The 56109-nt window shown below is 63.8% G+C and carries 54 protein-coding genes and 2 tRNA genes (1 of these 56 only partly in view); 24 read left to right on the top strand and 32 right to left on the bottom strand.

What is annotated here, in order from left to right; translation table 11 throughout:
* The 11 genes from ATE70_RS18485 to ATE70_RS18440 form a co-directional block, all read right to left on the bottom strand.
* Nucleotides 1-213 carry the 5' portion of an ATP-binding protein gene (locus ATE70_RS18485; RefSeq protein ID WP_082639704.1) on the bottom strand. It extends 1734 nt beyond the left edge of the window, so the window shows 213 of its 1947 coding nt (coding positions 1-213); its start codon is at nt 211-213; the stop codon falls past the left edge of the window.
* Entirely contained in the window at nt 210-1481 is a 1272-nt protein-coding gene (locus tag ATE70_RS18480) for an SIR2 family protein (protein ID WP_058539220.1), read from the bottom strand. The genes ATE70_RS18485 and ATE70_RS18480 overlap by 4 nt, the downstream gene beginning before the upstream one ends.
* An 89-nt stretch (nt 1482-1570) precedes the next feature.
* Nucleotides 1571-2038: a very short patch repair endonuclease gene (locus ATE70_RS18475; protein WP_197411517.1), complete on the bottom strand. Its 468-nt coding sequence runs from the start codon at nt 2036-2038 to the stop codon at nt 1571-1573.
* Nucleotides 2019-2768, bottom strand: coding sequence for an Eco29kI family restriction endonuclease (locus ATE70_RS18470; protein ID WP_058539219.1), 750 nt, complete (start codon nt 2766-2768; stop codon nt 2019-2021). The genes ATE70_RS18475 and ATE70_RS18470 overlap by 20 nt, the downstream gene beginning before the upstream one ends.
* 230 nt (nt 2769-2998) lie before the next feature.
* Nucleotides 2999-4162, bottom strand: coding sequence for a DNA cytosine methyltransferase (locus ATE70_RS18465; RefSeq protein WP_058539218.1), 1164 nt, complete (start codon nt 4160-4162; stop codon nt 2999-3001).
* Nucleotides 4163-4164: 2 nt separating this feature from the next.
* A complete protein-coding gene (locus ATE70_RS24945; protein ID WP_197411516.1) occupies nt 4165-4320 on the bottom strand; it encodes a CopG family transcriptional regulator in 156 nt (51 codons plus the stop codon).
* A gap of 167 nt (nt 4321-4487) precedes the next feature.
* Nucleotides 4488-4889: a hypothetical protein gene (locus ATE70_RS18460; RefSeq protein ID WP_058539217.1), complete on the bottom strand. Its 402-nt coding sequence runs from the start codon at nt 4887-4889 to the stop codon at nt 4488-4490.
* A gap of 152 nt (nt 4890-5041) precedes the next feature.
* Nucleotides 5042-5665, bottom strand: coding sequence for a hypothetical protein (locus tag ATE70_RS18455; protein WP_231740084.1), 624 nt, complete (start codon nt 5663-5665; stop codon nt 5042-5044).
* 152 nt (nt 5666-5817) lie between these two features.
* Entirely contained in the window at nt 5818-6756 is a 939-nt protein-coding gene (locus ATE70_RS18450) for a plasmid partitioning protein RepB C-terminal domain-containing protein (RefSeq protein ID WP_058539215.1), read from the bottom strand.
* Entirely contained in the window at nt 6743-7642 is a 900-nt protein-coding gene (locus ATE70_RS18445) for a plasmid partitioning protein RepB C-terminal domain-containing protein (RefSeq protein ID WP_058539214.1), read from the bottom strand. The genes ATE70_RS18450 and ATE70_RS18445 overlap by 14 nt, the downstream gene beginning before the upstream one ends.
* Entirely contained in the window at nt 7642-9213 is a 1572-nt protein-coding gene (locus tag ATE70_RS18440) for a recombinase family protein (protein WP_269433719.1), read from the bottom strand. The genes ATE70_RS18445 and ATE70_RS18440 overlap by 1 nt, the downstream gene beginning before the upstream one ends.
* A 109-nt stretch (nt 9214-9322) precedes the next feature.
* On the opposite strand from ATE70_RS18440, the gene ATE70_RS18435 reads away from it, so the two are divergent.
* Entirely contained in the window at nt 9323-9682 is a 360-nt protein-coding gene (locus ATE70_RS18435) for a hypothetical protein (protein ID WP_058539212.1), read from the top strand.
* A 22-nt stretch (nt 9683-9704) separates the two neighbouring features.
* On the opposite strand, the gene ATE70_RS18430 is transcribed toward ATE70_RS18435, so the two are convergent.
* Nucleotides 9705-10010 (bottom strand): hypothetical protein, encoded by a 306-nt coding sequence (locus ATE70_RS18430; RefSeq protein WP_231732725.1) that lies wholly within the window; start codon nt 10008-10010, stop codon nt 9705-9707.
* Nucleotides 10011-11061: 1051 nt separating this feature from the next.
* On the opposite strand from ATE70_RS18430, the gene ATE70_RS18420 reads away from it, so the two are divergent.
* From ATE70_RS18420 to ATE70_RS18410, 3 genes are all read left to right on the top strand, one after another.
* On the top strand, nt 11062-11505 hold the full coding sequence (locus tag ATE70_RS18420; protein WP_058539209.1) for a DUF2958 domain-containing protein: 444 nt from the start codon (nt 11062-11064) through the stop codon (nt 11503-11505).
* 93 nt (nt 11506-11598) lie between these two features.
* On the top strand, nt 11599-13332 hold the full coding sequence (locus ATE70_RS18415) for a ParB/RepB/Spo0J family partition protein (protein ID WP_058539208.1): 1734 nt from the start codon (nt 11599-11601) through the stop codon (nt 13330-13332).
* A 160-nt stretch (nt 13333-13492) separates the two neighbouring features.
* Nucleotides 13493-13954, top strand: a complete 462-nt coding sequence (locus ATE70_RS18410; protein ID WP_058539207.1) for a MucR family transcriptional regulator — start codon at nt 13493-13495, stop codon at nt 13952-13954.
* Nucleotides 13955-14000: 46 nt separating this feature from the next.
* Here the strand turns inward: ATE70_RS18410 and ATE70_RS18405 are convergent, their stop codons facing one another.
* Nucleotides 14001-14720: a nucleotidyltransferase domain-containing protein gene (locus ATE70_RS18405; protein ID WP_058801141.1), complete on the bottom strand. Its 720-nt coding sequence runs from the start codon at nt 14718-14720 to the stop codon at nt 14001-14003.
* The gene (locus ATE70_RS18400) at nt 14717-15634 is read right to left on the bottom strand and encodes a WYL domain-containing protein (protein ID WP_058539205.1); all 918 of its coding nucleotides are present in this window, start codon (nt 15632-15634) and stop codon (nt 14717-14719) included. Before ATE70_RS18400 ends, ATE70_RS18405 begins: the two co-directional genes overlap by 4 nt.
* 1385 nt (nt 15635-17019) lie before the next feature.
* On the opposite strand from ATE70_RS18400, the gene ATE70_RS18395 reads away from it, so the two are divergent.
* Nucleotides 17020-17505, top strand: a complete 486-nt coding sequence (locus ATE70_RS18395) for a toll/interleukin-1 receptor domain-containing protein (RefSeq protein ID WP_231732713.1) — start codon at nt 17020-17022, stop codon at nt 17503-17505.
* Nucleotides 17506-17802: 297 nt separating this feature from the next.
* Here ATE70_RS18395 and ATE70_RS18390 read toward each other — a convergent pair whose 3' ends face one another.
* On the bottom strand, nt 17803-18585 hold the full coding sequence (locus ATE70_RS18390) for a transglutaminase-like domain-containing protein (RefSeq protein WP_058539203.1): 783 nt from the start codon (nt 18583-18585) through the stop codon (nt 17803-17805).
* A gap of 60 nt (nt 18586-18645) precedes the next feature.
* On the opposite strand from ATE70_RS18390, the gene ATE70_RS18385 reads away from it, so the two are divergent.
* Nucleotides 18646-19884 (top strand): MFS transporter, encoded by a 1239-nt coding sequence (locus ATE70_RS18385; protein ID WP_156419774.1) that lies wholly within the window; start codon nt 18646-18648, stop codon nt 19882-19884.
* On the opposite strand, the gene ATE70_RS18380 is transcribed toward ATE70_RS18385, so the two are convergent.
* Nucleotides 19857-20618 carry a competence/damage-inducible protein A gene (locus ATE70_RS18380; protein WP_058539202.1) on the bottom strand — a complete coding sequence of 254 codons (762 nt, stop codon included), beginning with the start codon at nt 20616-20618 and terminating at the stop codon, nt 19857-19859. The genes ATE70_RS18385 and ATE70_RS18380 overlap by 28 nt on opposite strands.
* A gap of 102 nt (nt 20619-20720) precedes the next feature.
* Here ATE70_RS18380 and ATE70_RS18375 point away from each other — a divergent pair, with 102 nt between their 5' ends.
* A complete protein-coding gene (locus tag ATE70_RS18375) occupies nt 20721-21350 on the top strand; it encodes a glutathione S-transferase family protein (protein WP_058539201.1) in 630 nt (209 codons plus the stop codon).
* A complete protein-coding gene (locus ATE70_RS18370; RefSeq protein ID WP_058539200.1) occupies nt 21347-21913 on the top strand; it encodes a GNAT family N-acetyltransferase in 567 nt (188 codons plus the stop codon). The genes ATE70_RS18375 and ATE70_RS18370 overlap by 4 nt, the downstream gene beginning before the upstream one ends.
* Nucleotides 21914-21970: 57 nt before the next feature.
* Here the strand turns inward: ATE70_RS18370 and ATE70_RS18365 are convergent, their stop codons facing one another.
* On the bottom strand, nt 21971-22699 hold the full coding sequence (locus ATE70_RS18365; RefSeq protein WP_058539199.1) for a Bax inhibitor-1/YccA family protein: 729 nt from the start codon (nt 22697-22699) through the stop codon (nt 21971-21973).
* Nucleotides 22700-22857: 158 nt separating this feature from the next.
* Between ATE70_RS18365 and thpR the strand changes: the two genes are divergently transcribed.
* Entirely contained in the window at nt 22858-23475 is a 618-nt protein-coding gene (gene thpR / locus ATE70_RS24420) for an RNA 2',3'-cyclic phosphodiesterase (protein ID WP_058540046.1), read from the top strand.
* Here thpR and ATE70_RS18355 read toward each other — a convergent pair.
* Nucleotides 23382-23891: a low molecular weight protein-tyrosine-phosphatase gene (locus ATE70_RS18355; protein ID WP_231740082.1), complete on the bottom strand. Its 510-nt coding sequence runs from the start codon at nt 23889-23891 to the stop codon at nt 23382-23384. The genes thpR and ATE70_RS18355 overlap by 94 nt on opposite strands.
* Before the next feature lie 89 nt (nt 23892-23980).
* Between ATE70_RS18355 and ATE70_RS18350 the strand changes: the two genes are divergently transcribed.
* On the top strand, nt 23981-25579 hold the full coding sequence (locus tag ATE70_RS18350) for a spinster family MFS transporter (protein ID WP_058539197.1): 1599 nt from the start codon (nt 23981-23983) through the stop codon (nt 25577-25579).
* Nucleotides 25580-25672: 93 nt separating this feature from the next.
* Here ATE70_RS18350 and ATE70_RS18345 read toward each other — a convergent pair whose 3' ends face one another.
* The 5 genes from ATE70_RS18345 to ATE70_RS18325 all read right to left on the bottom strand — a co-directional run bounded on the left by ATE70_RS18345 (nt 25673) and on the right by ATE70_RS18325 (nt 29360).
* Complete coding sequence (locus ATE70_RS18345) at nt 25673-26245, bottom strand: superoxide dismutase family protein (protein WP_231732714.1); 573 nt, start codon at nt 26243-26245, stop codon at nt 25673-25675.
* Between the two features lie 462 nt (nt 26246-26707).
* Nucleotides 26708-27133 carry an ExbD/TolR family protein gene (locus ATE70_RS18340; protein WP_037517269.1) on the bottom strand — a complete coding sequence of 142 codons (426 nt, stop codon included), beginning with the start codon at nt 27131-27133 and terminating at the stop codon, nt 26708-26710.
* A 35-nt stretch (nt 27134-27168) separates the two neighbouring features.
* Nucleotides 27169-27690 (bottom strand): ExbD/TolR family protein, encoded by a 522-nt coding sequence (locus ATE70_RS18335; protein WP_037517271.1) that lies wholly within the window; start codon nt 27688-27690, stop codon nt 27169-27171.
* A gap of 142 nt (nt 27691-27832) precedes the next feature.
* On the bottom strand, nt 27833-28645 hold the full coding sequence (locus tag ATE70_RS18330; RefSeq protein ID WP_197411515.1) for a MotA/TolQ/ExbB proton channel family protein: 813 nt from the start codon (nt 28643-28645) through the stop codon (nt 27833-27835).
* A 58-nt stretch (nt 28646-28703) separates the two neighbouring features.
* A complete protein-coding gene (locus ATE70_RS18325; RefSeq protein ID WP_058539196.1) occupies nt 28704-29360 on the bottom strand; it encodes an energy transducer TonB in 657 nt (218 codons plus the stop codon).
* A 342-nt stretch (nt 29361-29702) separates the two neighbouring features.
* Between ATE70_RS18325 and ATE70_RS18320 the strand changes: the two genes are divergently transcribed.
* The 3 genes from ATE70_RS18320 to ATE70_RS18310 all read left to right on the top strand — a co-directional run bounded on the left by ATE70_RS18320 (nt 29703) and on the right by ATE70_RS18310 (nt 32972).
* A complete protein-coding gene (locus tag ATE70_RS18320) occupies nt 29703-30509 on the top strand; it encodes a hypothetical protein (protein WP_231732715.1) in 807 nt (268 codons plus the stop codon).
* 237 nt (nt 30510-30746) lie between these two features.
* Nucleotides 30747-32066 carry a homoserine dehydrogenase gene (locus tag ATE70_RS18315; RefSeq protein WP_058539194.1) on the top strand — a complete coding sequence of 440 codons (1320 nt, stop codon included), beginning with the start codon at nt 30747-30749 and terminating at the stop codon, nt 32064-32066.
* A gap of 69 nt (nt 32067-32135) precedes the next feature.
* Complete coding sequence (locus ATE70_RS18310; RefSeq protein ID WP_058539193.1) at nt 32136-32972, top strand: hypothetical protein; 837 nt, start codon at nt 32136-32138, stop codon at nt 32970-32972.
* Here the strand turns inward: ATE70_RS18310 and ATE70_RS18305 are convergent.
* Nucleotides 32969-33388 (bottom strand): hypothetical protein, encoded by a 420-nt coding sequence (locus ATE70_RS18305; protein ID WP_231732716.1) that lies wholly within the window; start codon nt 33386-33388, stop codon nt 32969-32971. The two genes, ATE70_RS18310 and ATE70_RS18305, sit on opposite strands and share 4 nt — an antisense overlap.
* Nucleotides 33389-33499: 111 nt before the next feature.
* Here ATE70_RS18305 and glpX point away from each other — a divergent pair, with 111 nt between their 5' ends.
* The 3 genes from glpX (at nt 33500) to ATE70_RS18290 (ending at nt 35430) form a co-directional block, all read left to right on the top strand.
* Entirely contained in the window at nt 33500-34468 is a 969-nt protein-coding gene (gene glpX, locus ATE70_RS18300) for a class II fructose-bisphosphatase (protein WP_058539191.1), read from the top strand.
* Between the two features lie 216 nt (nt 34469-34684).
* The gene (locus ATE70_RS18295; protein ID WP_058539190.1) at nt 34685-34924 is read left to right on the top strand and encodes a hypothetical protein; all 240 of its coding nucleotides are present in this window, start codon (nt 34685-34687) and stop codon (nt 34922-34924) included.
* Nucleotides 34925-35058: 134 nt separating this feature from the next.
* On the top strand, nt 35059-35430 hold the full coding sequence (locus ATE70_RS18290) for a hypothetical protein (RefSeq protein ID WP_156419775.1): 372 nt from the start codon (nt 35059-35061) through the stop codon (nt 35428-35430).
* Nucleotides 35431-35546: 116 nt separating this feature from the next.
* Here the strand turns inward: ATE70_RS18290 and ATE70_RS18285 are convergent, their stop codons facing one another.
* A complete protein-coding gene (locus tag ATE70_RS18285) occupies nt 35547-36035 on the bottom strand; it encodes a hypothetical protein (RefSeq protein WP_058539246.1) in 489 nt (162 codons plus the stop codon).
* A gap of 64 nt (nt 36036-36099) precedes the next feature.
* On the opposite strand from ATE70_RS18285, the gene ATE70_RS18280 reads away from it, so the two are divergent.
* The 7 genes from ATE70_RS18280 (at nt 36100) to ATE70_RS18250 (ending at nt 42584) form a co-directional block, all read left to right on the top strand.
* A complete protein-coding gene (locus ATE70_RS18280) occupies nt 36100-38061 on the top strand; it encodes an alkyl/aryl-sulfatase (protein WP_058539188.1) in 1962 nt (653 codons plus the stop codon).
* Between the two features lie 25 nt (nt 38062-38086).
* Nucleotides 38087-38614 (top strand): PH domain-containing protein, encoded by a 528-nt coding sequence (locus tag ATE70_RS18275; RefSeq protein ID WP_058539187.1) that lies wholly within the window; start codon nt 38087-38089, stop codon nt 38612-38614.
* A complete protein-coding gene (locus tag ATE70_RS18270; RefSeq protein ID WP_058539186.1) occupies nt 38611-40143 on the top strand; it encodes a PH domain-containing protein in 1533 nt (510 codons plus the stop codon). The genes ATE70_RS18275 and ATE70_RS18270 overlap by 4 nt, the downstream gene beginning before the upstream one ends.
* Entirely contained in the window at nt 40140-41909 is a 1770-nt protein-coding gene (gene recJ, locus ATE70_RS18265) for a single-stranded-DNA-specific exonuclease RecJ (protein WP_058539185.1), read from the top strand. The genes ATE70_RS18270 and recJ overlap by 4 nt, the downstream gene beginning before the upstream one ends.
* A 22-nt stretch (nt 41910-41931) precedes the next feature.
* A complete protein-coding gene (locus tag ATE70_RS18260; protein ID WP_058539184.1) occupies nt 41932-42315 on the top strand; it encodes a VOC family protein in 384 nt (127 codons plus the stop codon).
* Between the two features lie 67 nt (nt 42316-42382).
* Nucleotides 42383-42458, top strand: a tRNA-Glu gene (locus ATE70_RS18255).
* A gap of 51 nt (nt 42459-42509) precedes the next feature.
* Nucleotides 42510-42584, top strand: a tRNA-Glu gene (locus tag ATE70_RS18250).
* A 29-nt stretch (nt 42585-42613) separates the two neighbouring features.
* Here ATE70_RS18250 and ATE70_RS18245 read toward each other — a convergent pair.
* The 5 genes from ATE70_RS18245 to ATE70_RS18225 all read right to left on the bottom strand — a co-directional run bounded on the left by ATE70_RS18245 (nt 42614) and on the right by ATE70_RS18225 (nt 51366).
* Nucleotides 42614-45064, bottom strand: a complete 2451-nt coding sequence (locus tag ATE70_RS18245; protein WP_058539183.1) for a hypothetical protein — start codon at nt 45062-45064, stop codon at nt 42614-42616.
* Nucleotides 45065-45348: 284 nt separating this feature from the next.
* Nucleotides 45349-45864, bottom strand: a complete 516-nt coding sequence (locus tag ATE70_RS18240; protein ID WP_156419776.1) for a hypothetical protein — start codon at nt 45862-45864, stop codon at nt 45349-45351.
* A gap of 338 nt (nt 45865-46202) precedes the next feature.
* The gene (locus tag ATE70_RS18235) at nt 46203-49628 is read right to left on the bottom strand and encodes a TonB-dependent receptor domain-containing protein (RefSeq protein ID WP_082639706.1); all 3426 of its coding nucleotides are present in this window, start codon (nt 49626-49628) and stop codon (nt 46203-46205) included.
* Between the two features lie 83 nt (nt 49629-49711).
* The gene (locus tag ATE70_RS18230; protein ID WP_058539181.1) at nt 49712-50773 is read right to left on the bottom strand and encodes a FecR family protein; all 1062 of its coding nucleotides are present in this window, start codon (nt 50771-50773) and stop codon (nt 49712-49714) included.
* Complete coding sequence (locus tag ATE70_RS18225) at nt 50770-51366, bottom strand: RNA polymerase sigma factor (RefSeq protein ID WP_197411514.1); 597 nt, start codon at nt 51364-51366, stop codon at nt 50770-50772. Before ATE70_RS18225 ends, ATE70_RS18230 begins: the two co-directional genes overlap by 4 nt.
* Before the next feature lie 320 nt (nt 51367-51686).
* On the opposite strand from ATE70_RS18225, the gene ATE70_RS18220 reads away from it, so the two are divergent.
* A complete protein-coding gene (locus tag ATE70_RS18220) occupies nt 51687-52403 on the top strand; it encodes a response regulator transcription factor (protein WP_082639709.1) in 717 nt (238 codons plus the stop codon).
* Nucleotides 52404-52575: 172 nt separating this feature from the next.
* Here ATE70_RS18220 and ATE70_RS18215 read toward each other — a convergent pair whose 3' ends face one another.
* A complete protein-coding gene (locus ATE70_RS18215) occupies nt 52576-53622 on the bottom strand; it encodes an ACP S-malonyltransferase (RefSeq protein ID WP_058539179.1) in 1047 nt (348 codons plus the stop codon).
* Complete coding sequence (locus ATE70_RS18210) at nt 53619-55820, bottom strand: thiamine pyrophosphate-dependent enzyme (protein WP_058539178.1); 2202 nt, start codon at nt 55818-55820, stop codon at nt 53619-53621. Before ATE70_RS18210 ends, ATE70_RS18215 begins: the two co-directional genes overlap by 4 nt.
* Between the last annotated feature and the right edge of the window lie 289 nt (nt 55821-56109).

The raw sequence follows: 56109 nt of genomic DNA, 5'->3' as shown, positions 1-56109 counted from the left end.
TTCGCCATCAGGAATCTTGGTCTCGACGATCCGGCCAAGGATTTGGAAACGCTCGCAATCCACGAACACGAAATCGCCGACCGCGCCGAGCGACAGCCCGCGCCGTTCGGGCACGGCCGCCGCATTGGGCAGGTTCACATGCACATAGGACGCGGTCGCCTGAGTTATCGTGCCGATATAGCGTTCGGGATTGATCGGGTTGATGCGGGTCACGTTGTCGGCGTTCCCACGTCGCGCAAGGCGCGCACGCGCTGCATGTGGCGCTCGCGGTCGGTCTCGCCGACCAGGTCGGGCAGCGCGGTGACCAGATCCTGGAACCGGCCATTGACGAGATGGATCCTGGCGTCGCCGCCCGCGACCATTCGTTTGAACGCGGCAAGAAACGGGTTCTTGGGCTCGGCGACTGCGGGCATCGTCTGCGGCGCGGCGTCGAGGTCGGCCACCGGTACGAATGCCGGATCGCAGATCACCAATCGCAGCGACATATTTGCCTCGACCGCCGACAATATCGGGCGGCTGATATGATCGTCGTTGAAGCCGAACCCCGATATCAGCACCGCCGTGTCGGGCTCGCGCAGCGCCGCCTGGAATGCGCCGATCATGTCCAGATAGGGCGCCTCGAAACTTTCCTGATATTTACTCGAGCGCGGATAGATCAAGACCGGCTTCCCCTCCGGCCCTCGCGACCGGTAGATGTCTGCGGCCTGCCGACGCCAGTCGAGCGAGCCGTGAAGCTTGTAGAGGTGGAAGACATTCTCGATGTAGTCGGGCGCGTCGCGCTGGCCCGAGCGCCGAACGATGTCGAATTCAAAATGGCTCCGATCATAGACTTGGTCCAGACCGTGCGAGAAACCGTCGATAATCGTGAATCGGTGCCGCCGGGCCGCTTCCTCGAAGCAAAGATCGTAGTTGGTCGTGAACAGCTTCGACCGCGACTTGCGCACGCCCCGGCGGCCGATCTTCTGGATTAGCCCGGCATGGGCGTCGAGGTTGGTCGTGCGATCGACAAAGTCGACGCGTGCAAGGATCGCCTGTTCGGCGCCTTCCACAAAATCGTGAATCTTGATGTAAGTCGGATCGTTTACCGCAGTCTCGTGCAGCTCGAGGTAGAGTTTGCACAGCGTCAGCAGCCGCTCAATATTGTCGTCGATCTTGGCGCTGGCAAAGGTGTCGCATACATCCTTGAACGCCGCCGCCCCGACCTTTGTCTGGACGGCTTCCCACACGTCCCACATGCCCGCCGGCGACAGCTTCGTCGCATCGTTCGCCGCCGCGAACGACGACCCGGTACCACTCAGCACGACCACATTGGTGGCGTTGAGGACATTGAGGAGTGCGCTTTCGACGGTGCGCTGTGTGCCCGCTTCCTCGATGCGCTCGCCGTCTACGCTCATTTGGTCCTTGAACAGCCGCCAGCCGTCGCCGGGCACGAACAGCCGTAGATGTGCAGCGTCGGCTGTCTTGCCATTCCAGTACGTCATCTGTCCCCCAACCCCATTCTCGTTATTGGCCGGAACACCTAGCATCTTTTGCGGCACGGGACAGCACGCGGGTCTAGATTCTTTGATAACTATTGCCTTGCCCGATAGGGAGATTTCGCCTGTGATCGTCGCGGGTTCGGCGCGGCGAGACATTGGTGCGCGAGCGCCGTGAGCGTATGTTCGGAGATTTCGCACTCCCATATCACTCTGACGTCCCAACCGGTGGTGCGCAGGGCGGCCTCGTTTCGCTCGTCACGGGCTCGATTGCCTTCAAGCTTGTTCTGCCAGAAGTCGATCCGGGACTTGGGCATGCGTGCTAGTTTGCAGCTGGGATCGGGGTGACGGTGCCAAAAGCAGCCATGCACGAAGATCGCGATTCTCCGCGAGGGAAGGACGATGTCGGGTTTGCCGGGAAGATTCTTAGCGTGGAGCCGATAGCGCAAGCCCGCGGCGTGAAGTGCGCGTCGCACCCGCATCTCGGGTTTGGTGTCGCGCCCCTTGATCCGGGCCATCTGCGCGCTGCGCGCTGGGTCGACGTCAGTCGTCGGCTTCCTCATCAGTCGGTCCTTCGACATCCCCAAGCGGCGATACTTCGGGAACGTCCAAGTTGCCATCCTGTTGCCGGAACGCCGCGATCATTTCCTCTATCAGCGCCGGATGGTCCGAACGAGGGGGGACGCGGTTTAGCACTCCGCGGATGCGCGTCTCGATCTCCGAGACGGTGAGAGAGTCCTCAAGCTCCTCGTCAAGCGCCCACAGACGACCTTGATGGACCACGTCCCACGGGGAGCGCTTGTTCTTTCGCGTCTTCGCGGCATCGCCATGCTTGCTCATTCCCCAGCATGCCTTGGTATCCGAGTTCCAAAGGGGCCAGAACATTCCGATCAGATGCTTCTCCGCGACAAGCTGGGCATTGGTCGCGCAAACGAGCCGTCGACAGGAGAAGTCGGCCAAACGGATTGGGTGGGTCACTATTTCGGGGTTTCCGAGGGCATAGCTTTCCGCGGTCGCGATCGTTCCGGCATGTTCGAGCAGCCTCCCGGTCAGACGCGGCCCCTGTTCGCGAGGAGTGCTCGCATCACGCGCGGAGGGATCGGCCTTCCCGACATAAATCGGCGTCTCCGTCCCGCTGATCGCCTGGTAGAGCGGATGATCGCCTTCATAATAGATCGCGTAAACGCCCGATCCATAGGCGGGCTCGACACGTCCGAGCGGGACGCGGGGCTGTGCGAGAAGCGCGATCGCGACCATGCGACCGGCGGTCTTCGGATCTGATGGATCGAACATCGTGAGAGGTGTAGCGATCGGGTCGGTGTTGGCGCGCGCTGCCTCCGTCGCCAGCGCGTGCGCCTCTAGTCCGGCCCTGATACGTCGCGTCACGGCAGGCGAGCTATTGGCTTTCGCCGCCTCGACAACGTTCGCGAGCGCGTCGTCCAGCGTGTCTAGGGCGATTCGGTCCGGGGATTTTCTTGCCATGGGCGCCCGTCATAGCGTCCCATCGCCTCGCCACAAGTCCGCTAGGCGACGGCGCGCCTCGTCAAGGTCGCCTGACCTCGCTCAATCATGCTCGCGACCCATTTGCCGGCCTCCTCGCCCAGCTGAGCGGGGACCGCGTTGCCTAGCTGCCGCATCGTTTCAGACCAAGAGCGCGGGAACAGAAAGTCATCGGGAAGACCGACAAGGCGAGCCGCTTCGCGCGCGGTGAAATAACGCACCGAACCATCATCCCGAACCATCATATTCTCACCGCCGGGCACGCCATGATCGCCAGCTTTGAGGGCCTTCGCCGGAAGATCAAGCGGGCTCCCTGTGTGGCCTTTGTAGACGCGAGCGCCCGGCTGCAGGACATGATTGTCGATTCCTGTGGGGTCGCCAAGATCCCGGAAGCAATCGCGAACCGTGACCCAAGGCAAGCCTTCGGGAACCTCATCGGCGGCACGGAGCGCCGCGACGCGGTTGTGGTCGCGATGAAGCTCGGGCGCGACGCGCGCGCGCAAGCCATGGCGCCGCCAATAGTCGCCAGTCACATATTGGTCCCACAGTAGGCGATCGCGTGAATGGGTCGCGGGCATGGCCGCCGGATCGACGCCGAGCTGAGCCGCCAAGCCAAAGATCAAAACTCGATAGCGGATTTGCGGGGCGCCATAGTCGGCGGCATTCACCAGCTGCCAACGCACGCGATAAGCGGGCGGTCGGCTTGATGCTTGCAAGCGGTCCCGATGCGCGTCGAAATCCTCGCCCGCGCGGCGTGTGTCGCCCGGGTGTCGAAGATGCTCAGCGACCCACTCGAGATAGCCGCGAAAGCGCGGGCCAGTCAGATTGCGTACATTCTCGAAGAGGAAGGCTTTGGGAGCGGCTTCGCGAACGGCGCGTATCGCCTCGGGCCACATGTCGCGTGTGTCCTCATGGCCGCGTTTCTTGCCGCCAATCCCGAACGGCTGACAGGGTGGCCCACCTGAAATCAGATCCAGTTCACCATGATGCGTCGCCCACTCGATGTCGCGGACATCGGTCAAAGCCATCGGCCAGTGCGCGACATGCTCGACATTCCGCGCTTTGTTATGAAGCACCGTGGCCACAGCATCATCATCGAATTCCGCCATCAAGGCGTGACCGAAGCCAGCTCGCGACAGGCCGAGTGCCAAACCGCCGCAGCCGGCGAAGAGTTCCGCGCCCCGCATGATCAGCGACCGTTCGCGGCGCGAAGCACCGAGCCCTCGCCGATTTCATCGAGATATTGCTCTAAGGCGCGGCGGACAATCCAAGCCTCCGTCACACCTTCGCGGGCGGAGACACCTTCAAGCTGCGATTTGCGCGCGACGGTGAGAGTGGTCGTCACCCTCCGTGCATTCAAGCCGTCTCGTCCCATGCGCCCGCCCTTCGAAAATCCGCGGCATTTTGCCGCGGATTGACTCACCTTATCAAGGTGTCGAATCAGGCGCAAGGGGTAGGAACAAATAGAGAACATTTTTCCCTCACGCGGAACCTATGAAATGCGCTCGCGCGTTAGAACAGGTGTCCATCATTCGACGCGAGAAGATCACCAAGCATCTTGCCCCATCCATCTACAGCGGGCGCGGTAAAGGACGCGCCAAGCCGTTCCTCATTTCGTGTGGCGATCTCGAAATGGCGGCCGAACAGCGCGTCGCAGTGAGCGCACCCGTTACTGAAATAGGAACCACCGACGGTCGCGCTGTGGCGAAGTTTCAGCGGCCCCAGATTGGCGATGGCTGACAGACAGTCCGATAAGGTGGCGGCGAGTTGCGGGAACTCCGTGAAGTCGGCGATGTCGCATTCGGCGGTCTCATCACCCCGCGTCAGTCGGATTGCTGACGCGATGATGAACTCAGCCCCGCATGACCAACAATCGACGGTGGCCACTTGGGCGTGGATTTCTATCTCGTTCATGGCTCCTTATGGATCATGCGCGGGAATAGTGAATGAAACGGAAGCCTCCATCGCGGTCGGCACTCGTTCCGGCGGGAGTCCGGCGCCCGAGACGGCATCGATAGCGTCGGCGGAACTCGTTGTGGTGGCTCCGCGCTGCTCATCGCTCACTATTAGTCATATTCTCGGCGCAGCGATTCGCGCTGCAACAAGAGCTGCGAGTAGCGGCGACGAAACTCAGCCTCTTCATCTCCGCGAAGCGGGTTGCGGTCGAGCGCAAAGGTACGACCGCGGATGACGTCCAAGATTCTGAACTCCTCGGCCGGCACCGCCGGTAGCGCTCGAGTGAGCAACCATAAGCCCAGTCGCGCGGCAGCTTCAGAAAGTTCGGGGTTCGGCGCGAAATAGGGATATACCGCGCGCTCGGCATCAAGACCGTCACGGACCGACAATATACTGTCGATCTTAATTGTCGCGTCGAGGCCGGGGAAAGGAAAGTAGGCTTTCAACGCCCTACCGGGGCGGAACGGTTCATTCGTCCACCGGCGTCGCTGATCCCACCAAAGCAGGAAGCCTTGCCGCAGCTGAGGATAGAGGTTGGCTCTTGTTCCGTTCGCCGCGATCCGGGCGTCGGCCAGTTGATGCAGATCGCCGGTTCCGAACACGTGGGTTTTGGCGTCCGCCCAAAAAGGCGCATAGAAATCGCCGCCCGACCCACCCTCTCCCGCTTCGCGAGCTAGCTGCTCGCGAATATCCTTGCGAAGCTCCGACTGCTGTTTTGCCGCATCGAGAAACATGATCTTGAGCAGCTTGCGAAGATGAATTTGGTCTAATGCCATAAGTCCCCCGCTTCATTATCGCTGATCACAGCGCTTCGGTCGAGAAACTATTACATCCATAATAGAACCGTAATTCATTGCTTACGGCAAAGAGTCTTGCAGGGCTGAAACTATACGGCAGGCGCAATTTGAGGCGGAGACGGTTCGGTTGCGACAGTCAAGGTTTCGATCTCGGCAATCCGCTCAAATTCGGCGAGATAATCCTGGCGGTAGCGTGTGAGCCAGCGGGAGATGTTGGGATTGGCGAGCAGCTTTGACAGATAGCCCCGCGCAAGCGTTAAGTGCAGATTGTCGATACCGTAGCTGTCCTCCACTGAGGTGATCCTTGTCTGCAGAACCGCGAGTTCGCGTTCCATTCGCGCGATCTGCTGGCCGTCGGGAGTTGCAGGCCGGCCCGGCCGACCCTTTTGCTTTACCAGTTGGTCCGGAGACGTTGCCGCAAGCAGTGCACTGGCAAATACTGAGCTGAAGTTATTCTGCCCGGCCATCAGGTCCGCAGCTTCAATCTGGCGTAGCGGCGACATGCGTCGGAGAAGATCAAATACCTTGATCGAGCAGTTGGTATCCTTCAGTTTTTCGGCGACGTCCGCGCTAATCCCATCGAGAAGGCGGAAGCGCTTCACAACGGTGTCCGCTTCCAGCCCCAGCGCCTCTGCGATCTGGGCGGGCGCGACGCCACGCTCCACTGCCCGAACGATCATCCGATGCTCCTGGACGGGGGGCAGCCGACTGATCCGCTTGTTGTAGGTATAGGTATCTTCGTCGGTCGCCAGCAGGCACTCGACTGTGTCGATGCCCAACTGCTTGAGCGCTTCGATACGCAAATGTCCATCGAGCAGATAATAGCGTCCGTCATGCCCCGGTGCGGGGATCACGGCGGGCGCTTCGACCAACCCGATCGCTTTGATGGAGCAGAGTATCTGAGCGTATTTGCCGCTTTCTAGCGCGCCTTGCCGCAAACTCTTGAGCGGAACGATCGCGTCGATGGATACGGTGACGAAATCCCGGTCGAACGCGGCACGGACCTGGCCAACTTCAGTCTGCGACATGGCCAGCCATCCTGAGTTCGAGCCAGCGCGGCACCTGATCGAGACTCTCGGCGCGCAGCATCGTGCGGAAGCCATCATCGGACAGGAGTTCCCGCATCGCCTCGACCACGAACAACAGACGGGTCTGCGCAAATTCCGATTTCTTGACGAGCAGTCGCTGTTTTTCCGCTTCGCGCTGGTAGATTTCCATGAGCTGGCTCGCGGTCAGCCGACGCGAGTTCCTTTTTCGGCCGAGCCGCCCATGAGCCACGCCCTTATTGTGCGCTTCGAGCCGCGCTTCCAAAAGCCGCCGGACCGCCGTTAGCTTCTTGCCCCTCAAATCGCCTTTTTCGTATGCGTCGAGGAGGATGCGCTGCGCCTCGTCCGATTCCGCGCGTGAAATTTCGATCGCGAGCGTGATCGGAATGAGCCCCGTCTCGACGGCGGCCAGCAACCGTTCCTCGCCACGGGAAATGAGGTTCAACACCAGATTGACCCATGAGGGCGAGACGCCGATCTTCTCTCCGATCGCGGTTTCCGTGTGTCCGCGCTTCCGAAGCTCCCCGACTTCCCGGATGAGGTCGATCGGCCGGTGATGGCGCCGAGCGATATTCTCGACAAGGCTCATCACCAAGCATTCGCTCTCTGTCGCTTCGATGACCACGGCGGGAATTTCCGACTGCCCGAGCAGCTGGAACGCTTCGAGCCGCCCCTCGCCGCAAACAAGATCATAGACCGGCCCGTCCTTGCCGGTTCGCCGACTGACGGTAATCGGACGTTTGAGCCCGATCGTCTCGATGCTGTCGACGATCTCGCGGTGCTGCCTTTTGTTCCGCCCGCGCGGGTTGAGGATGTTGATCTGCGAAATGGGAACCATCTCGATATGCTGGGATCGCGACGCTGACATCACGCGGCCTCCGGCAGGCAGACGGGCGCCGCGATGTGATACAGATAGTCGAGGCACTCGAACCGATAGGCATCGAGTCCAAGTCCATTCTCCTCGGCTAGCCGTAAGCGGCTTGCCGCGACGTCGATCCGCGGAAACAGATAATAGTCGAGCGGCTGCCGGTTCATCCGATCCATCCGGACAACGATGGTAATGTCGGGAAGAAGGGCCGTGTCGAAGCGAGGCTTCCAGCGCAGCAAACCGGTCGGTGTCGAGGTGCACCGCGCGATGATCACCGAAAGGCTGAATTCGCGATTGACGACGAGCCGTTCGCCAGCGGTGTCGCGCTCGACCAGGCTGCCCATCGCCCCCAGCCCATCGAGGACTCCTTTGATCACGTCAGGATGGAGCTGGCGGAGCGCCCGATTGATTTCGATATATCGGTAATCATGATCCGGCCGGTAGCCGACCAGACTATAGGCCTGGAGCAGGCTCCCGAACCGGGAGCCATAAGCACTACTCGAGGCCATGCTGTCGCTTTCGTCGATGATCAGTCCCGAAAGCAGCCCCCGGCGTTCGTAGAGCTGGCGGAGCGAACTCAACATCTCCTCGTCGCTCAGTCGGAAGGAGCGGGTGCCGATGATCGACCGCGCGGCCTCGAAGAGGTCGCGTTCGACGATTGCTTCGAATGCGCCCTCGGCTCGAATCCAGATTGAAGGATCGTTGCGTACCCGCTTTTTCTTGAGCTTGAACGATTGCCGGTTCCAGACATTGTCGCCCGTGTATTTCTCGTTGATCAGCAACTGGTGCACAGTTCCGCGGGTCCACGGACGGTCGAGATCGGTCCGGATGCCGCGGCAGTTGAGCGTGTCGGCGATTTGCGCCTCACTGCGCCGGTCGTGCACGAACGCCCGATAAACGTCGCGCACGACTTCCACTTCCTCCGCCGGACCCAGCGTCAGGATCACGCGGTCGGTCTGGATACTCTTGTGCTCGCCGCGTTTCAGCACGCTTTTTACTTGGCCCCGCTCGTCGAGAAGCGTTCGACGCAATCCGAACCCCGCGCCGCCGCCCTGACGGTAACCTTTCTCGATCAGCCGCCCCTGTCCCGCGAACACCTTCGCCGAAAGCTCGCGGCTATATTCGCCCGCCATCGCTCGCTTGACGCCCTTCACGATGGTCGAGACGGGGCTGCCGTCATTGTCGAACTGCTCGGCGCAATATTCGACGGCTATCCCGGCGCGCTTGCAGATATATTCGTAATAGGCGCTTTCATCGGCATCCTGGAACCGGCCCCAGCGACTGACATCGTAGACGAGGACCATCGTGAAATCGGTCGTTCCGGCCTGCACGTCTTCGATCAACTGCTTGAGGGCATCGCGCCCGTCGATGCTGAGCCCGCTCTTTCCGGAGTCCGCGTAGGTACGGACGATCTCAATCCCCCGCGCCGCCGCGTAATGCCGGATCGCGTCACCCTGATTTTCGGTGGAATAGCGCTGGTGGTCGGTGGACATACGGACATATTCGGCCGCGCGAACGGACGGCGGGACCGGCTGGCCTTTGGGGACTTGTTGTTCGGGCCAATTTGCCAACTTCACCGCCCCCGACTTCAGAGAGGATGGCTCGAAGGCGCCGTCTATTCAGCGCCTTGCGAGTCGATGACGTGCATCGGGGCGAATATAGACGGCAAGGAGAGGTAAGATGTTGCCGAAAACGGGCAAGGATTTTCCGTACCGCCAAGCGGACATCACGTTCGCCGAACTGGTGTCTGTCGCTTTGATCGAGGACGTGGGTAAGACCCATCGCGCCGTGAAGACGCTCATGCGCTGGACCGGCGCCAGCGAGCGATGCGTCAAACACTGGCTCGCGGGAACTCATGCGCCGTGCGGATCGCATCTGCTGGCGCTGATGCGGCACTCGGACGAACTGCTTCGTCATTTGCTGATCGCGGCCGGTCGCCCCGAAGCCGCCGTTAGCCTCGAGCTAGGCGTGCTTCGCTTCAAGCTGCGCGAACTGCTGATGCTGATGGATGAACGGCTGTCCGCGCCAGTGCGACACTAACGCGGACGAGCCGGTGTGCCTGTCATTCCCCCGGGAGGGTGTTTGTCGACGCATAATCCTTGAACTTGTCGGTGAAGTTGGCGTGATAATCGTCGATCTGCATCTGGGCATTTTCTTCGGCGTCGGCCTGGGAGTCCCCGCCGGCACGATTGGTTGCAGTGACCGCAGTCTTGAAGGCGGACTGCTCGGTCTCGCAAGCCGACTTCACTGAAAGTTCGAACTCGCCTTCGCCCACTTTCGCCTCGAGCTGCTTCTTGAGATGCTCCCGCAGGCATTTGGTGAAAGCGGCGCGCGTCGAGTCGACATTGCCAGCTGGCGCCGGCGCCATAGCGGCCAAGAGAATTGAAGCGATTAGCATCCTGCGACTCCCCATTGCAGATCTTGTTTGTGGCCAGAATTTTAGCTCAGAAGAGCTCAAATGTGGAGAAGCATTTTCAACTCGCAACGCTGGCTCTCGGGTGACTCCAAGATCTATGCAACCATCAGCGAGCCCGCGCGATGAAGGAAGCAAAACCGCAGCATTTGCATTCGCTGCCAGCCTTTTGGCCGGCGCGATGGGTGCCCGGTCCCGGGCCCCTATCCCTTTCGGGACCGGGTCGGGCACCAATATCCTATTTCGCGCTTTTCGCGGGTAAGGCCGGTTTCCTACAATATTTCTCCATGTCATACCGGGAGCATGGGCAAGCGAAGTAGAAAACGGCGAGACCGAGCGCTAGCAATTGAATTCTGGATTGCGACGCTGCTCGTCGGGGGCTCATTCATCGTTGGATTGGGCAAGGCGCTTGGCTATCTGCTTGGCCCATAGCGACGCGCCAGCCCGCCAGAAAATGGAGCAAGTGGGGAAAGCCTTCCCCTGACGGCCAGCCTATTGTCCGTCCGCACCCCTTCCGCAGGGGCTGGCCGCCCCCGCGACGCCCCCGATATTGGACGCGGTTGCTAATGAGCGCTCGCTGCCGGCGGCAGGCGCCGACAGGGATCGCGCGTCTGTCCTGACCGCGCTGCGCACTCGGCCGGCTATCTTGGCGGTGCGGCGGCTAAGCACATCTGCGCACGCACCCCGCAACGCCCGCGGCCGGTCCGAGAGCGCGATCCTACTCTTAGTCCGCCGTCGCGGCGGATCAGTCGTCATGGCTGACGAGGATAATGGCACCGCGCAGTGCGCGGCGGCGTTTTTGATCGGCCTCCCGTCTGTCGCTGGGTTGGCCGGCTCTCCCCTCTGGACGCGTCCCGGCGTCCCGCAAGCCGCTGCGCGGCTCTTCCTCTTCGTTCCAGCCCTTCGGGTGCGGGCCGCCGTCCTGGCCGCGCCCGGCAGGTCGTTCTCGCCGCCCACCCCCGCTCCGCCGGGGGCCTGATGGTTAGGGGGCGGAATGGAGGATGACATGGGAAAGACCAACGAACGCCGTGATGGAGGCAAGCTCCTGTCCGCTGAATTGCATGCCGCCTTGCGCACGAATGACGAGGCACGACGGGCTGCCGTGATGGCGGGTGCGGCGGAGCCGGACTTCGTGCCGGTTGCCAAACTCTTCTCGCCCGTCGGCGCGGCGACGTGGCTCGCGACCGAATTGGGGGAGGATGGCGATACGCTGTTCGGGCTGGCTGATCTTGGGTTCGGCTGTCCTGAACTTGGTTCGTTCAGCCTGTCCGAACTCGCGTCGGTGCGGCTGCCCCTCGGTCTCGGTATCGAGCGCGATCTGGGCTTTGCATCCGAGGTTCCGCTGTCAGGCTGGTCCGCTGCGGCGCGCCGCGCGGGGTCGATCATCATCGCCGAACAGAATTTCCGTCGCGCCGAGCGTGGCGACGAGCTTCCGAAGCCCAAGGGCTGAGGCTGACGCGGGCGGCGCGTTTCGCCGTCATCCATAGTCGGTCCCGCCACGCTTCAAGACACAACGGGACCGACGCTCACAAGGAGCAAGACCATGAAACTCGACTTTATCGATCTTGGCAAGCTGTCGATCAGCAAAACCAACATGCGCTACGCCAAAAAGGCACCCGACGTGACTGACATTTTGCCAACCGTTCGCGCGCGGGGCGTACTCGTTCCGCTGATCGTGCGGCCGAATTGCGCCGAGGGCGCGTTCGAAATCGTGGCGGGAGCGCGGCGCTTCACCGCTGCGACCATCGTCGCGGGTGAAAAGGGCGAGGCCGAGCCGATGCCCTGTGCGATCCTTGAAGAAGGCGATGATGCCGCCGCGCTCGAGGCCTCGCTGATCGAGAATGTCGCGCGGCGCGATGCCGACGAAGTGACGCAATGGGTCACCTATACGCGGCTGGTTCGCGAGGGGCGCAGCATCGCGGATATTTCCGATACGTTCGGGATGCCCGAGGCAATGGTGAAGCGCATTCTCGCGCTCGGCAACCTCTTGCCGCGCATCCGCTCGCTCTATGCGAAGGAGAAGATCAGCGCGGGCACGGTGCGCCATCTGACAATGGCGTCAAAGTCGCAGCAGCGCGCATGGCTGGCGCTGTTCGACGACCCGGAAGCCTATTGCCCACAGGGTCAGCAGCTCAAGAACTGGCTTTTCGGCGGCGGCGCGATCAGTGCGGCCCATGCCCTGTTTGACGTCGAGGCGAGCGGCCTTGCGATCATTGCAGACCTGTTCGAGGACGATCGCTATTTCGCGGACAGCGACGCATTCTGGAGCGGGCAGTTTGCCGCCATCGAGGAACGCCGGTCGCGCCTTCTTGACGAGGGCTGGAGCGAGGTCGTCGTCCTGCCCAAGGGCGAATATTTTCGCGAGTGGGAGCATCGCCACGCCGCCAAGCGCAAGGGCGGGCGCGTCTATATCGAGGTCCGCGAGAGCGGCGAGGTCGATATCCACGAGGGCTATGTCACCGCGAAGGAGGCAGCGCGGCTTGAAAAGGGCGAGAAGATCGAGGCGGCGACTAAGACATCGCGTCCGGAACTGACTTCGCGGATGCAGACCTATGTTGATCTTCATCGCCATGCCGCCGTGCGCGCTGAACTGACCGGTCATCCGGCGGTCGCGGTGCGGTTGATGGTTGCCCACGCCATCGCAGGTTCGCCGCTCTGGAATGTGCGGGTCGAGCCGCAGTCGGCGAAGGATGACGATGTGCGCGAGAGCGTCGAGGTCAGTCGTGCCGAGACGGTGTTCGACGAGAAGCGGCGCGCGGTGCTGGCGCTGCTCGGCTTCGATGCCGAGGAACCCACCGTGACCGGCGGCAACTCCATGCCGCTCGCGGACCTGTTCCAGCGGCTGCTCGACCTGCCCGACCGTGCGGTGATGGACGTAATCGCCATTGTCATGGGCGAGACTCTATTCGCCGGGAGCGCGGCCATCGAGGCGGTGGGCCTCCATATCGGTATCGACATGACGGCATGGTGGAGCGCCGACGACGCTTTCTTCGCCGGTCTTCGCGACAAGGAGGCGCTGACCGCGCTGGTTGCCGAGGTCGGCGGAGCCGAGGTTGCCGCCGCCAATGCCAAGGAAAAGGGCGCGACCTTGAAGACGATCATCCGCGACCATCTGGACGGCACCAACGGCCGGACAAAGGTCGAGGGCTGGGTCCCGAGATGGATGGCCTTCCCGCCCGCCGCCTACACGGCGCGTGGCAGGGTTGGGACCGTGACGGCGCATGGCGAATTGACTGTGTCGGACGCCGAGAACGAGCCGCAGCGCGAAGCCGCGTGACGGTCGCGGGCGGCGGCGCGTGCCGCCGCCCATTCAATCCGGGCGAAAAATTCGCGCGCCGCGCGCCCTGAGGGCGCACGGCGCGATACCCTATCGGTCAAATAGTCGTGGCCGGACGGCAAGGCAGGCGATAGGGCGTGGGTCGAAGAGGAGATAACCGATGGCCGAAGACATTCAGGATATGTTGCTCACGCTGACCGCCGATATTGTCGCGGCACATGTATCGAACAACAGCGTCGGCCTCGCCGATCTTCCCGATCTGATCACCCGCGTTCACGGCGCGCTTGCGGGGCTGGGTTCGCCGGTTGTTGAGCCGGTCGAGGAACAAAAGCCAGCAGTCTCGATCCGTTCATCGGTCAAGCCCGACTATATTGTCTGTCTCGAGGACGGAAAGAAGCTGAAGATGATGCGCCGTCATTTGATGACCGCCTATGGCATGACGCCCGACGACTATCGTGCGAAATGGAATCTCCCGAAAGACTATCCGATGGTCGCGCCGAACTATGCCGAGACGCGGCGGGCACTCGCCAAATCGATCGGTCTTGGCACCAAGGGACGCGGCGGCGGTCGTAAGCCCGCTGCGAAAGCGGCCAAGGCTCCGGCGCGACGCGGGCGTGCCTAACGCGCGTGCTGCGCTGCGCCCTGCCAATCAGCATCGACCAGGTCGCTCATCGATAATCTGTGGCGTCCGTTACATTCCGCAATGATTTAATAGTCTGCAGTCCGAAATCGTTTTCACTTGCCTCAAAGAGTGCCCGAAATTCATCAATCGTGCTCGCAGCCTCGTTCCACGGCGCAACCCAGCGCGATAGAAATGAATCCAAGCCTATCAAGCCATCAGGGCGAAATTCCGCATCGTCCTTGAGGGCGATAAGCGGAACGGCTTCCGGCGCGCAAAGCAGGCTTGTCAATTCTCGCGTAGCAAAGACTGGTGCGCCAATTTCCATCGCCTTGGCTATCAAGATTGTCCGCACAACCCAAGCGATCCTGCGGTTAATGAGAACGTTCGGCATACGATGGTGGAATTGTAAAACAAACTTTCCAATCTGCGCGGCCAAGTCGATCTCACGACCGTATGACTGCTTGGGCGAGAAGCACGTTCGCAATGCTTTCAGGAGGGAACGCGGATCCCAGATCTCCTTGGCCTCATGAACCAGATGGCTTACGAACAAGTCTCCTTGCTCGGCTTTCCGCAGAAGGTAGTCGCAAGGATAGACAGCCAGCGCGTGCATGCCGAGCCGGATCGTATGGGGTTGCGACCCCTCAGACCAAACAAGAATATCGTAATCGGATTCGGCATCCTCATCGCCGCGCGCTCTGCTGCCAAACAGGGCGAACCCTATGACCGGGTCGCGCCAATCTACTGCATGTAGGTCTGCCAAATTCATTGCGGCTCAACGCCACCTTGAAGTGCCATAACGCTCATGCGCCTCGCCGATAACCTCAGTTCCTCCAGTTCATCATTATTAAGCAGCACGAGGTGGCGTTTGCGCTTGTCGATACCGTCATCTGCGAGGTGGTACTCTGAGCGAAGATAGAAAAGGAGCGCCAATCGGCACGGCTTCTCTATCTCCTCGCCCTCGAAAGCGAATTCGCGCCGAACCGCTTCCTGCTCTTCGGCGGGGAGTTCGGGGTTTGGTCGCAGGCGCAGCCGTCCAATTGACTTCCATTCGAAGTCGAAGCTCGGGTCGATCGAACTGTGACCGCTGAGTTCGACGTTCTCCAACCGCCCGAGGTTGAAATCCCGAAAATCACCATTGCCCGCATCGTATGCGCGTATGTGCCAGCGGCCCGCCACGTAAGCGAGTGAATGTGGTGCGAGCACCCTCTCCGTCGCGGGCTTGCCGCTCATCGTCCAGTACTTGACCCTTATCTGGCGACGCTCGTTGATCGCAGTGGTCAACAGCATGACCAGTTCGTCACTTAGGGGCCGTCGGCGAAGCTCCACGACTTCAATGTCGGGCACGGCCCCAAACCATGTGTGATTCTTATCAAGCCATCCCAGCTTCAGTGCCTGCAACTGGAGGAGATATCGATGCGCCTGACCGGTGACGAAGACTGGTTCAAAGGTTTCGGTGCGCACGAAGCACTTAGCGTGCTGATCGTAGGCCATGCTGTGAGGAGCGAACTCAGCAAACTTTTCCAGATCGTTGGAGGCCTGCTGCGCCGAGATTTTGAAGTGCTCTCGCAAGTCTGATCGATTGATCCGGCCATCCCAAAAGAGCCGAAAATCAATGAATTCGAGTCGGCGGCGCAGCCCCGGCTTCAGATCGTCGATCGTTTCCGCATCATCTTGGCTCATGCATAACTCCACAACTTTATGTGCCTATCACAACCAAAAACTTGACTGGTATGTCGAATATAGTCACAGATAGTCTGTATCGCACGACTCGTCAAAGTGATCGAGCCCAAGTGACATGGCACTGCGCTGTGCCGGGCCAAGCATCAAAGGCGAGCGATGCAATTTAAATTTGGAGGAAGGACACATGGAGCCATCGTCCCGGGAAATCCTGACCGAGATCGGCAGGCAACTGGACGCCAATGTATTCCCTCACGTGTTCGACGGCGGCGTGGTTATGCCCAGCGCGTCCGATGTCGTATCATTCGCACTGGGCGAGGAAACTGACGATGAACAGCAAAGACCGAGAGGACCCGCAGCCGGGTCACGGAAAGGGACCGCCCGACGGAAAGGGACGCCCTGTCGATCACGGCAGGCCGGTGCCTCCGCACGGATCAGCGGCCGCATGCTTCGGACCGCCTACGAAGCGCAGGTAGGGAGCCTTGAAAAGGTATATCCCACGTCCCGCGTGTTCCCTGATGATGACGGAATGTGGCTCCAGACCCAAAGCTCGGTTTTATCGGGCCTAGACTACGGAGCCACATTTCTAATCGCCCTGCCGTTTGCGCCCGGATTTGGGCCACGTGCCTGGGGCTTTTGGAATGACCCCGGCGGCCCACTATGGATAGGACCTCGGCACACAAATTTTTTCGACGGATCGATATGTGCGTTTTCGCCCAGTGATAACGTCTGGACTGAGGGCGGCAATCTGACGTCGTTGGTGGACCTCTATACGGTGTGGGCGCTTCGCCACCTGCACTTGAAGGTCACGGGCCGGTGGCCGGGGAGGCAATATTCTCTGCCCCCTCCCAACGAGGTGCTGAACCCTTATTATCGTTTGGCGCAATGCAAAGACGACGAACTCTGCGGCTGCGGATCACTGACGGCGCGATATGCGGAATGTTGCAAGCCGAGGGATCTACGGTTTGACTTAGGGCGACTGGCCCAAGACTTTGTGCGGCACATGGGCGGCAGGCTCGGGGATCGTAAGCCCCCGCTGGCGATTGCCGACTTCGCCACAGGCGAGTGCACCGCGCCAAGAATCAGTGACGTGCACAACCTGATGGCCCCCATGGCCCGAACTTCCAAACAAGCTTAGCAAGGAGAAGAAAGACATGGCTAGATGCACAGCACCAGTAAGAGGCCACATACGGGGCGGGGGAGCGGACTGCCCTGTGTGCGGCCCTCGCTATCGTGGCTCTAGGTCTTACTCGTCCTATTCCCTGCCTTCTTACACTTCCTCATATACACCTTCATACTCGTCGTCGGGCAGCGGTGGCGGCGGCCGGAGTAGCGGTGGCGGATCTCGCCGTATCGCGAAGCCTCGCTGGTCGAGAGCAGGTTCGGCAGTGTGGTACACTCCCGAACAAGTGCAGTCCCTCACGCCGGTTCGCGAAAACGTAGAGAATCTGGCGGCGACGCAGCCTGACCTTCGAGACGTGTTTCTCTGTCATGCGTGGGATGACAGGCAGGGCTCCGCCAAGCAACTGCATGATCTGCTGGAAGCGCGCGGTGTCCGCGTATGGTTCAGCGAAAAAGACCTTGGCCTAGGGGTCCCGATGATGCGGGCGATTGACAAGGGTTTGGTGAATTCTCGTGTAGGGATCGTTTTGGTGACCCCCGCGATGTTGCGTCGGCTTCCGGCAGAAGGCATCGCGGACAAAGAACTTTCGGCGCTCCTGCGGCGGGAGCGTCTCGTGCCAGTCGTTCATGGAACGACATATGAAGAACTTGAACAGGTGAGCCTCCTGCTTGCCTCTAGGGCTGGACTGAACACAGCCGAAGAGTCCATGGCAGAAGTCGCCGCCAAAATCGCCGAACTGGTCGCCAACTAATCGCTCATTTGCCTAAAGCCGCATCTTTCGGTACGGGCCAATTTTGCCCAGCAAGCGCCGCGTTCGGAATCGAACCTCCGGACTTTTAAGTCCAGTACTGACGGGGGCTTTTCAGGGGGCCTTCGAATTAGCATCGGGCTGAATGACTAGGCTTCCCCTTGGTTTTTGCGATTATTCGATTCCCTTCACCGCTCCAGACTTTCGCAGCGATTTAGCCCCGCTAAATCGCGACAAGCGAAAGTCCAGCCGACCTCGCGCAGCGAGGATCGACGGCGTGGCTTTGCCACGACGGCCTCTTCAGCCCTCTACGCGCTTCACCTTCACCGACTGGCTGACGAAAGCGATATCGCGGTACGCGGTGAGGAACGATATGTCGGCGGCGTCGCGCCCGACGCAAATACGCGCCATTTCGGAGGCGCGCGCCATGCCCGTCGCATCGACGAGGTGCCAGTCGCCATCGAGAAAGACCTCGGCGACGGCGTGGAAATCTTGCGGCGAAACGCGGAGCGCATAGGCGCTCGCCATCCGCGCCGGAATATGCGCGGCGCGCGCGAGCGCGATCATCACATGCGCATAGTCGCGGCACACGCCGCGGCGTTCGACGAAGCTGTCCAGCGCGCCGGTCTCGGCATCGCTCGACCCCGAGACATAGGTGAAGCGGCTTTCGATCCAGTCGCGCATGCGGCCGATCTTCGCCCCGCCCTCATGATCACCGAAGCGGCGCTCGACGAAAGCGTGGAACTTGTTCGACGGGCAATAGCGCGATTCGTTGAGGTAGGGGATCGCTTCGGCCGGGAGCCGGTGGAGCGGCACCGCGGCGAGCGAGCGGAAGTCGGTGTCGGGCCGGTCGATCTCGACCCGCGCGCGATATTCGGCGCGAAGGCTCCCCTCGGCGCGCAGCCAGATCGGCTCGCAGATGCCGTCGGCCGCCGGGACGCGCGCGACAAATTCGGGGGCGCCGACGTCGAGCGAGGCGTCGAGGACGCGCTGGCCGTGCCCGTTCGCCGCCTCGATCTGCAGCATCAGGTCGACCGGCTCGGACAGACGATAATTTAGGGAGGCGGAAATTTCGAGTTTCATCTATCGGCAACGCATGAAGGAGGGTTCGGTGGCGCTAGGGACAGCAGAAAGAAAGAGCAAGTGACGCCGGCGCGGACCATCCCGTTCATCGTCGCGACGATCTTCATGGATGCGGTCGGTTTCGGCATCATCATGCCGGTGCTGCCGCAACTCGTGATGGAGGTCGGCGAAATCGACTTGGCCGAAGCGATCGAGGTCGGCGCGTGGATCGGCCTCGTTATGGCGGTCGCGACCTTCCTCGCCTCGCCGGTGCTCGGCAATCTCTCGGACCATTTCGGGCGGCGGCGCGTGCTGCTGCTCGCGCTCGGCGGGCTTGCGGTTGATTATGCGCTGCTGACGATTGTCGAGACTTTGCCCTGGCTGTTCGTCGCGCGCGCGCTGTCGGGCATTTTCGGCGGCAGCTATGCCGCGGCGCAGGCGGCGATCGCCGATATCACCCAGCCCGAGGAGCGCGCGCGGAACTTCGGCTTCGTCGGCGCGGCGTTCGGCATTGGCTTCGTCGCGGGACCCGCGCTCGGCGGTTTCCTCGGCGAGATCAGCCCGCGCGCGCCGTTCGTGGCGGCGGCGATCCTTGCCGCGGCGAACATGCTCTACGGCTACTTCATCTTTCCCGAAACGCTGCCACCCGAACGCCGCCGCGCGTTCGACTGGCGCCGCGCCAATCCGCTCGGCGCGTGGAAGACGATGCGCGGGCTGCCCGGCATGGACGGCGTCGCCGGGGTGCTCGTGCTGTGGCAGATCGCCAGCCTCGTCTATCCGATGACGTGGAGCTTCTATTGCATCGCGCAACTCGGCTGGACGCCGGGGATGATCGGCGCGAGCCTCGCCGCGGTCGGGGTGATGATCGCGCTCGGGCAGGTTTTCGTCGTCGGCCCCGCGGTCGCGCGCTTCGGCGAGCGCGACGCGGCGACGCTCGGCATCCTCGTCGCGACCCTGGTCTATGTTGGTTATGCCTTCACCACCTCGACGATCGGCGCGTTCCTGCTGCTGATCCCCGTCGCGTTGCAGGCGCCGGTGCAGCCGTCGCTGATGGCGATGATGTCGCGCCGCGCAACCGCCGAGACGCAGGGCGAGGTGCAGGGGATTTCGGCGATGGCGATGGGGCTTGGGCAGCTCTTTGCGCCGCTGCTCCTCACCGGAACGATGGCCTATTTCACCGCCGACGCCGCGCCCGTCCATTTCCCCGGTGCCGCCTTTGTGGTCGCGGCGATCTTTGGCCTGCTCGCGATCCTGATGCTCCGCCGCCTGCCGCGCGCAACGCAGACGGTCGATCAGATGCCGCCGTCGGTCACCGCATAGCCGAGCGCTTCGAAACCCGCGGTGAGCGCCCCGACGCACGCCGCGACCTGTTCGCCGTCGGTCGAGCGGATGACGAAATTAGCGCCGATCTTGCCGTCGCGAAAAAAGGGATAGCTGCCGATCGCAACGCCCGAATAATCCTTCTCGCCCTGCCGCAGCAGATCGGCGATCTCGCTTTCGGGTGCCCACGCGCCGATCGTGTGCGCGACGAGCGGCGCGCCGCCTTCGAGCTCGCCGGTGAGCGCATCGAGCATGCCCGCGGTGATATGCGGCACCCCCGCCATCACGAACAGATTGCCGATGCGGATCCCGGGTGCGCCCGACATGCGGTTGGGGATCAGGTCGGCGCCGTCGGGCACGCGCGCCATCCGCAGCCGCGCCTCGGTCAGCTCGCTGCCGCGCGCCGTGTAATAATTTTCGAGGATCGCGCGCGCCGCCGGATGGACCACGACACCGACGCCGAGTGCCTTCGCCACCGCATCGACCGTGATGTCGTCGTGCGTCGGGCCGATGCCGCCGGTGGTGAACACATAATCATAGCGCACGCGGATCGCGTTCAGCGCATCGACGATCTCACCCTCGACATCGGGGACGATGCGCACTTCGCGCAGGCGAATGCCCTGCACGTCGAGCCAGGTCGCGATCTGCGACACATTCTTGTCCTGCGTGCGGCCCGAGAGAATCTCGTCGCCGATGACCAGCACGGCGGCGGTCCAGATGCGTTCTTCGCTCATGCCTTTGCCTTAGCCGCCTATGGTGACAAAACAAGCCCGCTGGCGGTCGGATCATGTTCTTGATATGTTCACACTCGAATCGAACCGCATGGGAGAAGCGCGATGACCGAAGACCTGATTTTCTATACCAATCCGATGTCGCGCGGGCAGATCGTCCGCTGGATGCTCGAAGAGGTCGGCGCCCCCTATGAGGCGCGTATCCTCGATTATGGCACGACGATGAAGGGGGCCGATTACCTCGCGATCAACCCGATGGGCAAGGTTCCGGCGGTCGTCCACGACGGCAAGGTCGTCACCGAATGCGCCGCGATCTGCGCCTATCTGGCGGACGCTTTCCCCGAAGCGGGCCTCGCGCCCGATGCGGCCGACCGCGCCGATTATTATCGCTGGCTGTTCTTTGCCGCGGGGCCCGTCGAGCAGGCGATCACCGCCAAGCAGTTCGGGCTCGAACCCGATGCCGACCAGCAGCGCATGGCGGGCTTCGGCTCGCTTCCCGCCGCGCTCGACGCGCTCGAAAGCGCGGTCGCGGACAAGGCGTTCGTCGCGGGCGATCGCTTTAGCGCCGCCGATGTCTATGTCGGCAGCCAGATCGACTGGGGTCTCCAGTTCGGCACGATCGCGTCGCGCCCGGCGTTCGAGGCCTATGTCGCGCCCTTGCGGACACGCGCCGCGTACAAGCGCGCGAAGGAAATCGACAATGCGCTGATCGCCGAGATGCAGGGGGCGCAATGACGTCACCATTTCCGGACCTCACGACCGAAACACTCCTGCTGCGGCCGCTGGTGCTGGAAGATCATTCGGCCATTCAGGCCATTTTCCCGCAATGGCAGATCGTGCGCCATTTGAATCCGTTCGTTCCATGGCCCTATCCCGACGACGGCGCGCTGACCTTTGTCCGCGACGTCGCGCTTCCGGCGATGCGCGAAGGCAAGGCCTGGCACTGGTCGATCCGAACGCGGCAGGAGCCCGGCACCCTGATCGGCGTCATCAGCCTGATGCTCAATCCCGACGACAACCGCGGTTTCTGGCTCGATCCCGTCCACTGGGGCAAAGGCTTGATGCGCGAAGCGAGCGATGCCGTGACCGATTATTGGTTCGACGTGCTGGACCAACCGATCCTGCGCGTGCCCAAGGCGATCGACAATCGCGCATCGCGTGCCATCTCGACCGGCAGCGGCATGCGCGTGGTCTGGCGCGGCGAAAAACAATATGTCGAAGGCGCCTTGCCCTCCGAATTGTGGGAAATCACCGCCGATGAATGGCGGGCGAGGCGCATCCTCCGCCCTGACCAATAAAAGAGCCCGGCGAATCGCTCCGCCGGGCTCCCTTGTTTCGTTCGTCGTCCGTCCCGCTTATTCGCGGTTGCCCAAGAGGTTGAGCAGGAAGGTGAACATGTTGACGAAGTCGAGGTAGAGCGTCAGCGCGCCCATGATCACCGACTTGCCGACAAAGTCGGTCCCGCGGACATAGAAATACATGCTCTTGATCTTCTGCGTGTCATAGGCGGTGAGGCCCGCGAACAGCAGCACACCGATCACGCTGATCGCGAGGCTGAGCGCGCTCGACTGCACGAACATGTTGATCACCATCGCGACGAGGATGCCGACAACGCCCATGATCAGGAAGGTGCCGAAGCCCGACAGATCCTTCTTGGTCGTATAGCCGTAGAGGCTAAGGCCAAGGAATGCCGCCGCGGTCGCGAAGAAAGTGGTCGCGATCGACGACGCCGTAAAGGCCAGGAAGATCGTCGACATCGACAGGCCCATCACCGCGGCATAGACCCAGAACAACGTCTGCGCCGCCGTGGTCGACAGCTTGTTGATCCCGAAGCTCAGCACCAGCACGAAGGCCAGCGGCGCGAGCATCACCACCCACATCAGCGGGCTGCCGATCAGCGACTGGGTAAAGCCGCTATTGAACGCCAGCATCGCGACGATGCCGGTCAGCAGCACGCCCGAGCCCATATAATTGTAAACCGACAGCATGTACGACCGCAGGCCGGCATCGACGGCCTGGTCCATTGCGTTCGCGCCGGCACCAAAACCGGAAGCCGCCATATTGGGGTCGTTCCAATTCGCCATTGTCATTACTCCATCATCGGCCAGCCCATACCGGCCGTAGACAGCAATATCGGGCGTTTCCCCTCCTGTTTCAAGCGAAACCGGACAAGAGCAATATTATTGCCTGCCCGGCGGTTAGGGGGTCGCGATCCGAAACCTCGCCCATTATGTTGCCCGCCATGTCCACGCACCGCCTGTTCGTCGCGCTGCGCCCGCCGCGTCCGGTCCGCGACATATTGCTCGCGGCGATGCACGGCATCGCGGGCGCGCGCTGGCAAAATGACGAGCAGCTCCACTTGACGCTGCGTTTCATCGGCGAGGTCGACCGCCATATGGCAGAGGACATCGCGGCGGCGCTCGGCGCGCTCCATGCGCCGCGCGTTGCGGCGCGGATTGCTGGTGTCGGCCTGTTCGAGCGGCAAGGGCGGCCGAACATGATCTGGGCCGGGGTCGAGCCGCACGATCCGCTCGCGGCGCTGCACCGCAAGGTCGACCAGCGCCTCGCGCGCGTCGGCATCGCGCCCGAGACGCGCGCCTTTGTTCCGCATGTCACGCTCGCGCGCCTGAACCGCAACTCAGGACCGGTCGCGCCCTTCCTTGCGCTGAGCGGCGACCTTGCGAGCCCGGCGTTCGAATTCGGCCATGTCACGCTGTATGAAAGCGAACTCGGCCATGGCGGCTCGCGCTATCACCCCGTGGCGCGTTATCCGCTGGAAGGCGAAAATTCGGCAACGAGCGCCGCCGCGACCGCATCGACATCCTCCCACGTCGCGGCAAAGCCGTCGTCTTCGCCATAATAGGGATCGGTGACGCCTTCGCCGCCGCGACCGGGCAGAAGGTCGAGCATCAGCCGGAGCTCGGCGGTCGCGTCGGGCGGCCGGATCGCGCGGGCGTCGCGCAAATTGCTCGCGTCGGCGGCGAGGATCAGGTCGAAATCATAGAAGTCGGCGCGGCGGAGCTGGCGGCCGCGCAGCGCCGAAATGTCGACGCCGCGGCGGCGCGCTTCGGCCTGCGCGCGGGCATCGGGGGCATGGCCGATGTGCCAGTCGCCGGTTCCCGCCGAATCGAGCGTGGCGTCGATGCCGGCGCGGGCGAAGGCGGCGCGCGCGGCGCCCTCGGCGAGCGGGGAGCGGCAGATATTGCCGAGGCAGAGGAAGAGGATCGCGGGCCCGGCAATTTCTCTATCGTTGCGCATATCGACGATGTTCTCCATAAAGTTGAACCGACTTTCAACTTGCGCCTTCGTCCGGCTCTGCTAGCCATGAGCCACAACAGATAATGGGTCAGGGAGAGGGTTGCCAGATGGCCGAGACCGCCAGCGAGAATGTCATATCCGATGCGCCGGTTTCGGCCGAACCGAAGGCCACCGGATATAGCTGGTACGTCCTGTCGGTGCTCGTCGTCGTCTATATCCTTAATTTCATCGACCGGCAGATCATCAGCATCCTCGCGGTCGACATCAAGGCCGACCTTGGCCTGACCGATGGCGATATGGGGTTTCTCGGCGGGGCGGCTTTCGCGGTTTTCTATGCGCTGTTCGGGATTCCGCTCGGCCGCCTTGCCGACAATTGGAGCCGGGTGAAATTGCTGTCGATCGGCCTGACCCTGTGGTCGGCGATGACGGCCGCATCGGGCTTCGCCTATAACCAGCTGACGCTGACCTTCGCGCGCATGGGCGTCGGCGTCGGCGAGGCGACCGCGAGCCCGACCGCCTATTCGCTGATCTCGGACTATTTCCCCAAGCGGCAAAAAGCGACCGCGCTCGCGATCTATTCGTCGGGACTCTACCTCGGCGGCGGCGTGTCGCTGTTCATCGGCGCGCTGATCGTCGAGGCATGGAACAGGAATTTCCCTGCAGGCGGGCCGATGGGGCTGGTCGGCTGGCAAGCGGCCTTCCTCGCGGTCGGCATCCCCGGGCTGCTCCTCGCGCTCTGGGTCGCCAGCTTGCGCGAGCCGGTCCGCGGCGCGATGGACGGCGTCGCGAGCCCGAGTTGCCCGAGCCCCTTTCGCGAGTTCGGCAAGGATCTGTCGATGATCGTGCCGCCGCTGACGCTGTGGGGCGCCGCAAAGCGCGGCCCCGCCGCGCTGGCGATCAACATCGGCTTTGCCGCCGCCATCGCCGCCTTTGCCTGGTGGATGATCCGCCTGACGGGCAATTTCCCGCAATGGTCGGCGGTCGCGCTTGGCTATTATGCGGTCTTTTCCTGGGCGAGCGCGCTGCGCGCGCACGATCCGGCGACCTTCCGGCTCATCTGGGGCACTCCGGCGTTCATCTGCACCACGCTCGGTTATGGTCTCGTCAGCCTCGCCGCCTATGCGCTCGCTTTCTGGTCGGCGCCCTATGCCGAAATCGTGCTGGGCCTGCCCAAGCAGGAGCTGGCTTTCATCCTGGGCGCGAACGGTGCCGTCGCCGGTTTCGTCGGCGTCATCATCGGCGGCCGCCTCGCCGATCATTTGCGGGCGAAGAATCCGGCGGGCCGCATCCTGATGATCATCTTCGGCGTCGTCGCACCGATCATTCCGATCTGGATCGGCTACACGACCGAGAATTCGACGCTCTTCTATGTCATGAACTTCCTCGCCGGCATGCTTGGCGCCGCCGCGCTCGGCGCCGCTGCCGCCACGACGCAGGATCTGGTGCTGCCGCGGATGCGCGGGACGGCGACCGCGGCCTTCTTCCTCGGCACCACTTTGGTCGGCCTGTCATTCGGCCCCTATATGGTCGGGCAGATTTCGGACCTGGCGGGGACGATCGTCGACGGCAAGCCGGTGGGTGATTTGCGCACCGGCATCCTGTCGCTGATCGGCGTCGCGCCGATCGCGCTCGGCCTGCTGCTCTATGCGTATCGCGCGGTGCCAGAGGCCGAAGCGACGATCGCCGAACGCGCGGCGGGCGCCTGACCTTTCGATCGAGGCACCCGCCTTTAGTTCAGTCGAGGTTTGAAACCGCCTCCGTCGTCCCGCCTGGCGGGAGCGACGGAGCCGAAGCGGGGCTTACTTCGTGCCCTCTTTGACGATCACGCCGCACGCGACGCGCCCGCCGCTGTTGCCGCTGGGGTCGGTCTTGTAATCATCGGGGCCGGCGTGGATCACGAACGCCGCACCGTCGGCATCGAGCAGCGCGCCATCGCCCTCGAAACGCGAGCCGACGAGGCGCAACGTCGCGCGGCCGATCTGGTCAGGCTCGATGACGAGGTTGGGCAGGTCGCCATGGTGCGCGCCCATCGGATTGTCGCGGCCGTGCTGGGCGCCGGTCGGGTTCCAGTGCGGGCCGGCGCTGGCGAAATCGGGCGCATTGCACTGACCGACGGCATGGACGTGCATCCCATAGGTGCCCGGCGCAAAGCCGCGCGCGACGAGTTCGATGCGGAGACCCGTCGTGTCGCGGTAGATGTCGGCGCGGCCGCGGTCGGCGCCCTTATTGTCATAGAGCTGGGCATAGGCATCGGCCGGGGGCAGCGTCGTGGTCGCTTTCTTGCCCATCCCGGCGCAGCCGGCGAGCGCCAGCGCCCCGATGACGACGGCCCCCTGGGCCATGATCTGTTTCCGGCGCGAACCCATCGTCATTTTGCTGCTCCCTTTGATCCAGATTGGAATCAGAACGTCGTCTCGGCGCGTTTCGATCCCGGTTCGAGGGTGATGCCCGCAATCGCCGCCAGTTCCAAGGGGATAAGTCGGCTTTGGGGTGGAGACCATCCCCCGCCTTCGTCATTCCCGCGAAAGCGGGAACCCAGTTGCGACGTCAGCTCGCTGGGTCCCCGCTTTCGCGGGGATGACGACGTAGGTAGTGGGGCGACTAGTTTCGGTCGTCTTTAAACCGCCGTCACCCCGGGCTTGACCCGGGACCCGCCTTTCTTCCGCTTAACGTCGAAAAGACAAGGCAGGCCCCGGGTCAAGCCCGGGGTGACGAGGACTGGCAGGGTAGCTTCCGGTCATCTTGGGCCATTCGTCGCCGATCGGACGGACAAAAAAGGGCCGCGAATTGCTTCGCGGCCCCGTATTTTTTGCCTGACGGCTTCGATCAGAAGATCAGAAGACGCGGGCGTATTGCTCGTTGCCGACGAAGCCCAGCTTGCCGACGCCGCTGCGCTTGATCACCGCCATGACATTGTCGACGACGATATAGCGCGCATAGGGGTCGGGCTGGACCTGCAGCTCGGGTTCGACCGGCAGTGCCTTGGTCTGTTCCAGATAATTTGCCAGCTGCGCAAGGTCGACCGGCGAACCGTTCCAGGTGATCGTTCCCGCGGGATCGATCATCACCTTGTTCTTTTCGGGGTCGACATTGCTCTGGCTGTCGGTCGGGACCGGCAGGTCGATCTTCACCGCGTGGGTCTGGACCGGGATGGTGATGATGAACATGATGAGGAGCACGAGCATGACGTCGATCAACGGCGTCGTGTTCATGTCCATCATCGGTTCATTTTCGTCCCGATCTCCAACTGCCATGGACATGCGATTATTCCTTCGTTCCTAAACGGAGCGCGCCCTTACAGGCGGCCCACCGTACCCGAACCAGGAGCCGGTTCCGAAATGAACCCGATCTTCTGGAAGCCGGCATATTGCATCGTGTAGATCACGCCACCGATGCACTGGTACGGCGTGTTGACGTCGCCGCGGATGTGCACTTCGGGGAAGTTTTCCTCGGTGATATTCTGCGGACCGCCGATATCTTCGAGCAGCTGCTCGAGCTTCTTTTGTCCACGTTCCAGCAACTGCTTGGAATCCACCGGGGTCTGGCCCCAATATACTTCACACGCCGTGCTCTCGGGGTTGGGCTCGCCATCGCCGTCGGTATCAGCCGAACGGATCGAAAGCAGCACATTCTCAGGCTTCGTCGTCGTCACCTCAAACGCCACGTCGGGCAGTTTCAGGTTCACCGTCTCCAGCACCACGGGAACCGTGATGAGGAAGATGATGAGCAACACAAGCATGATGTCCACGAGCGGAGTCGTGTTGATTTCGGACATCGGGGCGTCTTCGCCACCCTTGTCGCCTACACTCATCGCCATAGGATTAGCATCCTGTCACAAAATTTCTGTCACGGACATCGGGACGGCGTGCCTTGAGCCCGCCTTCCCTGTCCAACGGACCCCGCCTTTCGCCACGCGGCGACTCGCCACGCAACGACAAGGCGGGGGTCCAGGAGACCGATCAGGCCTTCTTCGGTGCCGCGGCCGGAGCAGCAGCCTTCGCCGGGGTCAGCGACGCCGGCTTCACCTGGCCGTTCGACATGATCGAGCCGAGCACGTCGTTCGAGAAGGTCGACAGACGGCGGGCAATCGCCTTGTTGCGGCTCTGGAGCCAGTTGAAGGCGAGCACCGCGGGAACCGCCACGATCAGACCGATGGCGGTCATGATGAGAGCTTCACCGACCGGACCGGCGACGGTGTCGATCGAAGCCTGGCCCGACGCACCGATCTTCACGAGGGCGCGAAGAATACCGATAACGGTACCGAACAGACCGACGAACGGCGCGGTCGAACCGACGGTCGCGAGGAAGGCGAGGCCCGAGTTCAGCTTCGAGTTGATGTGGTTCTGCGAACGCTCGAGCGTGCCGTGCATCCAGTCGTGGGCTTCGACGGGGTTGGCGAGCTTGTTATGCTCTTCGTTGGCGCGCAGACCGTCTTCGACGACCTGGCGATACGCGCTGTTCTTTTCGAGCTTCGAAGCGCCGTCGGCGAGCGTCGGAGCGCGCCAGAAGTTGGCGTCGACGGCCTTGCCCTGGTTCATCACCTTATTCTGTTCGAACAGCTTGGTGAACAGGATGTAGAGCGTGCCGACGAACATGATCAGCAGGACGAGGAAGGTGACCTGCGAGACGATGCCGCCTTCGCACAGTGCGGGGACGAGACCATAGGGGCTCGCGCCTTCTTCCTTCACGCACATCGCGGCGGGCATCAGGCTGAGCCCCGCTTCGTGGGCCGGTGCTGCCGCAGCGGCGGCATTTGCGATCAGATTAAACATACTGGAAAATCCCTCTCAAAATATTCGATAAGTTCGAAACACAGATCCGGTCGCGCGATCAGCGCGGAATCTGCCAACGGATACGATTGCTGTAGCTGCCGCCCACGGGGTTACCCGCGCGATCCTTGCCCGGATTGAACCGGCCACGGCGCTGGATAAGTTTGCAGGTTTCGGCATCGAGATCGGCATGACCGCTCGACGCGGTCACATCGCACGAGGTGATGCGGCCATCGACGCCATAGGTGACGCGGAACCCGGTGGTGCCTTCACGCTCTTCGCGCATCGCACGGGCCGGATAGTCGTCGTTCGTCGCCCAGCGGCCCGGGTTGCCCTTGGGCGTACCGGCAGCGCTGAGATCAGGCGTCGGCGGCGGCGCCGGCGGTGCCGGCGGCGTATAGACGGGCGGGGGCGGCGTCGGCGGCGCCTTCGGCACCGACTGGACCGTGTTGGTCGTCACCGGCGGCGGAATGGGCGACGGCGGCGTCACAACCGGCGGCGGCGGCGGCAATTTATTGTCCGGCGGCGGCGGCGGCGGGGGTTCCTCCGGCGGCGGCGGCTCTTCTACGTCCACCACATCCAATTTTTCGGCGAGTTTCTTGACGATACTGATATTCAAGCCGTTGACCAGGCCGTAGCCCAGAACCGCTGTAAGCAGACCAACCAAGACAATCGCCACTACCCTGTTTTTAGGGTCGACATTATCACCATAAGCCATTCAGGGACGACGCTCCTTGCTAGATCATCCTGACACCAATTCCCTGCCGGCGGGTTCGGTTGCCAAATGCCCGGATGATTTCCGATGCGTTGTGCGAGACCCGACGGCGCTACGTTCGGCTTATTATGTTTTTGCCGGACGCTTCGCGGCCCGTCCTATCGCGGTGGCGGCACATTCGCAAACCCTTTATCAGCGGTTAATGTGCCTTGTCCCATGATGGGGATTTCAACGCCGATACCGGTGTCATAAACGACGGAAAGTGGAACGATCATGCGCCTCCCCCACCCGGCCGCTATCGCCGGCATTCTTGCCTTAACTCTTGGAATCCCCAGCGTTTCCGCGATGCAGGCGCCCCCGGCCGCCGCCGCGGCCAGTCCGTACAGCTATGCCGATATCGCCGATCTGGCGACCGCGGCGCCGACCGTACTGCACGCGCGTATATATAAGGCCACGGCGCTCAAACCCGAGCGAGCCCCCGGAGTCGCGGCGGGCCACACCCGATTCTATGTCGAGTCCGACGTTGTCAGCCTGATTCGCGGCGCGGGACCGCTCGCGGCGCGAATCTCCTACCTCGTCGACCTGCCGCTCGACGCGAAGGGAAAGCCGGCGAAGCTGAAGAAGAAACAGCCCGTCCTGCTCTTTGCCCGGCCCGTCGCCGGGGCGACGGCAGGCAGCAGCAACACCGGCAGCGTCCAGCTGATCGCGCCCGATGCACAGCTGCCGTGGGATCCGGCGACCGAGGCGCAATTGCGCGCCGTGCTCACCGAACTGGTCAAGCCCGGCGCGGCGCCGGCGATCACCGGCGTCGCGAACGGCTTCCACGTTCCGGGCACCTTGCCCGGCGAAGGCGAGACGCAGCTGTTCCTCAACACCGGGACCGGAGAGCCCGTGTCGCTGACCATCCTGACCGCTGCCGACGGCTCGCGGCGCTGGGCGGCGGCGTTCGGCGAGATCGTCGACGCGTCGGCGGCGGTGCCACAGCGCAATACGCTCGCCTGGTATCGGCTCGCTTGCGGATTGCCGCGCCAGCTGCCGCTGAGCAAGCTGGCGGGAACCGCCCCCGAGGATCGGCGCAAGGCGGCGTCGGACTATAATGTCGTCCTCGGCGCGCTCGGCGAATGCACGCGCACGCGCAAGCCGGTGGACTGATTTCTGTTTCTCCGACTGACGTCGGAGGCGGCACCGGCCCGCTCCCGCCACCCGGCCTCCCATAGGCTACTATCGTTGGGGAGGCCGGGAGGGGGAGCGGGCCGGTGCCGCTTATCATAGCCGGATAAAGCTCAGCTTCGGCAGGCCCTAGGCGCGCCGGGCTTGTTTCCATGGCAAAAGCCGATAGGGCGCTCGCAACGGCGGGGCGCGGCTCCGCGTCTATACGGAGCTCCTCGCATGTCGCCCTATTCCGCCCCGACCGCCCCTCGCCCGCCGCTGCGTGTCGCGCTCGCGGGGATTGGCGTCGTCGGCGGCGGCGTGGTGCGGCTGCTCGAGGCGAACCGCGACCTGATCGCGCGCCGCGCCGGGCGCGCGATCGAGATCGTCGCGCTGTCGGCGCGCGACCGGCACAAGGATCGCGGCGTCGACCTGTCGCCCTATCGCTGGGAAGACGATATGGATGCGCTCGTCGCGGCGGACGACGTCGATGTCATCGTCGAGATGATCGGCGGCGCCGACGGCCCGGCGCTGACGCTCGCGCGCCATGCGCTCGGCGCGGGCAAGGCGCTGGTCACCGCGAACAAGGCGATGATCGCGCACCACGGGCTCGACCTCGCGCGGCTCGCCGAAGAGAAAGACACGCCGCTGAAATATGAAGCCGCGGTCGCGGGCGGCATCCCGGTCATCAAGGCGATCCGCGAGGGCGCATCGGCAAACGAGATCGCGCGCGTCTATGGCATCCTCAACGGCACCTGCAATTATATCCTGACGCAGATGGAGCGGAACGGCGCGAGCTTCGCCGATGCGCTCGCCGCGGCGCAGGCCGAGGGTTATGCCGAGGCCGACCCGACCTTCGACGTCGACGGGATCGACGCCGCGCATAAATTGTCGATCCTCGCCGCGCTGTGCTTCGGGACGCGGCTCGATATCGGCGCGGTGACCGCCGACGGGATCCGCGGGCTGATCGCCGCCGACATTCGCGAGGCCGAAGCGCTCGGCCACCGCGTCCGCCTGATCGGCATGGCCGAGCGCGATGCGAATGGTTTGTACCAGCATGTCCAGCCGTGCCTGGTCCCCGCCGATCATCCGCTCGCCTATGTCCCCGGCGCATTGAACGCCGTCGTCGCCGAGGGCAATTTCGTCGGGCGCCTCTTCTTCGAGGGCGCGGGCGCGGGGGCGGGGCCGACCGCATCGGCGATCGTCGCCGACATCATCGACATCGCGCGCGACGAATATGGCCCCGCCTTTGCGATGCCGGTCGATTCGCTCGACCAGGCACCCGTCGCCGACGCCGGCGCGCGGATCGGCAAACATTATGTCCGCCTGATCGTCGAGGACCGCATCGGCGTGCTCGCCGAGATCGCGACGGCGATGCGCGATGCCGGGGTGTCGATCGAAAGCCTGATCCAGCGCGGCAGCGAGGACGGCAGCGGCGTCGTCATCGTGCTCGTCACCCACGAAGGCCCGGCGAGCACGATCCACGCCGCGCTCGATATCCTCGGCGCATCGGACCATGTCGTCGGCGCGCCGATGCATATGCCGATCCTCGCGCTGTAAAGGGCGGCAACGCCGACTTGCAATCGCCCGCCCCGCTGTTAGCCCTGATGAGGGGAAGAGGGGGCGGACATGGATATCGAAATCAGGCAGGGGCTGGCCGAGGCGCGCGCGCTGGCGGCCGAACATTGGCGGGCGCTGCTCGCCTATATCGGGCTGGGCGTGCTGGTGCCGTTCCTGCTGCTGTCGAGCGAGCCTATCTTCAATCTTCGCACCATCATCGCGCTGATGGTCAACACCTATGGCACCTATATCAGCGGCTCGATCACCGGACCGCTTTATTTGCTCGGCATCGTGTCGGTGATCGTCGCGGGCGCGATGTTCGCGGCGTGGAACGCGATCCTCGCCGAATTTCGCGAAGGCTATATTTCGGAGATCATGTACGGAATGGTCGCAGGCGCGGCGTATCTGATCGTCATTATCCTGCTCTATTTCAGCATCGGCGTAATCGCGACGCTGCCGATCCTGCTCACGATCGGTATCGCCGAGTGGAACGCACTGGCCGGGAGTTTCGTCGACGGGGCCTACCGGCTGGCGCTCGTCGTACTTGGCACATGGATCGAGGCCCGGCTCTGCCTGACCGGTGCGATCATGGGCGCGGGCGGGCGGCTCAATCCCTTTTCGGCTATCGCCGAATCGTGGCGGGCGACCGGGCAGGCGCAATGGCGTCTCTTCGGCTTTTATCTGGCTTTCGGTACAGTCTTCGGCCTCATGCTCGGAGGACTCATCCTCGTCCACAGCGCGGTCATCTGGAAGAATGCGCAAGCGCCCGGAAGCGCGCTCGAAATCGCCATGAGCTTCGCGTGGATCCTGCTTCTCGCTGCCTATTTTCTGGGGAAGATCCTTGTTGCGGCGGGGTTCCTCCGCGCCGCCGGTCCGCGCCGAGCAGCGGCGGAGGTCTTCGCCTAAGGCTCCTCTTCGGGGGTCGGCGGGGTGCCCGTTTCGGGATCGGTCGCGCGTTTCACCGCTTCATAGAGCGGATTATATTCGGGGCCGCGCTTCATCCGGCCGCCGAGCGACATCCAATTGTACGGCAGCTTGTCGAGCGTCATCGCCTGCGCCTCGGCGCGCGGCAGCTTCGGCGGTGCCTCGCGGCCTTCGTTCGCGATCGCGCGCAGTTCGGGCGACAGGCGGTGGAGATCGGTGTCGGAGCCGCACACATTGATCGAACCGTCGTCGGCGGGTTTACAGCGCTTGATCGGGTCGACCATTTCCTTTGCCTTCGCGGCGGCGCTTTCGGCATCGCGCGGCGGCGGCGGCGCGGGTGGTCCCTGCGTCTGCGCCGCGGCGGGTGCCACCGCCGTCATCGCGATGACACAGCTCATGGCGAAAGCGGCACCGAATCGGGCGAAGTATTCTCGACAAGCGGCGCGGGCGACCATATGGCGCCCACCATGCCCACGCGGCGGAACAAGTAAAGACGGAGAGTGGCCGACATGACGAATAGCAGCAACCTCGACCGGGTGCTCGTGCTCGAGATGGTGCGCGTCACCGAAGCCGCGGCGATCGCCGCCGCGAAGCTGATCGGCCGCGGCGACGAGAAGGCCGCCGACGCCGCCGCCGTCGAGGCGATGCGCACCGCGTTCAACACGCTCTATATGGACGGCACGATCGTCATCGGCGAAGGCGAGCGCGACGAGGCGCCGATGCTCTATATCGGCGAAAAGGTCGGCAACGCGCCGGGCAAGGGTCCGAAGATCGACATCGCGGTCGACCCGCTCGAAGGCACGACGATCACCGCCAAGGCCGGCCCCAACGCGCTCGCGGTGCTCGCGATCGCCGAGGAAGGCTGCCTGCTCAACGCCCCCGACGTCTATATGGACAAGCTCGCGGTCGGCGCGGGCTATTCGCCCGGCATCGTCAATTTCGACAATAGCGTGCGCGAGAATGTCGAAGCCGTTGCGCGCGAAAAGGGCTGCAAGCCCGAACAGATCATCGTCTGCGTACTCGACCGTCCGCGCCACGAAGCGATCATCACCGAGTTGCGCGCGATCGGCTGCGGCGTCGCGCTGATCCCCGACGGCGACGTCGCCGGCGTGATCGCGACGACGAACCCCGACACCAATATCGATATCTATATGGGATCGGGCGGCGCCCCCGAGGGCGTGCTCGCCGCCGCGGCGCTGCGCTGCGTCGGCGGCCAGTTCAAGGGCCGCCTGCTCTTCCGCAACGACGACGAGCGGCTGCGCGCGAAAAAATGGGGCATCGAGGATCTCGACCGCGTTTACGACCTCGAAGACCTTGCCAAGGGCGACGTGATCTTCGCCGCGACGGGCGTCACCGACGGATCGCTGCTGCGCGGCGTCAAGCGCCGCCGCGACGGCGTGATGACCACCGAGACCGTCGTGATGCGCGCGTCGTCGGGCACGGTGCGCTGGGTCAAGGGCGAGCATCGGTCGCACTGACGGGTTTCGAGCGGAAGCTGCCCCATCGATCCTCTTCACCCCGGACCTGATCCGGGGCCTGCCTTGTCCTTTCGGCGTTCTGGCTGATCAGGACTATGCGATCCGGTGGTCGTTGCACATGACAGCTTCCGACCATTTGACGACATTGCGCTGAAGGTCTGATAACCACTCATCGCGGGCTGTCGGCATCGCTCGCGCGAAAACCGTGAGGGCGAGATGATGGAGAGCTATGGGGCACTGGTTGGCTGGACACACCATGATGCGGGTGACCGCATAATGCTCCGGCTCGAAAGCGTACAATCTTCGGAAGCCGCCAGGAAGCACGACCCCGATTTGTTTCACTTCCTTATGACCAAGCAGCAAGCGGCCATCCTGGGCAATTATCTGGTGCGGCTTTCGGGTCAGTCCCCGGTCGTTCTGAAAAAGCGGGGTTGGTTTCGTCGTCTCTTCGGCTGACGGGGCTTCTGACCATGCTGATCGCGCTGCAATGTCCGCTAACGACCGATTGCGGACGTTAACTCAATGGCGATAAATGAAGTTGGACATGCCGTACGGAGTTTGCGCGCAAACCAAATTCATAGGGGATCTACGTGCCGATCGATATTGCAGCAGATTTCCGCTGGTCAGTTTCGAGATTGATACTCGGCGATAGTGGATACGAAATGTATCTCCAGGATTTTCGCGATGGTTCAGGTCTTTCCATAGAAGGTCCTACGGGTAAACATACGCTCTACGGTAGCGAGAAACGGACCAAGCCGAGTGGGTTTGACAGTCATGACGGCAAGGGCATTCTATATAACGAGTGGTCCTTCTCGGCATTCGCAGCGGAGAGCATCGGTCGGCAAGTTGGCCTCGCGACCATCGAAGAATTAGTCGTTCGCTACTTTAAAATGCGTGACGAGCGATGGCTTTCGAGAGAAGGGGCCGTCAATAAGTTCTGCACTACCGTAGTCTTCCTTTGACAAGCACTCCCGTCCGCTTCCCACCCCAAAGCCGACATTGAAAACCACCCAGCGCTTGACCGCCCCATTCTTTCTGTATTATCCGTACAACACACTCAGGATGATAGATGGCGCGCTCAGAAAATTCCCGCCGCGAGTCCTTCGGCCAGCGCCGCGCCGAGATCGCGTGCCTCGGCGAGGCGGCCCGGCGCGATGGTCTTGGGCGCCAATATCGCTTCGGGCGTCTGCGCCGCAGTGTTGACGATCACCCGATCGGCGACGCGTTTCAGCCGCCAGCCGGTGGCGATGCGGTCGAGCTGGCGTTGGGCGTTTTCGCCGTCGGAGCCCGCGCAGATGATCGTGGCATAGGCGCGGCCTTCGAGCCGGCCGAGACAGGGGTAATAGCAGCGATCGAACATCTCCTTCATCGCGCCCGAGAGCGCGGCGAGATTTTCGGGGCCGATGAAGAGATAGCCGGCCGCCGCCAGCAACAGGTCGGGCGTCACATCCTCCACCGCGACGAGACGCGACGCCGGACCGGCGCCTTCGGCTGCGGCCGTAGCGAGCGCTTTGCTGCCGCCGGTGCGGCTGTGCCAGGCGATCAGGAGGTGCGGCGCGTCGGTCATCGGCCGATGCTTGCCAAGCACCGGCACGCGGCGCAAGCTGCCCGAAACATAGGGGAGACATGACATGCGCCGACTGACCGCCTTGCTGCTTGCCGGCACCCTGCCCTTCGCCGCCGCCGCGCAGGACGCCGCGAGCGAGGCGACGCGCACCGCGCAGGCCGAAATCGCCAAACGCCTGCCGCTCGATGACCCCCGCGACGAGGCCAATGTGCTGCGCGGCAAGCTTGCCGAGATTCCGGGCGGGGTGATTTTGGGCAAGGACGGCAAGACGGTGTGGGACCGGCGGCCTTACGCCTTCCTCGACGCCAAGGCGGCGCCCGATACGGTCAACCCGTCGCTGTGGCGGCAGGCGCGGCTGAACGCGGTGCATGGCTTGTTCGAGGTCGTGCCGGGCAAGATCTGGCAGGTCCGTGGTTACGATATTTCGGTGATGACGATCATCCGCGGCAAGAGCGGGTGGATTATCGTCGACCCGTTGCTGTCCCAAGAGGCGGCGGCCGCAAGCTGGAAGCTGTTCGCCGACACGGTCGAGGCGAAATCGGGCAGGCTGCCGATCAAGGCGGTGATCTTCAGCCACAGCCATAGCGACCATTTCGGCGGCGTCGGCGGCATCGTCACCCCCGAACAGGTGAAGCGCGAGAAGATCCGCATCATCGCGCCGCACGGCTTTTCGGAGGAAGCGACGTCGGAGAATGTCCTTGCCGGCACCGCGATGGGACGCCGCGCGCTCTATATGTTCGGGTCGATCCTCGCGCCCGGGGCCGCGGGCCAGGTCGACACCGGGCTGGGGCCGAAGCTGTCGTCGGGGACGATCGGTTATATGGAGCCGACCGAGAGCGTCGCCGCGACGGGCGGCACGCTGACGATCGACGGGCTGGCGTTCGACTTCCTCGATGCGGGCGGCACCGAGGCGCCGTCGGAGTTCGTCTTTTATATCCCCGCGTATAAAGCACTGCACACGACCGAGGTCGTCACGCACACGTTGCACAATGTGCTCACGCTGCGCGGCGCGCAGGTGCGCGATGCGCTGCACTGGTCGAAGGTGATCGACGCCGCGCTCGTCCGCTGGGGCGGCAAGGCCGAGGTCGCGCTGGCGTCGCATCACTGGCCGACATGGGGCGCGGGCGAGGTGAGCAGCCTGCTCGCCAACCAGCGCGACGCTTATCGTTATGTCCACGACCGCACGCTGTTTCTCGCCAATCGCGGCGCGACGCTGCACGAACTCGCCGACCAGACCGCCGAGGCGCCGGTGCAGGGCAAGGATTTCTCGACCCGCAATTATTATGGCACGCTCAACCACGATATGAAGGCGACGTACCAGCGCTATTTCGGCTGGTGGGACGGCAATCCGGCGAATTTCAACCCGCTGCCGCCCGAGCAATCGGCGCCCAAATATGTCGCGCTTGCGGGCGGTGCCGACAAGCTGCTCGCGGCGGGCAGGGCGGCAATCAAGGCCGGCGATTATCGCTGGGCGGCCGAGCTGTTGAACAAGCTGGTCTTTGCCGAGCCCGACAACAGGGACGCGCGCGCGGCGCTCGCCTCGGCCTATGACCAGATGGGGTATCAGGCCGAGTCAGGCGCGTGGCGCAACTATTATCTCGCCGCCGCCGCGACGCTGCGCGGCAATGCGGTTCCGGGCGGGACGAGCAATGGCCAAAGCCGGTCGTTCGTCAGCGCAATCCCGACCGCGGTGTTTTTCGACGCGCTCGCGACGCGCTTCGACGCCGCGAAAGCGGGCGCAGTCAAAGGCACGTTCCAGTTTATCCTGCCCGACAGCAAGGAAACGGTCGCGATCGTCGTCGTCGGCGGGGTCGAGGTGCCGCGGTACGGCCTGACCGACCCCGCGCCCACCGCGACGATCACGATAAACCGGGCGACGCTCGACGATGTGATGCTGGGGCAGGCGCAGTTTCCGGCGCTGCTCCAGTCGGGCGCGATCAGGATCGACGGCGACCGTGCGGCGTTCCTGTCGTGGTTCGCGCTCCACCCGCCCGCCGACCCGCGTTTCAATGTGGTTGTGCCATAGGGCCGCCACCGACTATCGGAGGAATATGACCGACACCCCCGCGCACCCGACCGACCCTTTCGACGCAGAGGCGCTCAATGCCGCCGAGGGGCTCGATCCGGTCAATCCCGCCTATGCCCAGGTGCTGCGCATCGCGACCGCGCTCAACCTGATCCCGCTCGCGATCGGCGCGAGCGTGTTCGACGCGCTGCTGATCCGCCATATCGGGGGGCCGTACGGGCTGATCACCGCCGCCGCGTGGGTGATCGCGGCGATCGTGATCGTCAGCTTTCCTTCGCGCCGCGTGTCGCGCTGGGGATACAAGATCGGCGAGGGGCAGCTGCGCGTCGCGCGCGGCTGGCTGTTCCGCACCGATACGATCGTCCCCTTTGTGCGCGTCCAGCATATCGACGTCGGGCAGGGGCCGATCGAGCGCTGGTTCGGGCTGTCGCACCTGATCGTCCACACCTCGGGCACGCACAACAGCACGGTGACGCTGCCCGGGCTCCACGCTGACCTGGCGGCCGCGATGCGCGAGACGATCCGCCGGCATATCCAGACCGATTTCGCATGAGCGACGTCGCCGCAGCGCGCCCCGCCACCCCCGCAACCGATTTTGGGGACGAGCCGGACTGGCAGCGGCTGCACCCCGCGACGCTCGCGCTCGCCATCGTCAAGCTCGGGCCACGCTCGCTCAACTTCCTGCCCGCGGTGGCCGCATTGGGGTTCACCGGCAACTGGGTGTATATCGTGCCCGCGATCGGCGCTTTTCTGCTCTTCTCGCTGCTCGCAGCGTGGTTCCAGTGGCTGCGCTTCCGCTTTCTCGTCGGCGACGACGAGGTCGTGATCGAAAGCGGCGTTTTCGCGCGCCAGCATCGCACCATCCCCTTCGACCGCATCCAGGACGTCAGCATCGAGCAGGGGCTGGTCTCGCGCGCGCTCGGCATCGCCAAGGTCGGGTTCGAGACCGGCGCGGGCGGCAAGGAGAATGACGCGAGCCTCGACGCGATTGCGCTCGATTCGGCGCAGGCGCTGCGCACAACGATCCGCGCGCATCGCAGCGGCGAGGCGGCTGCGCCCGTCGTAGCCGATGCGCCCGAGGCACCGCCCGCGACCGAGGACCGGTTGCTCTTTGCGATGGGGCCGCGCCAGTTGCTGATCGCCGGCCTGTTCAACTTCTCGCTCGCCGCGCTCGCGGTGGTCGGCGCGGGCATGCAGTTTTTCGACGGGCTGCTGCCGTTCGATTTCAACGTCTTCGACCCCCGGGACTGGATCGATATCGCCGAGGATTACGGGCTCGACCAGTGGCTGCTCGCGCATCGCTGGATCGCGGGCGTCGGCGCGGCGCTGTCGCTGATCTTCATCGGTTTTGCGAGCGGGATCGCGACGATGTTTTTCGCCAACTGGGGTTTCCGCCTGACGCGCGAGCCGCGCGCGCTGCGCCGCACCCGCGGCCTCACGACGCGTACCGACGTCGCGGTGCCGGTGAAGCGCGTGCAGGCGGCGATCCTCGTCACCGGCTGGTTCCGCCAACGCTTCGGCTGGCACGAACTCCGCCTGCAAAGCCTGGCGAGCGACGGCGGGAAGGAAAATGATCATCAGGTCGTTCCCTTTGCGAAGCTCGATGCGATCGACCCGGTGCTGGACGAGGTCGCGATCCGGCGCCCCGATGCCGGCCAATCGTGGCAGCGCAGCCACGGCATCGTCGCGCTCGGCGGGCTGATCGGTGCCGTCGGCGCAACCATTGGCGGCCTTGTCGCCGTTTCATTCGGGCAGAATCTCGGCTGGTTCGGTCCGGCCCTGGGGCTGCTCATCGGTGCCGGATCCTTGTTCGGCGCGCGCTTCCATCGCTGGGCCGACCTTGGCGAACAGGTCGCGATCCGGCGCGGGGCGTGGAAACCCAAGACGACGCTGCTGCCGCACGCGTCGGTGCAGAGCGTCGACCTCAAGAGCGATTTCATCCTCCGCCCGCTCGGCCTTGCGACTTTGGTGTTCGGCGTCCCCGGCGGCAGTTCGCTTGGCGCGCACGAGATCCCAGCGATCCCGCTGGCCGCCGCGCTGGACTTGCGCACCCGCATCCTCGCCGCGAGGGCGCGGTCATGAGCGAAACGGCGCTCGGCATTACGCACTCGATCAAGGGCCAGCCGTGGCACTGGCGGCGCGCGAGCGCCGACATGGCGTCCGAAAATCTCGCGCCCGACGATCTCGTCACGCAATTGCTGCTCGCGCGCGGGGTGGCGCGGGGCGACCTCGATCGCCAGCGCACGCCGACCCTGCGCGGCTTCATGCCCGACCCGTCGCTGTTCCGCGACATGGACGTCGCCGCCGCGCGGCTCGCCGATGCGGTCGAGCGCAAGGAAGCGGTGACGATCTTCGGCGACTATGACGTCGACGGCGCGACCTCGGCGGCGCTGCTCGTCCGGCTGCTGCGCGGGCTGGGGCTGCCCGCGGGCGCCTATATCCCCGACCGGTTGATGGAGGGATACGGCCCCTCGGGCGCGGCGCTGGTCAAGATCGGCGAGGCGGGGTCGAAGCTCGTCGTCACGGTCGATTGCGGCGCGCAGGCGTTCGACGCGATTTCCGAAGCCAAGGCAGCGGGGGTCGAGGTGATCGTCGTCGACCATCACCAATGCGCGACGACGCTGCCCGCCGCCTTCGCGCTGGTGAACCCGAACCGGCTCGACGAGGAACCCGACGCCGCGATCCACGGCAATCTCGCCGCGGTCGGGGTCGCCTTCCTGCTCGGCGCGGCACTGCTCCGCACGCTGCGCGCGCGCGGCTTCTTCGCGACGCGCGACGAGCCCGCGCTGATCGACCTGCTCGACCTTGTCGCGCTCGGCACCGTCGCCGACGTCGCGCGGCTCACCGGCTTCAACCGCGCGCTGGTGACGCAGGGGCTGAAGGTGATGGCGCGGCGCGGCAACACGGGCCTCGCGGCGCTGATGGACGCCGCGCGCCTCACCAAGCCGCCGAGCGCGAGCGACATGGGCTTTGCGCTCGGTCCCCGGATCAACGCCGGCGGGCGCGTCGGCAAATCCGACCTTGGCGTGCGATTGCTCACGACATCGGATCCGCAGGAAGCCGCCGACATCGCGGTCGAACTCAACCGGCTGAACGAGGAACGCCGCGCGATCGAGGCCGCGGTGCTCGAACAGGCGATCGATGCCAGCGCGGCGTGCGGCAACGCCCCGGTCGCGATCGTCGCCGGGCAGGGCTGGCACCCCGGGGTGATCGGCATCGTCGCCGGGCGCCTGAAAGAACGGCTGCACCGCCCCGCGATCGTCATCGCGCTCGACGAGGATGGCGTCGGCAAGGGATCGGGGCGCTCGATTTCGGGCGTCGATCTCGGTGCCGCGATCCTCGCCGCGAAGGAAACGGGGCTGCTCGTCGCGGGCGGCGGCCATGCGATGGCGGCGGGGCTCACCGTGGCGGCGGACAAGGTCGACGCGCTCGGCGCTTATCTGAACGACCGGCTCGCCACCGATGTCGAGCGCGCGAGCGGCGACAAGTCGCTGCTCATTGACGCGGTGCTCGCGCCGCGCGGGATCAACCCGCTCTGGTGCGACGCGATCGAGAGCGCGGGCCCTTACGGCGCCGGATGGCCCGCGCCGCGCGTCGCGACCGGGCCGGTGCGGATCGTCGAATCGGGAATCGTCGGCACCGACCATGTCCGCCTGATCGTGTCGGGCGACGACGGCGGGCGCTTCAAGGCGGTCGCGTTCCGCAGCGCCGAGACCGAGCTGGGTCAGGCGTTGCTCCACGCACGCGGCAGCCGCAAACTATGGCTTGCGGGCCGCGCGAAACGCGACGACTGGGGCAGCCGGCCGGCCGCCGAACTCCACCTCGAAGACGCGGCCTGGGCCGACTGAAGGCACGAAGGGAAAAGCGACGATGTACAGCCACATCACAATCGGCATCGAAGATTTCGCCCGCGCCGAACCCTTTTACGACGCGATCATGGCGGTGCTCGGGCATCCCGGATTCGTGCGGCAGAGCGAAGGCAAGGGCTATGGCACGCCGACCGGCCCCAAGGTCTTCGTCGGCCCGGCCTTTAATGGCGAACCGGTGTCGGTCGGCAATGGCACCCATATCGCCTTCATCGCCGCCGACCGGGCGACGGTCGATGCCTTTCATGCCGCGGCGCTTGCCCATGGCGGCAGCGACGAGGGCGCGCCGGGGCTCCGCCCCCATTATCACGCCAACTATTACGGCGCCTATGTCCGCGATCCGGAGGGCAACAAGCTGCAGGCGGTATGCCATTCGCGGCACGGTTAAATTAGCGCCGATTGAGTCCTTGACCGGGGGAACACGCACGGCTAATGCGCCGCTTCACCGATCAGACGGCCCCTTCGTCTAGCGGTCTAGGACGTCGCCCTTTCACGGCGAAAACACGGGTTCGAGTCCCGTAGGGGTCACCATCGGGCACGGGAGCGGTCGGCTCCCCTTTCCGCAAATTTTCCGACCCATAAGGCCCCTTCGTCTAGCGGTCAGGACGCGGCCCTCTCACGGCTGAAACACGGGTTCGATTCCCGTAGGGGTCACCAGCGGCAAGGCGCGCGGTCAGGGCGCGCCATCAAAACTTCTTTCGCACCGTCAATCGCACCACGCGGCCGAGGGGCTCGATTTCGTTGCGGCTATATCCCGCAGGCACCGTCCCGTCTTCGCGCGTCACCCGGCGATAACCGCCCAGGAGATCGTTGATATCGAAGGACAGTTTGAGGCCGCTCATCAAACCCTTCTTGGCCGGAACCGCGAATATGCGGTCGGGTTCGATGAAGGCCGAAAGATTGAGCTTCAGCGGCGGCTTGAAGACAAAGACTTCATCGCCGCCCCGCAATCGTCCCGAGCTGCTCCAGCTGCCGCTCAGCGTGCTGCCGATCCCCCGCCGGCCGATCGACGCCTGAAACGACAGGCTGTGAAGCGATTGCCCGCCGGCGCGCAGCAGGTCGATCACCGGGACGCCGGGACGCGTCAGAAGTTCATTTTTCAACCGCAAGCCGTGATCGAGCGACAGGTTGAGCTGCCACGGATTCGCGGCGGTTTCGCTTTGCCCTTCACCGCCCCCAAGCATCAGCCGGAGCGCGATGCCGGCGGACAGGTCGACATTGGTGTCACGCGCCAGGTTGATCGCGCGCGCGTCGACTGCAACGAGCCGCCCTTCCGCATCGCGCGTAACCCGTGCGGGGAACGCGGCCTCGATGGCGGGAGTCAGTTCGGGAAAGGCCGCCAAGCCCCCCTTTGCGACCGACTGGCGATAGCCAAGATTGAGCGTCAGCACCTCGTTGCCCAGCGGCCGCACCAGGGCCGTCAGCGTCACGCTTTGCCGGCGGCCACTCTTCAGGTCGGGATTGCCGCCGGTGATCCAGACGGGGTCGGCAATCGCCTGGCGCGCATAGTCGAAAACGCGAATGATCGTGGTAACGATCGGCGCATCGAGCTGGTCGAACGAGGGTGCGGCTTCGCTGAAATCGATCGTCCCGCGGAACAGGATCACCGGCGAGGGCGACCAGCTGATACTGCCGCCATATCCCTTCTGCGGCCGGCTGTCCGTCATCAGCTGCGCGCTGGCCGACAGGTCGATGGTCAGGTCGCCCAGCCAGCCCGCTTCCGCACCGCCCGCGCGCGAAACCGGTATGCTGAGCGACATCAGCCCGTTCGACTGGCTGCGCGTCATGCTGTTCGAGGCGATTCGGTTGCCCGCGGCATCGCTTTGCCGGCTTTCGGTGCGATTGCGGCCGGTATGGGCGGTGAGATTCCAGGTGAGCGGCCCCGCCGGCAGATCGACGATCGTCTTTCGCACGTTGAGCCGGGCGCTGATATTTTCGCTTTTCGTCCGGGTGCGCGTCGCGATCATCAGCCCTTCGTCCCACTCGCCATAGGGATTGAATGCGGGATCGCGGTCGTCGATCAATCGCTGGACGCGCGCGACGTCGATACCGCTTTCGAGGAAATTGTCGGCGTGGTTGCGCAAATAGCTGATCGCGAGGCTGGTTTGCCAACCGCCGATACGCCCGTTCAGCATCAGCGACGCACCGAGCGAGGTGGAGCCGTTGTCAGAGCGAAGCGCGCGCTCGCCTGCAAAGGGCCGGGTCAGGACGATGTCGTCCACAAAGGGCGACCCGGGATGGCCCGCGGGAACGACTACCGATGCCATCGGCAAACCCCGCTCCCCCCCGCTGTCGCTCCGGCCGGCATTGAGGTTCAGCGAGGCGGAAAAACCGCCCAGCGGACGCGTGACGCCGATCTTGACCGAGGCATTGCGACGCGACGATTGCAGCGTTTCGAAGCGGTTGGGATCGACGGGATGAAGCGCGCCGGCGGTCGCGACGAAGTCGTCGATGCGGGGCGTCCCCGTCAGCGCGCCGGACGGGAGGGCGGCGGCCGTCACCAGATGTCCGGCTGACCGGCTGAGCGCGGGGTCGATCTCTCCGCCGTCCGGGGCCGCGATGAATCCGACACTGTCGAATGTCCCGTCGCGCGGCGGGATATTGCGCGCAGTTTTGCGAAATGCGCTATCCGCGCCGATCCGCGCTTGCGCGTTCCAGCGCATGTCGCCGCTGATCGCGGTCCGCGTTGCCGACAGGATGCCGCCATATTGACCGCCGGCCGTCGCAAAACTCGCGCCCGCGTCGGCGTTCAGCGTCGAGAAATTCTTCTTGAGCACCAGATTGATGACACGTTTTCCTGCGGGTTCGCCATATTGCGCCGCGGCCTCGGGCTTCAACACGGCGAGCCGGTCGAGTGCCTCGGCGGGATAGGTGAGGATCGAACGGTCGAAGCCTGCGGGCTTGCCGTTGATCAGCAGGACAGGCTCTTCACCGCCATCGTCGATAAAAGGGGCAAGCCGCTTCAGCAGATCCTGGATGCTGTCGGCGCCTTGACTGGCGATTTCCCCTTCGCCGAATTCGGTTTCGGCCGCGACCCTGGCTTCGCCGCGGCGACCGGCCGTGACGACGATCTCTGAATCGACGGCGGCGGCGATCGTTGACGGATCGGGTCGTCCGGCTGCCGCGGCCGAATCCATTCCCGCGCTTTGGACAAGTGTTTGGGCGCGCGCCTGATCGACACCCGACGCGGCCAGCGAAGCCACTGCAACCCAGAGCTTTGGGGTCCGGAAAAGTCCGGGACAGCCGGGCGAGTCCGTCGCCCGCCCGCGACGCGCGCATCCTAGCAGCGCAAACTTGCCATCACGACGCAAAGGACAATCCCGAAACATCCTGCCTGACGCAAAAGGCAGGCGCCGTTAACGGGCGCCCGCCAGGTTGGGGCCGCCATCAGGAGGTGATGGCGGCCTCCGGGAGTGGTCGTTCAGGTGATGACGAGCGGCGTTGCGGGCGAAGTCTGGGTGAGGGTTCCCTTGATCTTGCAGTTGGGCTCCGTCCCGGGCGCGCTGGCGTCAGGAGTGTCCGACACGCCGTCCTGAAACTCGATCGTGCCGGCATTCCAGAGAGCCAGCAGATCGCCAGAACAGGAATCGGCAGGAATCGGGGGCATCGTCGGGATCGCCGGGATATTGGTTGTCACGCCCAGCATCTCCAGCACTGTGACCGGCGAGCCAAGCCCGTCGGTCGCGAAAGGGCCACCCGTAAAGGTGATGCCCGTGCAAGGAAAAGCTCCGGAGAGGCTGGCCGACGAGGTGGCGACACCGCCCGTCACGTTGATCGTGAGCGTCAGGCCGCAGGTCGTCCAGACGGGCAGGTTCTTCTTCACCTCGACCGAACCCGTGAACACATAGGTTCCGTCCGGAGAAAAAGTGGCGGCCTGGGCAACTGCCGGACTGGCAAGCGCAAGCGCAGTTGCGCAAAGGGCAATAATATTCCTCATATTATCTCTCCTGTTTACTGTTTGGATTTTATTTAAGCATCAATCGAATCGATGCATTTTGCTTTTTAATATGGATTCATATTAGGTCAATACTGAATCTGATAAGTATTATTCCTACTATTTAATTAGCATTATTATCGGGCAACAACTCCCCTCTATAATAGACAGTGCGATACCGTCTACTACATATGAATATTGATATTTTATTCGAGCTATATTAATTGTTCCGATAAATTATCTTTTCCCGTCCGAAGTAACAGTAAAAGTTCCAATATTACCATGCCCGCTCCCAACTTCTCCTCCGCTTACGCGGGAGGAGAAGTAAAACCTGCGCTGGATCAGAAACGCTTCATGGCGCTGAACCCGATGATGCGCGGATCAAGCGTGAAGACGTTGGTACTGAGCAGGGAGTCGTCGCTGTTGGTGAAGAAGTCGGTGACCGGTGCGTCGTTGAACAGATTCTTGACATAGAATTGGAAGGTCAGATCTGAATCGGGCCGCGCCAGCGTCACTGCCACGTTGACATTGTCCCAAGCCTTCAGCCGGTCATATTCGGTGTTATAGACACGCGCGAAGCTCTTCGACTGGCGATAATAATCGCCGCGGACGGTGAGGTCCCAGTCGCCGAAGAAGAATGTATATTGCGCCCCGATATTGGCCGTGATCCGCGGCGAATTGGGCAGCTCGTTCCCGGCAAGATCGGCCTGGAAACCGCGTCCGCCGTTGGGCGCACCGCTGACCTGGCTCCGCCACGCATTGGGGTTCGCCGGATCATAGGGAACGATCGCGCCAACCTTGGTCGGGTCATAGGGCGCGAAGGGGTCGTAAGTGAAACCATATTGCTGCGCATAGAAGCCCGCCGGCTTGCTGGGATCGAAATTGCCGAACCCGCTGGACTGGCCGCACAGCCCGTAGAGCGCGGCGCCGGCGGACGCGCTGTCATTCGCCGATCTTTGCAGAATCCGCTCGACATAGGCGCGCGGCGCGATGCAGTTCGAGGGGACTTGCAGGAAGGGACGAAGCAGAACCCAGTCGGGATTACCCTGCGTGCGGTCCATCACGTCGATCGACCTTGCGCCCTTCTTCAGCCGCGTCTGCAGATAGCCGAGATTGGCATCGACGCGAAACGCGCGTGACGGGCGCCAGGCTGCCTCAAACTCCAGCCCCCAGCTCGTCGCATCGAAATTCTCGTTGAGCGCGATGCGGTCGACGATCTGCGAAACCTGATAACCGGTATAGTCATAGAAGAAGCCGGTGGCATTGAGCGTCAGCCGCCCGCCGTCGAAGCTGTTCTTCGTCCCGATCTCGAATGCATTGACATATTCGGGCTTGAAGGTCGCGGGAATGTCACCGAACTGGACATTCGTATCGCTAATCGCGGGGCGCGCCGGGTTGGCTCCGCCACCTTTGTAGCCATGCGACGCCGAGGCATAGATTAGCGTGTCGTCGGTGAACGCAAGGTCGGGTTTCCAGTCGACCACCAGTCGTCCGGTCGGCTTCGACCAACGCTGATCGATCGGGTCACTGGCCTGATATCCGCCGCTGATGCTCCCGCCGCTGGTGCCGTTCGCACCGCCCCCGAGCAGGAGCTGGCTCGGATAGAGCGTCGCGCTCTTGTCATCGCGCGTGAACCGCAGCCCGGCGGTGACCTTCAGTTCGTCGGTGACGTTCCAATAGGCTTCACCGAAGATCGCCCAGGATTTGGTCTGGACATTATTGCGGCTACGGAAATAATTGTGCCCGTTTTCGTCGAGTGACGATATCGGATTGGGGTCGACATAGATGCAATCCCGATCCGTCACATCGGGCGGACAATCGCGATATTTGAACTCGCTCCCCGCTGCCGTACCGGTCGCCCGGTTATACCGGTTATATGCGATGAATGAATAGAGATTGTTGAAGACAAAATAGTCGTCTTGCGATTTGAAGTTCAGATAGTTGACGCCAAGGCTGAAATTGAGCGGTCCGTCGAACGCCGATTGCAGGCGAAACTCCTGCGACCATTGGCGATTGCGCGACCGGCTGAGATCCATCGACAGCATCCGGTCCGAGCAGCCAAGCTGCGGGTCGCAATATATCCCGCCCGGCGCAGCATATGACTGGTCGATCGGATTGGGACTGGGTCGCCCGGGAATGACGAGAGGCGGACGGCCTGGTCGCGGGATGATGATGTCCGGCGTGCCCGGCAGCCCATCCATCAATCCCGATGTGTTCACGAACACGGGCGCCGAGACGAAACGATTATAGTCCTGCGACGAATAATAGCGATCGCGCGCATAGGCGGTCTGCGACACCAGCTTCAACCCGTCGCTGAGGTCGAATTCCATGTTGAGCTGGAAGACATCATTCTTCGCGCGGAAGACCGGATCGATGCTCGTTGCGATTTCGCGCAGGTTGCGCGATTGTTGGACCCCCGCGAACGGATCGCCGCGGACCAATCCGCGCAGAAGATCACTGCCGCGATAGCCCATTTTGACATAGTCGGTGGAGCCGGCGACGATAGCGGCATAGCCCCCCGCATTGGGCGCGCCATAAGATTGATCGTCATAGAGTGAAACGGGCAGGCAGCCCTGACTGAGCCGCGACCGCAAATCGAGTTCCTGGCGAGTGGCCGTCTCGTTCCGGGTCCCGTCGGGCACCCGGATACCGCCCACCGTCGCCGGCCCGGGATCGCGCGCGCATAACTGCTTTCCGGTGCGCGACCGATTGTCATCCTCGTCGAAATGCTGCCAGATCGCATTGGCGCGGAAACGGTCGCCCGGCTCCCACGCAATCGAGGCGCGCGTCGACCACAGCTCGCGGCCGTTCACGCGCTTTTCCGTAAAACTGTTATAGTCGAACCCGTCGCGGCTGGTCAGCGCACCCGCGACGCGCACCGCCAGCGTGTCGCCCAATGGCACGTTGACCATCGCCGATGCGCGCATCGTCTTATAATTGCCGACCTCCACCTTCGCATCGAGCCCGAAATCCTGAAGCTCGGGCAGCGCCGGTATCAGATTGACCACACCGCCGGTCGCATTGCGGCCATAGAGCGTTCCCTGCGGTCCGCGCAGCACCTCGACCCGCTGCATGTCGAAAAATTCGGATTCGAACAGGCGGTTGCGGATCAGCGGCGTGTTGTTGAAGCTCACCGCCACCGCAGGGTCGGTCGAGGCGGATACCGCCTTCGTCCCGATCCCGCGGATCGCGATGTTGTACATGCTGAAATTGCCCTTCGAGAAGTTCATGTTCGGAACCGCGCGAAGCAGTTCGGAGCCGCCCTCGATCTTGCGGTCGTCGAGCGCCGCGGACGACAGCGCCGTAAGCGCGATCGGCACGTCGATGATCTTTTCTTCTTTCTTCTGCGCCGTCACGATGATTTCGCTGCCGTCGCTGATCTCCTGCCCCGGCGCGGCGGACGCGGCCGCGACCGGCGCGGCGCTCGCCATCTCGACCGGAAGCTGCGCGATCCGGCGCATCGGGCTTACGATGAAGATCTTGCCATTGCGCCGATAGGTCATGCCCGTCCCGCGCAGCAGTTCGCGGAGCGCCTCCTCGGCGCCCGACCGGTACCGCAAGCCTTCGCTGCGCTTGCCCCGCACCGCCTTGCCGTCGAAAATCACCTGCGCGCCCGATGCACGCGCAAAAGCCCGCAATGCGCCGCCCAGATCCTGGGCCGGAATATCAAACTGCTGAACCTGGCGCACTTCAGCATAGGCAGGTGCCGACACGGCAACCAACGCGCCGAGCGCAAGACTCGACAACAAATAACGACGTTTTGACATACCCTCTCCCTCTATGCGAGGGATCGATATTGCTGCCCCTCTGTCATAAAGACGAACCACCCACAAGATTGCGCCCCAGATTTTTATCTTTGGTCCATTTTTTCTTCGTCGTTACTCAAATTTACAGTTTCGATAATGATTTTGCCGCCCTCTTCGTGCGCGGCCAACGGATAGAGCGACGTCACGCCCTTAACGAAACTGTCGGCGTCGCCCGCATCGAATACGCCATTGACGAGATGACGGCCGGCGGCCGCATCGCGAAGGACGATCGGCGATGCCGCGTACCGATTGACCCGCTCGACCGCATCGCTCAGCGGCATATCGACGAAATCGACCTGCCCCCCTTCCCATCCCAGCGAGCGCCCCGCATCGACGGGAAGGATTTCTGTCGCGCCCGATGAAAGGCTGGCGACCAGTTCCTGCCCGGGCAAAAGCTGGGTCGTCGCCTGCGCGACTGGTCGCCGCGCCTTGATATGCCCTGCGACCGCGCCGCGCGGAACGACGGCGACCTGTCCTTCAAACAACAGGACACGAAGCTGATCGCGCAGCAGTTCGACGCTGAAACTCGTCCCGATCGCCACCACCGATTGCGACCCCGCGGTCACGGTAAACGGCCGGAGCGGGTCCTTTGCGACGTCGAACTTGGCCCGGCCGCGATCGAGTATGATCGCGCGGCGATGGTCGGTGAAGGACACCGACATCTGGCTGGCGGCATCGAGCGAGACGCTCGACCCATCGTCGAGCCGGACGATCCGCCGCTCGCCGACCTCGGTGGAATAGACGTCGGGCCCCTCGCTCCAATACCAGGCGCCCATGCCCGTGACCATCGCGAGCGCGGCCATCGTCGCGATCGCCCGGCGGCGCGTCGGAGCGGGCTCTGCCGCGCGGCGCGCTTTTTCCATCGCGGTCAAAGCCTCGGCACGGAGCGACAGGAAGCCGGGCATTTCGGCGATCGCATCGGTTCCCTGCCACACTGTTACCATCTGCTCGAAATGGTGGGCGTGGCGCTCGTCCGCCGCCAGCCATTCGTCGAAGGCACTTTGTTCGCTGACGGTCAGCGCCCGGTCGGCGATGAGCAGGCACCAGGCGGCCGCCTGCTCCTCCCGCTCGGCGACGCGATCATTGTCATTCTGCGGAACGATCATGGCCGTCGCTCCATCCGGCGGGCCAGAAAAACGAGGGCGCGCGAAATATGCTTGTCGACGGTGCGGAGGTGAAATCCGAAATTATCGGCGATCGTCTGCTTCGGAATATTCTCTACCCGGTACAATATGAAAATCTGCTGCGTCGGTTCGGGAAGCGCCTGGATCGCGGCCCACAGGATCGAAATCGATTCGCGCGCCGAAGCGATCCGAAAGGGGTCAAAGCCGTCAACGCCGGCGCTGGCGTCGCTTCGTACCGCGTCCGCGAAGTTCCGGCGCACACGGTCGTGGCGCGCCCGATCCGTCACCAGATTGGCGGCGATCCGGAAAATATAGGCGGCACTCGTCTCTTCGTCGCCCCTTTGCGCGTTCGATAACCGCAAAAAAACCTCCTGGGTCATGTCTTCGGCTTCCGCGAGGCTGGCAACGCGTCGGGAAAAAAAGGCGATCAGCGGCGGCCGGAACTTCCGGGTCAACCGCTCCAGTTCGGAGGCGGGTTCCGCCGTCACGTCTCTCCCTTTTTTCCCTCTCCAAAAAACAAGACGGCTATCCGGGCCAAATGCGCCCCGTTTTTTTCGGCGCACGCTCCCGCTCAAGTCGCGTAGAGGTCTGAATATTCAAATGCCCCGGCGCCTGATCTCCAGAAGATCGACACGCGCGCAGGAGAACAAGGCTACGTAACCGGTAACATTTGATTTTTATCTAACTGAAGTAAAGTATTGCCGGACAATCAAGGCGCCGCTGCTGCTCATCCACGGCAAGACGGCCCAGTTCGTGTCGGTCCCGCTCGCCGACCATTATTTCACGCGCCAGGCCGATCGAATGACGTTGCTGACCTCGATCAAAGCCTTTCTCGCCAAGCATAATCCGGCCGACTGACCCGCGGGGGCAATCGCAGACCATCGGCGGCTCCAGAATGGCGCCATCGCCGACCCTTCGCCGCTGTTCGCGCGCAGCCTTAACCGGCATCCCGCTCATCGTGACCGAAAGCGGGGGCCATATCCATCTGATCCTGCCCGACCCGACCGAGCGGGCGGCCTGTTTCCGCGTGCTCGCGGCGGGGTCCGAACGGGTGGTGCGCAGCTTTGCCAGCGCCGACGCGTGGATCGAAGCCGAGGGTGAGGATAGTTGCGGTATCCTGCTCTTTCACTGGTGCCAGCCCGGGCGGACCGGCGGCGCGGCGCTGCTCGACCGCGTCGCTGCGCGCGCCGGAACCGTCGCCTTTGTCGCCGCCGAACAGCTCAGTATCGCCGAATCGCGCGCGATCCTGCGCGGCGGGGCACAGGATCTGCTTCCCGCGCCGCTCGACCCGCGCCTCGTCCGCCGCACGATCGATGCGGCGCTCGCCGACTGGCGTGCGCGGCAGGGCGCGCTCGACCGGCACCGCGAGGCCGAGGCACGGCTGGCGGCGCTGACGCCGCGCGAGCGCGACATATTGGATGCGATCGCCGCGGGGCTCGGCAACAAGGCGATCGCGCGTCAGCTGGAATTGAGCCCGCGCACGGTCGAAGTGCATCGCGCGAATATCATGCGCCGCGCCGGTGCCGGCAATGTCGCCGAATTGCTCCGGCTCCAGTTCATCGCCGAGTTCGCGCGCGGCGCGCCGGGCAATCCGCTCCGTTTTGGCGCTTGATTGTGCAAGAGCCCCGGCCGGATGCGGCGCAGCGCGCCTATAAGGGACATGAACGGTGTACCGCCCTTGAGTTGGTCCCCATTGGCGCTGCCGTTCATCCGCATGGGGTCAACCCCACCTGATTCCATGCGAACGGGCCGGCAGGGGATGTTCCTCCCCTGCCGGCCCTATCTTATCCCGTGACGAGCGCACGCTGTTCGGTGCGGCCCATCGACAGCAGGATCGGGTCGGCCGCCTGCCGTGCCGCGAAATCGGCCTTGCTCCGGATTCCCTGCCAGCCGATGCCGATCAGCGATTGCGCGATCGCACCGCCGAGCGTGTCGCCCGGGCCCGGCAGGATGATCACGTCGGGGGCATATTCCTTCACCGCGACCTGCACCGACAGCGCGAAATCATAGGGCGCGAGGATCTGGTGGCCGAAGGTATAATCCCACAGCATCGCCGGATCGCTCGCATGGCGCCGCCAGATATGCCCGCGCCCGTCGATGAGCGGCAGCGCGGGGCGGTGGAAGAGCGAATGCGGCAGCTCGGCCATCGCCTTGTCCGAACTGCCGAACATCAGCGGGGTGTGGAAGGGGCCGTGGCCCGCGAGGCGCAGCGGATCGCGCCCCGGCGTCGGCGGCGCTTCGGCGAGCAGCGCGGCGAGACCATCTTCATTGCCCGCGAGCACGAGCATCCCGGCAAGGTCGATCGACAGCGCGAGCGCGTGGCCGGGCCGCGCACCGATATCGGCGACAAGACCAAACAAAGTCTCGCGCAACCCCGGCACCGGCCGCCAATCCTCGTCGACCACCTGCAACAGGATTTGCCCGCCCGGCCCATGCGTCTGGCTGTTGAGCCCCATCGCGTTCGAAATGCGAAAGCCGTCCTCGACCGAAACCGCGCCGCCGAGCGCGAGCGCGCTGTACCAGCCCATCGAATTGCCCAGGGCGGCGACGACATCGAATTTCTCGCGGTCGATGCTGAGCCAATCGAGCGCGGTTGCGGTGTAGATCAGCGGCGCCGCGACATCGCCGCGCATGTGCGTCGCGACGCTGAAGCGGTCGGCGCCATCGAGTTCGGTCACCGTCGGCTGGCCGCGCTCGCGGCGCTGCGCGTCGAAATTCGCGATCAGCTCACCGAAGCGCGCGCCATGCAACCGCGCGATGCTGCCAAGCTCGCCCTTGCCATAGGTGCCGCGGCCGGGGGCGACGACGAGTGCGGTCTTGCGCGCGCTCATGCCAGCAACTCCTTCGCGGCGGCATAGATGGAATCGCGGCTCGGCAGGGTCAGCGTGGCCGCGCGGCCGAGCGGGATGAAGCTGTCGTCGGCGGCGATGCGCGCGAGCTTCTTACCCGGGGTGCGTTCGACGAAGGTCGCCATCAGTGCCTCGCTCTGCGATCCGGTAATGCGGCATTCGTCGACGATCAGGATGCGCTTTGCATCGCCAACCGCGGCGACGAGCTTCTCCTCGTCGACCGGGCCGAGCCAGCGCAGGTCGATCACGCGTGCCTTGACGCCGTCGGCGGCGAGCAGCTTTTCGGCCTGACGCGACAGGTAATAGCCATTGCCATAGGTAACGATCGCAAGGTCGGTGCCTTTGCCGTACACTCCGACATCGCCGAAGCGGATCGGCGCGCCGTCGCCCGGCGTTTCATAGGCGCTGGTCCACAGGCCATCGCCTTCCTCGTGGAGGTCGCGGGTCATATAGAGCGCGATCGGTTCGACGAAGACGACGACGCGCTGTTCCTCGCGCGCGAGCCGCACGCACTCGCGCAGCATCGCGACCGCATCGCGCCCGTTCGACGGCACCGCGAGGATGACGCCGGGAATGTCGCGAAAAACCGCGAGGCTGTTGTCGTTGTGGAAATGGCCGCCGAAGCCCTTCTGATAACCGAGCCCCGCGATGCGCAGCACCATCGGGTTGGTGTACTGCCCGTCGGAGAAGAAGCTGAGCGTCGCGGCTTCGCCGCGAATCTGGTCCTCGGCATTATGGACATAGGCGAGGAACTGGATCTCGGGCATCGGAAGGAAATCATTGTGCGCCATGCCGATCGCGAGCCCGAGGATCGCCTGTTCGTCGAGCAAGGTGTTGACGACGCGCGCCGAACCGAAGCGCTGGTGGAGCTTTGCGGTGACGTTATAGACGCCCCCCTTCGGCCCGACATCCTCGCCCGCGACGACGATCTCCTTGTGCGCGAGCATGAGGTCGGCGAGCGCCCAGCTCAAAAGCCGCGCCATGTGCTGCGGCTTGTCCATCGCGCCGGCATCGCTGCCGAACATCGCCTTGCGGTCTTCGTCGGTCGGCGTGTTGACACGAGCGACCTCGCGCTTCGGCGGGATCAGGCTTTCCATCACATGCTTCGGGGTCGTGATCTTCGGGCGCAGGATCGCCGCCTCGGCCTGCCGCGCGAGCGTGCCGCCGATATCCTCATAGGCGTCGGCGATCTCGGCGGGCGACATCCAGCCATGCTCGGCCATGAGCGCGGCGCCCGCGAGCAGCGGATCGCGCGCCTCGTCGGCCTCGATCAAGGCTTTGGGCAGATACGCGCCCTGCACGTCTGAGCCGGCGTGGCCATAGAGGCGCACCGTCGCCATATGGAGGAAGACCGGCTTACGGTATCGGCGCGCATAGTCGGCGGCTTCGGCCGCCCCGGCATAGGCCGAGACCAGATCGGTGCCGTCGCATTTGATATAGTGCAGCCCAGCGCGGTGGCGGAACTGCGCCTCGATCCAGCCCGTCGGGGTACGCGTCGAAATCCCGATACCATTGTCTTCGCAGAGGAAAATGAGCGGCATCGGCGATCCCTGGAACGCCGCCCAGCCCGCAGTGTTGAACGCGCCCTGCGCGGTCGAATGGTTCGCCGACGCGTCGCCAAAGCTCGTCAGCACGACGGCATCATCGGGCAGCGGCAGCCCGGTCATACCGAGGCGGCGCGCGATGCCGATCGAGAAGGCGGCGCCGACCGCCTTCGGCAGGTGCGAGGCGATCGTCGAGGTTTGCGGGGGGATATTGAGCGGCTTCGATCCGATCACCTTGTGCCGTCCGCCCGAGATCGGGTCTTCGGACGACGCGGCGAAGCTCAGCAGCATGTCCCACGTCGGCGTCCCGCCGGGAAGCTGGCGCGACCGGTGGAGCTGAAACGCGTTCGAGCGATAATGGAGAAACGCCATGTCGGTGACGCGCAGCGCCGCGGCGACCGCGGCATTGCCTTCGTGCCCCGACGATCCGATCGTATAAAAGCCTTCGCCGCGCGCCTGCAAATGGCGCGACAGCCGGTCCATCTGGCGGCTGGTCAGCTGCGACAGGAAGATATCGGTCGCCTCGGCGCGCGACAGGCCGACCACTGCGGGATCGGGCGCGTCGGCGCGATCGGGCAATCGTCCTTCGGCCAGCGCCGCCAGGAATTTTTCATGCACCGCCTGCGCTGCGTCCACCTTGGTCCTCCGTCTGATATTGTCGCGCGCTAGAACGGGGTAGTTTCGCACGCAAGCATGTCTTGCCTTCCCGACGAGGCTCGCGCTACCACTTACCGCGATGATCGACCGGGGCGGGACAATAATTTCAACATGATGTCGATGTGGATCGCCCAGGCGTCGGCCGCGTCCGAACCATCGAGCGCCGATGCGGGCGGAGGATGGCTGATCGACCCCGAACTCGTCGATCCGGGCTATAGCCAGACGATCGCAGGCGGCGAGATCCAGACCGCCTTTCCACCCCCACCGC

The organism is Sphingopyxis sp. H053 (genome assembly GCF_001468225.1).
Taxonomy (GTDB): domain Bacteria; phylum Pseudomonadota; class Alphaproteobacteria; order Sphingomonadales; family Sphingomonadaceae; genus Sphingopyxis.
This window is presented reverse-complemented; position numbering and strand designations above follow the sequence as displayed.

Excerpts from the sequence above, each read along its gene's own strand:
- ATE70_RS18480 (WP_058539220.1), bottom strand. The coding sequence starts at position 1,481 with ATGACGTACTGGAATGGCAAGACAGCCGACGCTGCACATCTACGGCTG.
- ATE70_RS18475 (WP_197411517.1), bottom strand. The coding sequence starts at position 2,038 with ATGAGGAAGCCGACGACTGACGTCGACCCAGCGCGCAGCGCGCAGATG.
- ATE70_RS18470 (WP_058539219.1), bottom strand. The coding sequence starts at position 2,768 with ATGTTCGATCCATCAGATCCGAAGACCGCCGGTCGCATGGTCGCGATC.
- ATE70_RS18465 (WP_058539218.1), bottom strand. The coding sequence starts at position 4,162 with ATGCGGGGCGCGGAACTCTTCGCCGGCTGCGGCGGTTTGGCACTCGGC.
- ATE70_RS18460 (WP_058539217.1), bottom strand. The coding sequence starts at position 4,889 with ATGAACGAGATAGAAATCCACGCCCAAGTGGCCACCGTCGATTGTTGG.
- ATE70_RS18455 (WP_231740084.1), bottom strand. The coding sequence starts at position 5,665 with ATGTTTCTCGATGCGGCAAAACAGCAGTCGGAGCTTCGCAAGGATATT.
- ATE70_RS18450 (WP_058539215.1), bottom strand. The coding sequence starts at position 6,756 with ATGTCGCAGACTGAAGTTGGCCAGGTCCGTGCCGCGTTCGACCGGGAT.
- ATE70_RS18445 (WP_058539214.1), bottom strand. The coding sequence starts at position 7,642 with ATGTCAGCGTCGCGATCCCAGCATATCGAGATGGTTCCCATTTCGCAG.
- ATE70_RS18435 (WP_058539212.1), top strand. The coding sequence starts at position 9,323 with ATGTTGCCGAAAACGGGCAAGGATTTTCCGTACCGCCAAGCGGACATC.
- ATE70_RS18430 (WP_231732725.1), bottom strand. The coding sequence starts at position 10,010 with ATGGCGCCGGCGCCAGCTGGCAATGTCGACTCGACGCGCGCCGCTTTC.
- ATE70_RS18420 (WP_058539209.1), top strand. The coding sequence starts at position 11,062 with ATGGGAAAGACCAACGAACGCCGTGATGGAGGCAAGCTCCTGTCCGCT.
- ATE70_RS18415 (WP_058539208.1), top strand. The coding sequence starts at position 11,599 with ATGAAACTCGACTTTATCGATCTTGGCAAGCTGTCGATCAGCAAAACC.
- ATE70_RS18410 (WP_058539207.1), top strand. The coding sequence starts at position 13,493 with ATGGCCGAAGACATTCAGGATATGTTGCTCACGCTGACCGCCGATATT.
- ATE70_RS18405 (WP_058801141.1), bottom strand. The coding sequence starts at position 14,720 with ATGAATTTGGCAGACCTACATGCAGTAGATTGGCGCGACCCGGTCATA.
- ATE70_RS18400 (WP_058539205.1), bottom strand. The coding sequence starts at position 15,634 with ATGAGCCAAGATGATGCGGAAACGATCGACGATCTGAAGCCGGGGCTG.
- ATE70_RS18390 (WP_058539203.1), bottom strand. The coding sequence starts at position 18,585 with ATGAAACTCGAAATTTCCGCCTCCCTAAATTATCGTCTGTCCGAGCCG.
- ATE70_RS18380 (WP_058539202.1), bottom strand. The coding sequence starts at position 20,618 with ATGAGCGAAGAACGCATCTGGACCGCCGCCGTGCTGGTCATCGGCGAC.
- ATE70_RS18375 (WP_058539201.1), top strand. The coding sequence starts at position 20,721 with ATGACCGAAGACCTGATTTTCTATACCAATCCGATGTCGCGCGGGCAG.
- ATE70_RS18370 (WP_058539200.1), top strand. The coding sequence starts at position 21,347 with ATGACGTCACCATTTCCGGACCTCACGACCGAAACACTCCTGCTGCGG.
- ATE70_RS18365 (WP_058539199.1), bottom strand. The coding sequence starts at position 22,699 with ATGGCGAATTGGAACGACCCCAATATGGCGGCTTCCGGTTTTGGTGCC.
- thpR (WP_058540046.1), top strand. The coding sequence starts at position 22,858 with ATGTCCACGCACCGCCTGTTCGTCGCGCTGCGCCCGCCGCGTCCGGTC.
- ATE70_RS18355 (WP_231740082.1), bottom strand. The coding sequence starts at position 23,891 with ATGGAGAACATCGTCGATATGCGCAACGATAGAGAAATTGCCGGGCCC.
- ATE70_RS18350 (WP_058539197.1), top strand. The coding sequence starts at position 23,981 with ATGGCCGAGACCGCCAGCGAGAATGTCATATCCGATGCGCCGGTTTCG.
- ATE70_RS18345 (WP_231732714.1), bottom strand. The coding sequence starts at position 26,245 with ATGACGATGGGTTCGCGCCGGAAACAGATCATGGCCCAGGGGGCCGTC.
- ATE70_RS18340 (WP_037517269.1), bottom strand. The coding sequence starts at position 27,133 with ATGTCCATGGCAGTTGGAGATCGGGACGAAAATGAACCGATGATGGAC.
- ATE70_RS18335 (WP_037517271.1), bottom strand. The coding sequence starts at position 27,690 with ATGGCGATGAGTGTAGGCGACAAGGGTGGCGAAGACGCCCCGATGTCC.
- ATE70_RS18330 (WP_197411515.1), bottom strand. The coding sequence starts at position 28,645 with ATGTTTAATCTGATCGCAAATGCCGCCGCTGCGGCAGCACCGGCCCAC.
- ATE70_RS18325 (WP_058539196.1), bottom strand. The coding sequence starts at position 29,360 with ATGGCTTATGGTGATAATGTCGACCCTAAAAACAGGGTAGTGGCGATT.
- ATE70_RS18320 (WP_231732715.1), top strand. The coding sequence starts at position 29,703 with ATGCAGGCGCCCCCGGCCGCCGCCGCGGCCAGTCCGTACAGCTATGCC.
- ATE70_RS18315 (WP_058539194.1), top strand. The coding sequence starts at position 30,747 with ATGTCGCCCTATTCCGCCCCGACCGCCCCTCGCCCGCCGCTGCGTGTC.
- ATE70_RS18310 (WP_058539193.1), top strand. The coding sequence starts at position 32,136 with ATGGATATCGAAATCAGGCAGGGGCTGGCCGAGGCGCGCGCGCTGGCG.
- ATE70_RS18305 (WP_231732716.1), bottom strand. The coding sequence starts at position 33,388 with ATGAGCTGTGTCATCGCGATGACGGCGGTGGCACCCGCCGCGGCGCAG.
- glpX (WP_058539191.1), top strand. The coding sequence starts at position 33,500 with ATGACGAATAGCAGCAACCTCGACCGGGTGCTCGTGCTCGAGATGGTG.
- ATE70_RS18295 (WP_058539190.1), top strand. The coding sequence starts at position 34,685 with ATGATGGAGAGCTATGGGGCACTGGTTGGCTGGACACACCATGATGCG.
- ATE70_RS18285 (WP_058539246.1), bottom strand. The coding sequence starts at position 36,035 with ATGACCGACGCGCCGCACCTCCTGATCGCCTGGCACAGCCGCACCGGC.
- ATE70_RS18280 (WP_058539188.1), top strand. The coding sequence starts at position 36,100 with ATGCGCCGACTGACCGCCTTGCTGCTTGCCGGCACCCTGCCCTTCGCC.
- ATE70_RS18275 (WP_058539187.1), top strand. The coding sequence starts at position 38,087 with ATGACCGACACCCCCGCGCACCCGACCGACCCTTTCGACGCAGAGGCG.
- ATE70_RS18270 (WP_058539186.1), top strand. The coding sequence starts at position 38,611 with ATGAGCGACGTCGCCGCAGCGCGCCCCGCCACCCCCGCAACCGATTTT.
- recJ (WP_058539185.1), top strand. The coding sequence starts at position 40,140 with ATGAGCGAAACGGCGCTCGGCATTACGCACTCGATCAAGGGCCAGCCG.
- ATE70_RS18260 (WP_058539184.1), top strand. The coding sequence starts at position 41,932 with ATGTACAGCCACATCACAATCGGCATCGAAGATTTCGCCCGCGCCGAA.
- ATE70_RS18245 (WP_058539183.1), bottom strand. The coding sequence starts at position 45,064 with ATGGATTCGGCCGCGGCAGCCGGACGACCCGATCCGTCAACGATCGCC.
- ATE70_RS18240 (WP_156419776.1), bottom strand. The coding sequence starts at position 45,864 with ATGAGGAATATTATTGCCCTTTGCGCAACTGCGCTTGCGCTTGCCAGT.
- ATE70_RS18235 (WP_082639706.1), bottom strand. The coding sequence starts at position 49,628 with ATGTCAAAACGTCGTTATTTGTTGTCGAGTCTTGCGCTCGGCGCGTTG.
- ATE70_RS18230 (WP_058539181.1), bottom strand. The coding sequence starts at position 50,773 with ATGATCGTTCCGCAGAATGACAATGATCGCGTCGCCGAGCGGGAGGAG.
- ATE70_RS18220 (WP_082639709.1), top strand. The coding sequence starts at position 51,687 with ATGGCGCCATCGCCGACCCTTCGCCGCTGTTCGCGCGCAGCCTTAACC.
- ATE70_RS18215 (WP_058539179.1), bottom strand. The coding sequence starts at position 53,622 with ATGAGCGCGCGCAAGACCGCACTCGTCGTCGCCCCCGGCCGCGGCACC.